The 56,732-nt window shown below is 61.7% G+C and carries 49 protein-coding genes and 1 tRNA gene (2 of these 50 cut by a window edge); 21 read left to right on the top strand and 29 right to left on the bottom strand.

Going from position 1 to position 56,732, the window contains the following annotated elements; translation table 11 throughout:
• A protein-coding gene (locus tag O3303_RS07920; protein WP_269561522.1) for a TROVE domain-containing protein crosses the window boundary here: on the top strand, nt 1-671 show its 3' end. The gene continues 856 nt to the left of window position 1, outside the view; the window shows 671 of its 1,527 coding nt (coding positions 857-1,527); its start codon lies off the left edge, out of view; the stop codon is at nt 669-671.
• A 1,066-nt stretch (nt 672-1,737) separates the two neighbouring features.
• The gene (locus O3303_RS07915) at nt 1,738-3,138 is read left to right on the top strand and encodes an RtcB family protein (RefSeq protein WP_269561521.1); all 1,401 of its coding nucleotides are present in this window, start codon (nt 1,738-1,740) and stop codon (nt 3,136-3,138) included.
• A 743-nt stretch (nt 3,139-3,881) separates the two neighbouring features.
• Here O3303_RS07915 and O3303_RS07910 read toward each other — a convergent pair.
• Together O3303_RS07910 and O3303_RS07905 are read right to left on the bottom strand one after the other, a co-directional pair.
• On the bottom strand, nt 3,882-4,097 hold the full coding sequence (locus tag O3303_RS07910; protein ID WP_269561520.1) for a PID-CTERM protein-sorting domain-containing protein: 216 nt from the start codon (nt 4,095-4,097) through the stop codon (nt 3,882-3,884).
• Nucleotides 4,098-4,192: 95 nt separating this feature from the next.
• Nucleotides 4,193-8,509: a DUF4394 domain-containing protein gene (locus tag O3303_RS07905; protein ID WP_269561519.1), complete on the bottom strand. Its 4,317-nt coding sequence runs from the start codon at nt 8,507-8,509 to the stop codon at nt 4,193-4,195.
• A 691-nt stretch (nt 8,510-9,200) separates the two neighbouring features.
• On the opposite strand from O3303_RS07905, the gene O3303_RS07900 reads away from it, so the two are divergent.
• Nucleotides 9,201-9,623: an OsmC family peroxiredoxin gene (locus O3303_RS07900; protein WP_269561518.1), complete on the top strand. Its 423-nt coding sequence runs from the start codon at nt 9,201-9,203 to the stop codon at nt 9,621-9,623.
• A 14-nt stretch (nt 9,624-9,637) separates the two neighbouring features.
• On the opposite strand, the gene O3303_RS07895 is transcribed toward O3303_RS07900, so the two are convergent.
• Nucleotides 9,638-10,174, bottom strand: coding sequence for an MOSC domain-containing protein (locus O3303_RS07895; RefSeq protein ID WP_269561517.1), 537 nt, complete (start codon nt 10,172-10,174; stop codon nt 9,638-9,640).
• Nucleotides 10,175-10,208: 34 nt separating this feature from the next.
• Complete coding sequence (locus tag O3303_RS07890; RefSeq protein ID WP_269561516.1) at nt 10,209-10,916, bottom strand: VIT1/CCC1 transporter family protein; 708 nt, start codon at nt 10,914-10,916, stop codon at nt 10,209-10,211.
• Between the two features lie 139 nt (nt 10,917-11,055).
• On the opposite strand from O3303_RS07890, the gene O3303_RS07885 reads away from it, so the two are divergent.
• Nucleotides 11,056-11,715 (top strand): Dps family protein, encoded by a 660-nt coding sequence (locus tag O3303_RS07885; protein ID WP_269561515.1) that lies wholly within the window; start codon nt 11,056-11,058, stop codon nt 11,713-11,715.
• A 63-nt stretch (nt 11,716-11,778) separates the two neighbouring features.
• Here O3303_RS07885 and O3303_RS07880 read toward each other — a convergent pair whose 3' ends face one another.
• Nucleotides 11,779-12,168 (bottom strand): low affinity iron permease family protein, encoded by a 390-nt coding sequence (locus O3303_RS07880; RefSeq protein ID WP_269561514.1) that lies wholly within the window; start codon nt 12,166-12,168, stop codon nt 11,779-11,781.
• A gap of 367 nt (nt 12,169-12,535) precedes the next feature.
• Between O3303_RS07880 and O3303_RS07875 the strand changes: the two genes are divergently transcribed.
• Nucleotides 12,536-12,617 (top strand) — tRNA-Leu (locus O3303_RS07875).
• Between the two features lie 75 nt (nt 12,618-12,692).
• On the opposite strand, the gene O3303_RS07870 is transcribed toward O3303_RS07875, so the two are convergent.
• Complete coding sequence (locus O3303_RS07870; RefSeq protein ID WP_269561513.1) at nt 12,693-14,273, bottom strand: NFACT RNA binding domain-containing protein; 1,581 nt, start codon at nt 14,271-14,273, stop codon at nt 12,693-12,695.
• A 165-nt stretch (nt 14,274-14,438) separates the two neighbouring features.
• Between O3303_RS07870 and O3303_RS07865 the strand changes: the two genes are divergently transcribed.
• Entirely contained in the window at nt 14,439-14,918 is a 480-nt protein-coding gene (locus O3303_RS07865) for a hypothetical protein (protein ID WP_269561512.1), read from the top strand.
• A gap of 6 nt (nt 14,919-14,924) precedes the next feature.
• Here the strand turns inward: O3303_RS07865 and O3303_RS07860 are convergent, their stop codons facing one another.
• The 3 genes from O3303_RS07860 to O3303_RS07850 all read right to left on the bottom strand — a co-directional run bounded on the left by O3303_RS07860 (nt 14,925) and on the right by O3303_RS07850 (nt 20,331).
• A complete protein-coding gene (locus tag O3303_RS07860; protein WP_269561511.1) occupies nt 14,925-15,695 on the bottom strand; it encodes an MBL fold metallo-hydrolase in 771 nt (256 codons plus the stop codon).
• A 103-nt stretch (nt 15,696-15,798) separates the two neighbouring features.
• Nucleotides 15,799-16,176 carry a response regulator gene (locus O3303_RS07855; RefSeq protein ID WP_044017296.1) on the bottom strand — a complete coding sequence of 126 codons (378 nt, stop codon included), beginning with the start codon at nt 16,174-16,176 and terminating at the stop codon, nt 15,799-15,801.
• A 66-nt stretch (nt 16,177-16,242) separates the two neighbouring features.
• Nucleotides 16,243-20,331 carry a PAS domain S-box protein gene (locus O3303_RS07850; RefSeq protein ID WP_269561510.1) on the bottom strand — a complete coding sequence of 1,363 codons (4,089 nt, stop codon included), beginning with the start codon at nt 20,329-20,331 and terminating at the stop codon, nt 16,243-16,245.
• A gap of 140 nt (nt 20,332-20,471) precedes the next feature.
• Here O3303_RS07850 and O3303_RS07845 point away from each other — a divergent pair, with 140 nt between their 5' ends.
• Both O3303_RS07845 and miaA read left to right on the top strand, forming a co-directional pair.
• Nucleotides 20,472-21,614, top strand: coding sequence for a glycosyltransferase (locus O3303_RS07845; protein WP_269561509.1), 1,143 nt, complete (start codon nt 20,472-20,474; stop codon nt 21,612-21,614).
• A complete protein-coding gene (gene miaA, locus O3303_RS07840) occupies nt 21,611-22,525 on the top strand; it encodes a tRNA (adenosine(37)-N6)-dimethylallyltransferase MiaA (RefSeq protein ID WP_269561508.1) in 915 nt (304 codons plus the stop codon). The genes O3303_RS07845 and miaA overlap by 4 nt, the downstream gene beginning before the upstream one ends.
• A gap of 72 nt (nt 22,526-22,597) precedes the next feature.
• Here the strand turns inward: miaA and O3303_RS07835 are convergent, their stop codons facing one another.
• Both O3303_RS07835 and pfkA read right to left on the bottom strand, forming a co-directional pair.
• Nucleotides 22,598-23,218 (bottom strand): hypothetical protein, encoded by a 621-nt coding sequence (locus tag O3303_RS07835; RefSeq protein WP_269561507.1) that lies wholly within the window; start codon nt 23,216-23,218, stop codon nt 22,598-22,600.
• A 122-nt stretch (nt 23,219-23,340) separates the two neighbouring features.
• Entirely contained in the window at nt 23,341-24,312 is a 972-nt protein-coding gene (gene pfkA / locus O3303_RS07830; protein WP_269561506.1) for a 6-phosphofructokinase, read from the bottom strand.
• Nucleotides 24,313-24,571: 259 nt separating this feature from the next.
• On the opposite strand from pfkA, the gene O3303_RS07825 reads away from it, so the two are divergent.
• Entirely contained in the window at nt 24,572-24,997 is a 426-nt protein-coding gene (locus O3303_RS07825) for a tellurite resistance TerB family protein (RefSeq protein ID WP_269561505.1), read from the top strand.
• 93 nt (nt 24,998-25,090) lie between these two features.
• Here the strand turns inward: O3303_RS07825 and O3303_RS07820 are convergent, their stop codons facing one another.
• The 5 genes from O3303_RS07820 to O3303_RS07800 all read right to left on the bottom strand — a co-directional run bounded on the left by O3303_RS07820 (nt 25,091) and on the right by O3303_RS07800 (nt 29,351).
• Nucleotides 25,091-26,287, bottom strand: a complete 1,197-nt coding sequence (locus O3303_RS07820) for an aspartate aminotransferase family protein (RefSeq protein WP_269561504.1) — start codon at nt 26,285-26,287, stop codon at nt 25,091-25,093.
• Nucleotides 26,288-26,396: 109 nt separating this feature from the next.
• Nucleotides 26,397-26,876, bottom strand: a complete 480-nt coding sequence (locus O3303_RS07815) for a hypothetical protein (protein ID WP_269561503.1) — start codon at nt 26,874-26,876, stop codon at nt 26,397-26,399.
• A 33-nt stretch (nt 26,877-26,909) separates the two neighbouring features.
• Nucleotides 26,910-27,374: a hypothetical protein gene (locus tag O3303_RS07810; protein WP_269561502.1), complete on the bottom strand. Its 465-nt coding sequence runs from the start codon at nt 27,372-27,374 to the stop codon at nt 26,910-26,912.
• Nucleotides 27,375-27,498: 124 nt separating this feature from the next.
• Nucleotides 27,499-28,041, bottom strand: coding sequence for an RNA polymerase sigma factor (locus O3303_RS07805; protein ID WP_044017305.1), 543 nt, complete (start codon nt 28,039-28,041; stop codon nt 27,499-27,501).
• Between the two features lie 569 nt (nt 28,042-28,610).
• Nucleotides 28,611-29,351, bottom strand: coding sequence for a DUF481 domain-containing protein (locus O3303_RS07800; protein WP_269561501.1), 741 nt, complete (start codon nt 29,349-29,351; stop codon nt 28,611-28,613).
• 102 nt (nt 29,352-29,453) lie between these two features.
• On the opposite strand from O3303_RS07800, the gene O3303_RS07795 reads away from it, so the two are divergent.
• From O3303_RS07795 to O3303_RS07785, 3 genes are all read left to right on the top strand, one after another.
• Entirely contained in the window at nt 29,454-31,754 is a 2,301-nt protein-coding gene (locus tag O3303_RS07795; protein WP_269561500.1) for a DUF5060 domain-containing protein, read from the top strand.
• A gap of 94 nt (nt 31,755-31,848) precedes the next feature.
• The gene (locus O3303_RS07790; protein ID WP_269561499.1) at nt 31,849-32,499 is read left to right on the top strand and encodes a zinc ribbon domain-containing protein; all 651 of its coding nucleotides are present in this window, start codon (nt 31,849-31,851) and stop codon (nt 32,497-32,499) included.
• 121 nt (nt 32,500-32,620) lie between these two features.
• Entirely contained in the window at nt 32,621-33,076 is a 456-nt protein-coding gene (locus tag O3303_RS07785; RefSeq protein ID WP_269561498.1) for a DinB family protein, read from the top strand.
• 81 nt (nt 33,077-33,157) lie between these two features.
• On the opposite strand, the gene O3303_RS07780 is transcribed toward O3303_RS07785, so the two are convergent.
• From O3303_RS07780 to O3303_RS07740, 9 genes are all read right to left on the bottom strand, one after another.
• A complete protein-coding gene (locus O3303_RS07780) occupies nt 33,158-34,114 on the bottom strand; it encodes a transketolase family protein (protein ID WP_269561497.1) in 957 nt (318 codons plus the stop codon).
• Nucleotides 34,115-34,156: 42 nt separating this feature from the next.
• The gene (locus O3303_RS07775) at nt 34,157-34,903 is read right to left on the bottom strand and encodes a phytanoyl-CoA dioxygenase family protein (RefSeq protein WP_269561496.1); all 747 of its coding nucleotides are present in this window, start codon (nt 34,901-34,903) and stop codon (nt 34,157-34,159) included.
• 13 nt (nt 34,904-34,916) lie between these two features.
• Entirely contained in the window at nt 34,917-35,183 is a 267-nt protein-coding gene (locus O3303_RS07770; protein ID WP_269561495.1) for a hypothetical protein, read from the bottom strand.
• 59 nt (nt 35,184-35,242) lie between these two features.
• On the bottom strand, nt 35,243-36,613 hold the full coding sequence (locus O3303_RS07765) for a vWA domain-containing protein (protein WP_269561494.1): 1,371 nt from the start codon (nt 36,611-36,613) through the stop codon (nt 35,243-35,245).
• A gap of 245 nt (nt 36,614-36,858) precedes the next feature.
• A complete protein-coding gene (locus tag O3303_RS07760) occupies nt 36,859-37,764 on the bottom strand; it encodes a transketolase (RefSeq protein WP_269561493.1) in 906 nt (301 codons plus the stop codon).
• 91 nt (nt 37,765-37,855) lie between these two features.
• Nucleotides 37,856-38,305: a thioredoxin-dependent thiol peroxidase gene (gene bcp, locus O3303_RS07755; protein WP_269561492.1), complete on the bottom strand. Its 450-nt coding sequence runs from the start codon at nt 38,303-38,305 to the stop codon at nt 37,856-37,858.
• 50 nt (nt 38,306-38,355) lie between these two features.
• Nucleotides 38,356-38,940: a lipocalin family protein gene (locus O3303_RS07750; protein ID WP_269561491.1), complete on the bottom strand. Its 585-nt coding sequence runs from the start codon at nt 38,938-38,940 to the stop codon at nt 38,356-38,358.
• 56 nt (nt 38,941-38,996) lie between these two features.
• On the bottom strand, nt 38,997-41,009 hold the full coding sequence (locus tag O3303_RS07745; protein WP_269561490.1) for a M23 family metallopeptidase: 2,013 nt from the start codon (nt 41,007-41,009) through the stop codon (nt 38,997-38,999).
• Nucleotides 41,010-41,303: 294 nt separating this feature from the next.
• A complete protein-coding gene (locus O3303_RS07740) occupies nt 41,304-41,918 on the bottom strand; it encodes a fumarylacetoacetate hydrolase family protein (protein ID WP_269561489.1) in 615 nt (204 codons plus the stop codon).
• A gap of 289 nt (nt 41,919-42,207) precedes the next feature.
• On the opposite strand from O3303_RS07740, the gene O3303_RS07735 reads away from it, so the two are divergent.
• From O3303_RS07735 to O3303_RS07725, 3 genes are read left to right on the top strand one after another with little or no spacing between them, the layout of a single operon-like run.
• Nucleotides 42,208-43,002, top strand: a complete 795-nt coding sequence (locus tag O3303_RS07735) for a M48 family metallopeptidase (RefSeq protein ID WP_269561488.1) — start codon at nt 42,208-42,210, stop codon at nt 43,000-43,002.
• A gap of 26 nt (nt 43,003-43,028) precedes the next feature.
• Complete coding sequence (locus tag O3303_RS07730) at nt 43,029-43,601, top strand: hypothetical protein (RefSeq protein WP_269561487.1); 573 nt, start codon at nt 43,029-43,031, stop codon at nt 43,599-43,601.
• 2 nt (nt 43,602-43,603) lie between these two features.
• Nucleotides 43,604-43,732 carry a hypothetical protein gene (locus O3303_RS07725; protein ID WP_269561486.1) on the top strand — a complete coding sequence of 43 codons (129 nt, stop codon included), beginning with the start codon at nt 43,604-43,606 and terminating at the stop codon, nt 43,730-43,732.
• A 57-nt stretch (nt 43,733-43,789) separates the two neighbouring features.
• On the opposite strand, the gene O3303_RS07720 is transcribed toward O3303_RS07725, so the two are convergent.
• Both O3303_RS07720 and O3303_RS07715 read right to left on the bottom strand, forming a co-directional pair.
• Complete coding sequence (locus tag O3303_RS07720; protein ID WP_269561485.1) at nt 43,790-44,512, bottom strand: alpha/beta fold hydrolase; 723 nt, start codon at nt 44,510-44,512, stop codon at nt 43,790-43,792.
• 2 nt (nt 44,513-44,514) lie between these two features.
• Entirely contained in the window at nt 44,515-45,900 is a 1,386-nt protein-coding gene (locus O3303_RS07715; RefSeq protein WP_269561484.1) for a UDP-N-acetylmuramate--L-alanine ligase, read from the bottom strand.
• Nucleotides 45,901-46,325: 425 nt separating this feature from the next.
• Here O3303_RS07715 and dnaB point away from each other — a divergent pair, with 425 nt between their 5' ends.
• From dnaB to O3303_RS07685, 6 genes are all read left to right on the top strand, one after another.
• Entirely contained in the window at nt 46,326-47,858 is a 1,533-nt protein-coding gene (gene dnaB / locus O3303_RS07710; protein ID WP_269561888.1) for a replicative DNA helicase, read from the top strand.
• 87 nt (nt 47,859-47,945) lie between these two features.
• Entirely contained in the window at nt 47,946-48,302 is a 357-nt protein-coding gene (locus O3303_RS07705; protein WP_269561483.1) for a winged helix-turn-helix domain-containing protein, read from the top strand.
• A gap of 117 nt (nt 48,303-48,419) precedes the next feature.
• The gene (locus tag O3303_RS07700) at nt 48,420-50,987 is read left to right on the top strand and encodes a TonB-dependent receptor (protein WP_269561482.1); all 2,568 of its coding nucleotides are present in this window, start codon (nt 48,420-48,422) and stop codon (nt 50,985-50,987) included.
• 438 nt (nt 50,988-51,425) lie between these two features.
• Nucleotides 51,426-51,965: a (2Fe-2S)-binding protein gene (locus tag O3303_RS07695; protein WP_269561481.1), complete on the top strand. Its 540-nt coding sequence runs from the start codon at nt 51,426-51,428 to the stop codon at nt 51,963-51,965.
• 73 nt (nt 51,966-52,038) lie between these two features.
• Entirely contained in the window at nt 52,039-53,061 is a 1,023-nt protein-coding gene (locus tag O3303_RS07690) for an FAD binding domain-containing protein (protein ID WP_269561480.1), read from the top strand.
• Nucleotides 53,062-53,066: 5 nt separating this feature from the next.
• Nucleotides 53,067-55,298 (top strand): xanthine dehydrogenase family protein molybdopterin-binding subunit, encoded by a 2,232-nt coding sequence (locus tag O3303_RS07685; RefSeq protein WP_269561479.1) that lies wholly within the window; start codon nt 53,067-53,069, stop codon nt 55,296-55,298.
• A gap of 193 nt (nt 55,299-55,491) precedes the next feature.
• Here the strand turns inward: O3303_RS07685 and O3303_RS07680 are convergent, their stop codons facing one another.
• A complete protein-coding gene (locus O3303_RS07680; protein ID WP_269561478.1) occupies nt 55,492-56,379 on the bottom strand; it encodes a nucleotide-binding protein in 888 nt (295 codons plus the stop codon).
• A 91-nt stretch (nt 56,380-56,470) separates the two neighbouring features.
• Nucleotides 56,471-56,732 carry the 3' end of an MFS transporter gene (locus O3303_RS07675; RefSeq protein ID WP_269561477.1) on the bottom strand. The gene runs 905 nt beyond the window's last position, so 262 of the gene's 1,167 nt are visible here — the last part of the coding sequence; its start codon lies beyond the right edge, outside the window; the stop codon is at nt 56,471-56,473.

The raw sequence follows: 56,732 nt of genomic DNA, 5'->3' as shown, positions 1-56,732 counted from the left end.
ACCGCGAGGTGAAAGCCCTGCACGGCGGCCACGTGTCGGCGGTGCTGGCGGCGTTGGAAGACGCCATCAGCCACAGCGCCGCCAACCTGCGCGGCTTCGGCCCCGACACCCGCGTGGTAATTGCCTGCGACGTGTCGGGCTCGATGCAGCAGCCGGTGTCGCCGCGCAGCAAAGTGCTGCTCTACGACGTGGGCCTGGTGCTGGGTATGCTGTTGCAGAGCCGCTGCCAGCACGTGGTGGCCGGTATGTTCGGCAACACCTGGAAGCGGCTGAGCTTGCCCCGCGGCCCGGTTTTGCGCAACGTCGACGAGTTCTACCGGCGCGAAGGTGAGGTCGGCTACAGCACCAACGGCTACCTCGTTATTGAGGACCTGAAGCGCCGCCGCGAGGTGGTGGACAAGGTGCTGGTGTTCACCGACTGCCAGCTGTGGAACACGCACTTCAATGGCACCACCATCGCCAAGGAGTGGGCCGACTACCGCCGCACGGTGGCGCCCCAGGCGCGGCTGTACCTCTTCGACCTGGCTGGCCACGGTACCGCCCCCCTCGACGTGCGCGCCGAGGACGGAGTGGCCCTGATTGCCGGCTGGTCCGACAAGGTGTTCGACGTGCTGGCGGCGCTGGAAAACGGTGGCTCCGCCCTCACCGAAATCGAATCGATTGACTTCTGACACTCGCAACCCCGGGAGTGGCATTCCGCCAAGAAAAGCTGCCGCCGCTCCCGGGCCCCTGCCTGATTTTCTACAAGCATCACGCAATAATCATGTCTAATACATCGTAAACTCTTTGGGAAGGCGGCTGACCACCATTTGGCAGCCGTCGGCCGGAACGGCGCGGCGCCGGAGCATCTGCGCTCCGGGCGCCCGTTCCAACCCCTGAACTACGGCCGTTGGGTGCCGTAAGCGGGTGGTACTTAGCTGGTTGAAGCAGGCTTCTTCGGAAGTGCTGCCGGGTTCGAGTCCCACGCTACGGCTACGGCCGGGGCACAATCCGCCGGCTGACCGTTGCCCCAGCGCCGTGGTTTCAGGACGTTATGATAAGCCGGGTGCCGTGGAGAAGCGTTTCTTCGGGTCGCACGTTCGAGTCGTGTCTGCCGGCCGCATCAGGGCGGGCAGTAGCTCAGGTGGTAGAGCAGATGTGGCATCAGCCGCCGTTTCTCACCTGTCGCCCCGGCCTTATTCTATTTGTATAGCCTACTTACTTTAGCGTAAATCTGTACGGGTGCCGTAGCCGGGCCATACTTCGCGCTTTTAACGCCCAGGTCGCGGGTTCGAGTCCCGCTGGCTGCTGCTTCGGTGGCAGCTGTAGCTCAGCTGGTAGAGCAGGTTTTTGGAGGCCGGGCGCTTGTTGCCCCGTACAAATTGCCGGCTGATTGGTGCCGTAGCAGGGCCTTACTTCGATTGGGTCGGTGGGGTCGTGGGTTCAAGTCCCACCTGCCGCGAGGCAGTAGCTCAGTTGGTTAGAGCACGCATGTGGGCCCTGCACCCTGTTGCCCGATTAGTGGAAAAAAGCTGGTGCCGTAGGGCCGCCATACTTCGTCCTGTCACTACCAAGCGGCGGTTCGGCTTGTTGCCCAGTTTTTTTCATCCGGCAAATACAACACAAATCCTACTCAGTTATCCGCATTACCTATCATTCACAACTAATTACTTATTGTCAATCAATTGATAAGAACTGACCGATACTTGATACCAACTACTCAATACTAACTACTTCCCACTCACGAATTCCTCCATCATGGCCTCACAATTACGTGGCAACGACTTGCGCCAGCTCGGGTTTCCCGAGGGCCGGGCTATTGGCCTGGCGCTGGCCCAGCTGCAGCGCAAGCACCTCAAAAAACTCTCTCAAACCGACCAGTTGGCCCTGCTCACGGCCCTGCTGGCAAACCCCACTGACTTCCTCATCGACCTCGACTGGAGCCATACGGCTGCCGCGCTGCTGCCCGCGCCCAGCCGCCATATTGCCCTCACCGAGCGGAAAAGCTACGCCGTCTTCGGGGCCGAGCACATCGAGCAGGGTGCCATCCACCAGATGGAAACGGCCATGAAACTGCCCGTAACCATGGCCGGCGCCCTCATGCCCGATGCCCACCACGGCTACGGCCTGCCCATCGGCGGGGTGCTGGCCACCGACAACGCCGTGATTCCCTACGCCGTGGGCGTGGACATTGGGTGCCGGATGGCGCTGTCGGTGTTTGCGCTGCCGCCCAAGTTTCTGGAGCAGCGGGTGCAGGAGCTGCGCAAGCTGCTGCTGGAGCACACGCGGTTCGGCAACAAGCAGGGCTTCGTGCGCGGCCAGAAGCTCGACCACGCCGTGCTGGAGCGTCCCGAGTTCCGCGACATAGGCTTCCTGCGCAACAAGCAGGGCCCGGCCGCCGAGCATATCGGCACGTCCGGCGGCGGCAATCACTTCGTGGAGTGGGGCGTGGTGGATATCCTCGACCCTACCAATGAGCTGGGCGTGCCGGTGGGCCAGTACCTGGGGCTGCTGTCGCACAGCGGCTCGCGGGGGCTGGGCGCCAGCGTGGCCAACCACTACACCAAGCTCGCCAAAGACGTCTGCCAGCTGCCCGCCGAAGCCCAGAATCTGGCTTGGCTGTCGCTGGAAAGTGAGGCCGGACAGGAATACTGGGCCGCCATGAATCTGGCCGGTGACTACGCCTCGGCCTGCCACCACCAGATTCATCAGCGCTTGGCCAAAGCCCTGGGTGAGCGGCCTCTGGCGAAGGTGGAAAACCACCACAACTTCGCCTGGAAAGAACGGCTGGCTGATGGCCGTGATGCCATTGTGCACCGCAAGGGTGCCACGCCGGCCGGGGCCGGGGTGCTTGGCATCATTCCCGGCTCCATGACGGCTCCCGGCTTTATTGTGCGGGGGCGGGGCGAAGCGGCCTCGCTGTCGTCGGCGTCGCATGGGGCGGGGCGGGCAATGTCCCGGACCCGGGCCAAGCAGGAGCTGGGCGAAGCGGAGGTGCGGCGCTATCTGCAGCAGCACGGCATCGAACTGATTGGCGGCGGCCTCGATGAAGCCCCGCAGGCCTACAAAGACATCCGGGCCGTGATGCAAAGCCAGACCGAGCTGGTGGATGTGCTGGGCTCTTTCACGCCGCGCATTGTGCGGATGGAAGGTGCGTAGGTGCCAAGAGAACCAACACGATAAAAAGCGCTCAGGCAGTAGTCTGGGCGCTTTTTTGGTTAAGCGAGGGCGAGGCGGCGGCGAGCAACGCGGTGCTTCGACCGGAATTTGCCTGCGGCACCGTACTGATAGTCATCGATATCAGTAGTTTGAAAGAGGGAGGAGGCTGCAGACGACGAAAACGTGCTGGCAGACAATGTACCGCTGGCAATCAGCAGAAGGGCTACGGCAGTAGTAGGTAAGGATGAAGTAAGCACGTGACGTTCCATACGAATTGAAATTCGTGGTGAGAGGTAAACTCAAAACTCAATGGAACCTGGGCCAGGTGTGCTGCGCAGGAGTAAGCGTAAGAAGGGCGACAGCTACACCATAAAAAGTGGTGCAGCTGATAGTTTGATACTAACAGCAAAGGTACATACGATGACATAGTAGATAATGGATTTTGGATAGAATGAAATAAATTTGTGATTATTGTAAAATAATCCGGTAACCAATTGAATATGTGTGATAAAAAGACAAAGTCTTTCCGATATATTTAATAGTACTAGGGCACGTTTCCGAAGAATAGCTACGTGTCAGGCACAGTAGTTATATTTTATAATGATATAAGATAACCGAATTTTTTCCCTGGAGCCGTTGGGATGAGTCATTGGGCGAATTGCGCGCCAGTAGAAATACGGCACACGAAAAAGCCCGTTTCCAGCTCTGGAAACGGGCTTTTTCGTGTGCCGTATTAGCAGCGCTTAGCGCTTACGGTGTTCACGCAGCTTTTTGAGGCCGAAGCCTACGCCGGCTGCCAGTAGCAGCGAAGCACCACCGTCAATCGGTACGGCGGTAGGTTCTGGAACGGGGCCACCGGAACCGGGGCCCTGGGCCTGGACTAAGTTGATGCCCCCGGCTACTAGAAAAATTCCGGCCGTAGCAAAGGCAAAACGAAGCGAAGAGAAAAGGATTTTCATAGGAAGGGAAGTAGCAAAACAAAGAAGGTAAACCGAAGCCGGCACAGCGGTCCGGTTGCGAGGAAAGCCTGCGCAACCGGACCATTAGGCAACGACTATTCTACAATCAGGCGCTTGTTGATGGTGCCTTGCTCGGTCTGCAGCCGCAGCGTATACACGCCGGTGGCCACGCCCGTCAGCGGAATCTGGCGCACATCGGTAGAGCCGGCGGGCAGCGTGAGGCTGCGCACCGTCTGCCCGAGCGAATTGAGCAGCTGTACTGCCGTAGCTTGGCGTGCCAGCGAAGCAGGCAGGCTAACTGATACCGTGCCGCGGGCTGGGTTCGGGAACACCGCCACCTGCTGGCTCAGCGACGCCGGCGCATTGGCCAGCACGCGCTGCTGGGTGAGCAGCACCGAGAAACGACCCGTAGCAACCGCCCCAGCGTTTAGCACGAAGCTGTACTGTGCCTGATTGGTGAGGTCAGTGATGGTACCGGTCTGCGCATCGCGGAGGTATGCAAAAGTGCCGGCCGGCAGGCGCAGCAGCTCTGTGGCCCGCAGGGTGTAGCTGCCGGCGGCGGCTTGCACCCGCAGGGGCACCAGCACGTCGCGCTGTGCTAGTTGCGGCAGCGCATTCACGGCCAGCAGCGTACCCGAGGTAGCCTCGCTGGCCAGCAGCAGCGACGAACCGCCCTGCAGCTTGTAGGCATCCAGTTGCGAGTCGAAGCCGGCGGTAGCGGCGGCCTCGAAGTACACTACCGCTTCATCAGCGGCGCCGGCTGCGCTACGCAAATCCAGCCGTACCAGAGGCGAATCGGAGGCGCCGCGCTGGAATACGGGGTTTTCGTAGGACGTGTAGCGGGACGTATTGTTGAACGTGAGCGAAGCATCAGAGGTACCCGCGAAGCTGGCCCGGACAAAGAAGCCCTGGCCCGAGGCAATGCGCCGCTCACCGCCATTAGTGCTAGCATCAGGCCGGTTTACCAAATAAGTGGAATAGGTGCCGGCATACTGTCCCTCCGAGCGGTAGACATATACCGTGGCATCCACGTTGTTGCGCACTACCAGTTCCCAGTCAATGGGCGAAGGGTAGGGGTTGCCACGCAGGTGCCAGCCCGATTCGGTCTGCGTGCCGCGGGTCAGGTTGCCGGTGGTGTAGGTGCCATTATTGAGCGTGCCCACGAAATCCACGGTCTGAGCGGCCGGAATGTTCACGGTGTAGCCACGGCTAACCATCAGGGTGTCGGTGGTGGCGTTAGGCGAGAAGAAGCCTTTGTCGAAATCCTGCGGGGCGGGGTTGCCGCTGGTATTCACCCGGGTTTCGCGGTACCCAAATACGGTGGGGAAGGGCGTGACGGCGGCCGGAACCGCGGCCGTGTTGTAGGCGGGGTTCACCACCGGCGAGAAGCCGCTGGTTGCCAGATCGGCCACCGTGGAGACGGATACCGGCGCCGAATAATGGCGGTAGCCGCTGCCGCCGTTGCGGGAGCCATCAATGTAGCGCTGCACCGTGGCTCTGCCGCTCACCACACCCGCGCCGTTGTTCACGACGTGGGCCGTGCCGGTAGCGTTGGAAAGCAGCGTCAGGTTGCCGTTAGACGTGAAGGTGCCATTGAGCAGCAATACCCGCTGCACCAATACCGGTGCGCTGGCCGTGACGCCGGCCGGACCGGCCGTCAGGTTGTTGAACGTGGTGCTGGTGCCACTGATGGTCTGCACCGTTGAGCCCGAGAAGCGGAACTCGCCGTTGCCGGAGCCCAGTACCGAGCCGCCGGTATTCGTGAAGTTGCCATTGAGCGTGAGCTGGCTGCCGTCGGCCGTGGTGAGGGTGGCGCCGCTGCCCAGCAACAGGCTGTTGACCTGCTGGGCGGTGCTAACCACCGGGTCATTGGCAACGTCCGGAATCGTTACGTTGTCGGCGGCGGTGGGCACCTGCATGGGGTTCCAGTTGCCGGGGTTGGTCCAGTCACTGTTGATGGCGCCAGTCCAGGTGATGCCGTTGAGTACCGGCGTCAGGAAGGCGGCCAGCCCGGTGATATTGGAGCCACTACCGATGCGGCCGACCACCGTGGCGCTGCCGCTGGTCAGGTCGACGGTGTACAGGTTGTCGGCGCTGCTGCCCGTGGGGGCGGCCACCAGATACGCCGTGTTGACGGGCGTAGCCGGCGTAGTGAGGTCGGCGAAGATGTCGAAATCAGCCCCAGCCGCAATGGTCAGGCCCGTGGCCTCCTGGTCTACATACGTGCCGAGGTTGGCGTCAGTGGAGCGCAGCAGTACGTTGCGGGTCTGGTCGTAGCCGTAGAGTGTGGTGCCGGTGGCGGTGTTGTTGTCGTTGTTGGTATAGGCCACGCCCGACAGCGCCGGGGCCCCGTTGGGGTTCGTGAGCGTACCGTCGGTGAGGAACGTGCCATCGTTCGGGTTCATCCGCAGGTTGGCCTGGTTGGCAGCCGACGTGATACGAATCCGGTCCGGTACCGGGTTGAAGTCGAAGCCGATGCTGGAAGCCACGGTTCCTAGCGGCAGGGCCTGCAGGCTGCCTACCGGCGCCAGGGCGCCGGTGCTCAGGTTCAGAGTGTAGAGCTGGCCCTGCTGCGCGGTGGCATTGTAGCCCAGTGCGTACAGCATCCCATTGGCGGGGCGGAAATCGGTGCCCACCAGCACCTGCGAGCCATCCGCGGGCAGGCCGGTGATGTTGACAGCCGTGCGAATAACGCCGGGGTTGCCGGAGTCAAACGATACAAGGTTGCCGCCGGCCACGCCGTAGAGCAGGCGCCCCGTGAGGGCCGCCGACGCATTGGCGCCGCCAATCAGCGCGGCCACATCCCGCACCGGAATGCCCAGCCCGATGGCGCCCACCAGCGTGGGGTTGGCCGTGCCCAGGTCCAGCGTGTAGAGGTTGCTGGTGGCCTGTCCGTTGGGGTTGGCCGTCAGGAAGGCGCGGTTGGTGGAGGTGCTCTGGTCGAAGAAGATGTCGAGGTCAGCCAGGGCGTTGGCCGGGTTCAGGGCCAGGCCCGTATTGTTGCCCACCGTGTTCAGGATGCCGGCATTCGGCGGGTTCTGCGTGGCCAGAATGCTTAGCGCCTCATCGATGTCGTAGAGCACAGTGGCGGTGCTGCCGGGGAAGCTGTTGGTGTAGCCCACCGTGCCAATGCGGGGCGCGGTGCCGACGTTCGGGTCGCCGGCAGCGTACGTAAGCTGGCCATCGGTGGCAGCCAGGGCGCCGTTGTTGGGGTTGAGGCGGAAGTCGGCGCGGTTGGTGCTCACCACCCGAATCCGGTCCACGGTCGGGTTGAAGTCGAAGCCGATGTTATCGGTGGGGCCGCCCAGCTCCAGCCGGATGGCCATGCCGATGGGCGTGGCCACGCCTGTGGCCGGCACAATGCTGTAGAGCTGCGTGTTGTTGCCGGCCGTAGTAGCATCATAGCCCAGCCCGATGTACTGGCCGTTGTTGGGCCGGAAGTCGGTGCCCACCAGCGTCTGGCCGGTCGTGATGCCCGTGATTGTTGTGGCGGCCAGAATGTAGCCGGGCGTGTTGGAGTAGAACGATACCAGCGTGTTGTTGGTGTTCAGCGCATACAGCAACTGCCCGCTCGGGGCCGGCGCCGTCCGGTCGATGCCGAACGTAATGTCATCCACCGCCAGTCCGGCCTGGCCGGTCATCAGCAGCGAAGCGTTGCCGGAAGCCAGATCCAGGGTATAAAACGTGGTCTGCGGACCGGAATTGGTAACCCGCGTCACGGTCAGCAGTGCCAGCTGGCTGCGGGTGGCCGGGTCGGTGTAGATGTCGAGGTCTGTCTGGTCGCCGGCAGCCAGCAGAGGCAGAGCGTTGCGCGTAATGGACAGGGGCGTAACCAGCGTGCCGTTGTTGGGCGGGTTCTGGGTGTAGAGCGTTGAGCGGCTTTCATCCACATCGTAGAGTGTGGTAGTAGCTGTGCCGATGAAGCTATTGGTGTAGGCCACCGAGCCTACTGCCGGCGCACCGGAAGCCAGGTTCAGGTTCCCATCCGTGAAGGCCAGCGCGCCGTTGTTGGGGTTGAGGCGGAAATTGCCTCCCGTCAGGCTCGTCACCCGAATCCGGTCAACGGTAGGGTTGAAATCGAAGCCAATGCCCTCGGTGCCGCTACCCAGGGCCAGCGCCAGTGTGCCCCCAACGGCCGTAGCCGCGCCGGAGGTTTTGTTGATGCTATACAGCTGAGCCGTGCCGCTACCCGTGTAGCCCAGCGCAAACAGCTCGCCGGTTGCGGGCCGCGAATCCAGCCCCACGATGGTCTGGCCTACTGCCACGCCCGTAATCGTCAGGAAAGCAGGAGTGCCACCTCCGGTGAAAGTCGATACAATCAGCTGGCTGGATGCCCGGTTGAGGCCGTAAACCGTCTGGGCCTGGGCCGCTACGGTACCCAGCAGGCCCAGACCCACAGTGAGGCCCAGCATCCGGCGGTTGAAAGGCGTTAATGGAGAGCGTAAGGATGTTGTCATCACAGGAAATGGGAAGTGAAGTGGAAAAATGCAGCCAGATGTCTTCAGGTGCTGGTTGTACTTTGCTGATTCACAACTGGCCATTCCGAAGACAAGAGCCATACGGTAACTGCACCGGAATCGGATTGGTGAAAAGGATTAAATTTTCATTAAAAAATGCAAATGTATAAGATTGCGGCTATCTCTGAACACGTTCTTTCAATCTGCGTTTAGCGCTTTCCTGTACTATTTGAATAGTTCCAGGCAGAAGTAAGACCACACAAATAAGCGGCCGAGCACGATAGCCGACCCGATAGCATTCCATGGATAGGTGCCAGCTGCACCCGCGGCTTTTTGAATAGTCTGGAAGAACTATTCAGCACAATTTTCCGGTCGATTTTAAGCGTAACCCCTTTGCGAACGGTGTAGAGACGCGAGCATACGTCTACACCGTGCAGGAAACCGCCGGAACCAGTTGTACGGCTACCAGTAAGACGGGCGGTTTCCCAATTTCGTGCGGGCCGTTCCCGAAATGGAAGGCCCCCGCCTTGGGTAGGTTCGCCCGGGGAAGGTAAATTTCAGCCAAAATTGCGCCGCGTACCAGTGGGCTGCCTGCTTTGGCCGCCTACCACGAGAGGAGTTTACCCTCAGCGCCTATTAGCTTTATATGCATACTATTCAACGATTCGCGGCGGCCCAATGGCACGGCCGGGGCACCGACGGCGACGGCCAGATCAGTACCGGCAGCACCGTGCTACAGGAAGCCCGCTATGGTTACCGCTCACGCTTTGCGGAAGGAGAAGCGGGTACCAACCCCGAGGAACTGCTGGCCGCGGCCCACGCCGGCTGCTTCGCTATGAAGCTGGCTTTCAACCTGCAATCGGCGGGCTTCACGGCCGAGTACATCTATGCGCAGTGCGAAATGGCGATGCGCGAAGGCTGCATTGTCGGCTCGCACCTGACTGTTGATGCAACCGTGCCCGGGCTGTCAGCCGAGCAGTTTGAGCTTTTGGTAGACGACGCCAGCCAGAATTGTCCTGTGTCGAAAGTGCTGCAGGCCATCATCACCTACAAAGCCATACTGGCCTAGGTTCTGCCGCAGCGCTACTCCGCTGCTGCAGCCACTGCCGGTGCCACCCGCACCGCATCACCAACCCGGATGACGCCACCGTGCACAATGCGCGCTGTGATGCCGCCGTGGCCGCGCATGGCGTTGTAGCCGCCGGGGCCCAGCTCTTCCTCCATGCGGGAGCAGGGGTGGCACTCGCCCGTAATCTCCAGCACCACCGTGTCCCCGATGAGTATTTGCCGGTTCTTAAGTGCCAGTAGATTCAACCCACTCACCACCAGATTGCGGCGCAGGCGGCCGGGTTCCACTGGCGCCTCCAGGCCCAGGTATCCGCCCACGGCCGCCAGATGCTCCTGCTGCACCAGCGTAATCTGGCGCTTGCCGCCGGCTTTGGGCCGGGCGTGGTCGCCGGCCAGATGCCGGTCGGTTTCTACGGTAGCTTCGGGCACGGAGAGCAGTGGCTCGCGGCGGGCCGGGCGCAGGCCTATCCACTCCAGGCGGCCGGTCTGGGGCAGGGTGGAAAGTAGCCGGGCAATGGTGGACTTGTCGTCGCCGAAGAAGGGGAAAGGCATAGGGAATACCGGAATGAAGGAAGATAGCCGCTGACTACGAGCTGATCAGGCGGGCGACAAAAAACGCCGCGCCGGCCGCCAGCGCCCCGATACCGGCCATGCGCAGGGCACCGGTAACGGGCGGCTGGCCGGTCAGGCGGCTCTTGAGGTAGCCGAAAAGCAGCAGACACACCAGCGTTATCACCGCCGACCAGATCAGGCCGTCGGTTGGGGTGTTGGTCAGGAAGTAGGCGCTCAGCGGAATCAAGCCGCCCAGCGCATAAGCCAGACTGATGGTGACGGCACTTTTGGGGGCCTGGCGCGGGTCGGGCTGCTCCAGACCCAGCTCGTATTTCATCATGAAGCGCACCCATTGCTCGGGGTCGGCGGTGAGTTCCTGCACGGCCAGAGCGCGGGTTTCGGCCGAGAGGCCCATTTCGGCCAGCAGCTCATCCACTTCGGCCCGCTCTACGTGCGGTACCTGCTGCACCTCTTGGTGCTCGCGCGCCAGCTCGGCGGTATAATGCTCTACTTCGGTTCGGCCCGCCAGATAGCCGCCTAAACCCATGGCAATGGAGCCCGCCACAATTTCCGCCAGTCCCGCCGTAATCACCAGCTCCGACGACTGCACTGCCCCGCTCAGGCCGGCCGCCAGCGCAAAGGGTACCGTCAGGCCATCAGAAAGCCCGATGACAATGTCCTGCAACATCGCCGAACTGGTCAGATGGTCCTCCGGGTGGGGGTGCGTGTGGGCGTGCTGCATCGGGCAAATAAAACGGAGTATACGGGGCAAGTAAATGTGGGGTGTAAGCTAACCCAAATTTGGTTTCAAGCGTATGGATGCACGTTGCTGGCCGGTGGCTGGCGGCTTTCTTTTGATCTTACCTCGCTTCCTTTTTCCCATGGCCAAAGCTCCCGCCAAGAAACCTGCCGCCGCTGCGCCAGCTACTTCCAAGGCTTCGTCTGCCTCCAAAGCCGACGCCTCGACTGCTCCCAGCGTGCAGCCTATTCTCAATCAGCAATTCAACGCGCCGGCCCCGCTGCAGAAGTATGGCACGGTGTCGCAGCGCCTGCCCATCGGCCTCGACGAGAAAACCCGTCAGCAGAGCGTAACCAACCTCAATCAGCTGCTGGCCGACACCATCACGCTGCGCGACCTCTACAAAAAGCACCATTGGCAGGTAGTAGGGCCTACTTTCTACCAGTTGCACCTGCTCTACGACAAGCACTACGAGGAGCAAAGCACGCTGGTCGACACCATTGCCGAGCGTATCCAGATTCTGGGTGGCGTGGCCGTGGCTATGGCCCACGATGTAGCCGAGCTGACCAGCGTCCCGCGCCCACCCCGCGACCGGGAAGAGGCCCCCATCCAGGTGGGCCGTCTGCTGGAGGCGCACCAGATCATTCTCAAGAACTGCCACAAGTTTGCCAAAGAGGCTGATGATGCCGGCGACGATGGCACCAACGACCTCGCTGTGAGCGACGTAATGCGCCTCAACGAGCTGCAGGTGTGGTTCGTGTCGGAGCACGTGGTAGACACGCCGCTGGCCCGCGCCGAATAAGCGCCCAAGCGTTGTAAAAAAGGCCGGCCCGCTTTCCAAAGCGGGCCGGCCTTTTTTTGTGTCTCATCGGGGCTGGTGTCCGGCCTGTATTTTGGTTTCGTGGTTCTCTTCCGCTTCCTCCACACTGTGCGTGCGGCCCAGGTTGTGGTCTTGCCGGGCCATTTCGGCCAGCTTGGTGAAGTAGCGGTGCAGCAGATGGATTTCCTCTTCCGAGAAATCCTGGGCATTGATGAGCCGGTTGCTGGCGCCTTTGTGCGCGGCAATCAGTTCATTGAGCTTAAGGTGCAGCACCAGCGAATCCTTGTTCTGGGCCCGCTGAATTAGAAATACCATCAGGAAGGTGATAATGGTTGTGCTGGTATTGATGACCAGCTGCCAGGTTTCGGAATACTGAAACACGGGGCCGGTAAGGGCCCACACCACCACCGTGCCCAAGGCCAGGCAAAAAGCCATAGTGGTGCCAGACCACGTTGTAACCCGTCCTGCAAACCGAGCAAATACGTTCCCGTGCGACGAGCCGGCGGGCAATAAATCTTGCATGAGAATAGCGAATGAGACGTGAAATGGTGCGCCGGAGCTCCGGTACCGCCGAATTTCAGCAAGATGGCGGAATCGGAATGAAATTTTAATGAGCGGGTTTTTCGCTGATCCTGAGTGCGCAACGGTGCGCGGTACGTTGTTGGCGCAAGGTAATCGGCAAAAAATACGCGTACGGGCTTGCGCCACCCGGTCGTAGTCCCTACTTTTGCTCTCGCTTTACCACCTCAGTAAGGCCTCAGATTTTGGTCTGAGCAAGTTTAACAGGAGTGCTTGCCAATCTGCGCACGTGGTGAAACTGGTAGACACGCCATCTTGAGGGGGTGGTGCCTTCGGGTGTGGGAGTTCGAATCTCCCCGCGCGCACTCCAATAAAAAGCCGCTTCAGCTAAGCTGAAGCGGCTTTTTTGTGTCCGTTTGCGGCGCCCTCCGGCAGGGGGCTTACCCGCCGTTGCGCTCGAACGGGTTGAGGGGCACTACCAGCACCACCTTTTCGCGCTCGACCAGCACTTGGCCCGGCAGGGCGCCTTTGGGCTTGCGCACGAATTTTTTGGGCGTCACCGTCACCGGGCAGAGCGAGTCGTTCTGGCGGCGCGAGTACCACGCGGCCAGCTGGGCCGCGCGCTCCACCACGGGCTCGGGCACCGGCTGGCCGGCACGGTGCCGCACCACCACGTGCGAGCCGCTCACGTCCTTGGCGTGCAGCCACAGGTCGTCTTTGTGGGCGTAGCGCTGCGTGAGCAGGTCGTTGTTCTGGGCATTGCGGCCCACCAGAATTGTGAATCCCGAGTCTTCGAATACTTTGAATGGCAGCTCGGTGGCGGCTTTTGCTTTGGTCTGGGGCTCCAGCTGATGCTGCTTGCGCCAGGCGCGCAGAGCCTTCAGATCAGGCGGGAGCAGGGGCAGCTCTTCCAGGCGCTCCAGGCACCAGAAGGCTTCGGTTTCGCGGCGCTCGGCCCGCTCGGAGAGCTGGCGGGTTTCCAGCTGCTGGTTTTTGGCCTTACGGTAGAGGTTCTGGGCCGTGCGCTGGGGTGTTTCGGAGGGCTTGAGCTTGATGGTGCGGGGCTGATTGTCCTGGTAGAAATCCACAACTTCCACGCTGCTCGCGCCGGCCGGAATCTGGCTCAGGTGCGCCATGATGAGGTCGGCAGTCTGGCGGTAGCCTACCGTATGCTCCAACGCATAGAGCCGGCGGCGGGCCATGCTGGCGCTGGTGGTGGCTTCCTCGGCGCGGCGCTCCAGGGTCTGGCGGAGCTGCCGCAGCTCCAGCTCGTGGGCGCGGCGGCTAAGGGCTAGCGGCATGAAGGCGCGCAGGGCGGCAACAGGGCCGGAGGCCGGGAACTCCCGCTCAATCTCGCCGATGGGCAGCAAGCTCAGGCGGGTGCGGCCCTCCAGTGTGGTAAGATAGAAGGCCGCTGGGTTTTCGAGCTGCCGAAGTACCTGCTGCACCAGCTGCTCCTGCTGCTCTGCAGTTGCCTGGTCGTAGCCGTGGGCGCGCAGATAGCGGGCGGGCAGATCGGCCAGGGCCGGGTAGCGCTTCAGTGGGTGCGCGGCCGGCAGGGCAGGAGCGGAGGGAGAATCAGGAGCGGTAAACACCGGTTGCAAGTCGGCATCGGTGGTGTAGCGCTGGTGGAACAGCACGGCCGGGCCCTCGGGCCGGGGGCGGAAAACGGCGTTGGGGCGGGAGCTATAGAGTTTCAGCAGCAGCGTGGCGCCACTCTCGAAGCGCAGCTGTAGCACCCGGTCGTGGGGCGCGGCCGTGACGTCGCGCAGCTGCTGGCCCAGCAGGTCGGGCAGCAGGTCCACGGAGTTGGCGCGGGCGCGGTGGAAGGTTTCGGGTAGCGCAAGCGCCGTGAAGGTGGCCGACAGCTGGGCCTTCAGCCAGAACTCCGCCGTGCCGTTGGTCAGGCCCAATACCAACTCATCCTTTTCCTGCGAAAAGCACGCCACCACCCGGTAGCCGGCCAGCTGCTGCGTGAGGGCGGGGGCCAGCTGGCGCAGGAAATAGTAGTTGGTGTGCATGAATTAGGGGGCTTATTTGCCGGGTGTTTGGAAAGAAAGCCTCCTAACACGAAAGCTTCCGGCGAAGATAAAAGCGGAAATGCCGCCACTACACAGGCTTGCAACCTTTGGTCGGGCTACAGCATCTCCTTTACACGAGCAATTACACTCGCTCAGATATTAACTATGAAACAGTCCCTACTTTTTGCCGCGCTGGTCGTAGGTCTTGGCGCCTGCCAGAAATCAGATAACAACGAGGACGCAACACCGGCCGCTATGGAGGCAGCATTCAGCCAGGATTTCACGCTCAGCTATCGGCAACAGGCGTTGCTGCCGACAGTAGCTCAACCAGAACTGACTGTGGAGTTAGCTGATTTGCAATACTCTATCTGCCCCAAAAATGCCCGTTGCTTCACCGCCAATTTCGTGTTTCCGCTGTTGGCAATTACCGACGCGCAGGGCAGAACGCAGCAGCTGAAAATGCCGGTAAACAACACAACCGGCTTGCAGACCGGTGCTTTCATCGACACCGCCAGTGTACGGGCAAACGGCCGCCGCTACCTGGTGCAGTACACCAGCTGGCAAGCCAAAGAAACTGACCGCAACTACGCCGAGAAGCAGGACTTATCCGTGAAATTACGCATCACCAAACCGGCCGGAAACTAGCCTGCGCTACTCCACCTCCAGCCGTAGCCCATCATACGCCAGCCGGATGAAATCGGGCAGGGTGGCTTCCACTTCGCGGTGGCGGCCCAGCAGGTGGCTGATGTGGGTGAGGTAGGCGCGGCGCGGCGCCAGCTCTTCCAGCACGGCCACGGCTTCGGAAAGCGAGAAATGCGAGATGTGCTTTTCCTGCCGCAACGCATTGAGCACAATCACGTCGGAGCCGCGCATCAGGTCCAGAGAAGCCGACGAGAGGTGGTTGGCATCCGTGACGTAAGTGAAGTTGCCAACCCGGAAGCCCAGCACCGGCAGCTTGTAGTGCATAGCCCGGATCGGCTGAAAGGATACGCCCTGCACGTCGAACCGGTCGATGTCGCTGAGGATGGGAATGGTTTGTACCTGCGGCACGCCGGGATACTTGTGCTCGGCAAAGATGTAGGCGTATTCGCGCCGCAGCTGGTCCAGCACGCGCGGCTCGGCATACACCGGCATGTCCTGCTGCTGCTTGAAATTGTAGGCCCGGATGTCGTCCATGCCGGCCGTATGGTCTTTGTGCTCGTGCGTGAACACCAGCGCATCGAGGTGGTCGATCCGCTCCCGCAGGGCCTGCTGCCGGAAGTCGGGGCCCGAGTCGATGACGAGGCTCTTGCCCTGCACCTGCAGGTGCACCGATACCCGCAGCCGCTTGTCGCGGTAGTCGAGTGAGCGGCACACGGCGCAGTGGCACCCAATCACGGGCACGCCCTGCGACGTGCCCGTGCCAAGGAAAGTAATTTGCATTCTTTAGAAGTGAGACTATGAGAGGTGAGAAGTGAGACTACGTTCTGCGGGCTTTTGCAAGAACGTAGTCTCACTTCTCACCTCTCATAGTCTCACTTCTGCATTAGCCAACGTATTGCTTCACCACGCGCACCAGGGCGTCGAAGTCGAGCGGCTTGGGCAGATAGTCGGTTACACCAGCTTCGCGGAACTGCTCCATGGAGTAGTTGTTGGCATTGCCGGTGATGGCAATAATTGGGATTTTGGAGATACGCTCATCCTGGTGCGCCCGAATTTCGCGGGTGCACTCCATGCCGTCTTTCACCGGAATATTGATGTCCATCAGCACGCAGTCGATGGGCTGGCTTTCCACCTGCTTGATAACTTCGCCACCATTTTTAGCCGACACGATGCGGTACTGCTGGAGTTCGAGAATTTTCTTGGTCAGGTTCAGAATGACAGAGCTGTCTTCCGCAATCAGTATCGTTTTCGTGTCGCTCATGGGGGAGAAGAAAGGAGAGTTGGAAGGGCAAAGAAAAGGGGCAGACGCTGCGCAGTCAAAGCAAGCTCAATCTACGCTGGTTAAGGCAATGTATTGTGATTTGAACTGATCAAAATAACGCAACAATTTCTGGAAATCCTGCTCTGTTTTTTGGGTGTGGTTCAGTTTCAGCTCGTGCTCCAGCAGCTTGGCACATTCAGCCAGGGCCGTAAGCCCCAACGTGAAACCAGTGCCCTTTAGCTGGTGCAAATGTGGTAAAATCCCAGCGTACTGCCCGCTGCTCACCAAAGTTTCGGCCTCTTCCAGCAGCTGGCCGGCTTCCACCTCAAAGTCCTGATAGAGCTGCGCGGCGAATTCGGCCCCGCCCAACTGGCGCAGCTGTTCCAGCACTTCCGGGTCGATGAACAGCGGGGGCTGATGGGCTAGGTGCGCGGCGGCCGGAGCAGGCGGCAACACCTGCGCAGCTTTGGCTGGCCCCTCGCTGGTGGGGGGCAGCATGGCCGGGCCCGCCAGCACCCAGCGGCGCAGCACGGCGTGCAGGTCCTGGCTTTTCACCGGCTTCGAAACGTAGTCGTCCATACCCTCATTCACGAAGCGTTCGGCATCTTCCTTCATGGAGTAGGCCGTCATGGCCACTATGGGCGGGCAGGTGCTGCCCAGCCGCCGCCGGATTTCGTGCATGGCCGTGACGCCATCCATCTCCGGCATCTGGATGTCCATGAAAATCAGGTCGAAAGGCGCGGTGCTGCTGGTAGCTTTGCTGATGGCTTCGAAGCCATTGTCGGCCATTTCAATCTCGCAACCCAGCTTGTCGAGCAGCCGGGTGGCCACTTTCTGGTTGATGGGATTGTCGTCGACGAGCAGCACGCGGGGGGGCGTGTCGAAGCGGGCAACGTCGGGGCCCCGCTCGCGGGAAGCCAGGCGCTCCTGCACAATTTCCTCCTCGTTGTGGGCCGCGTGGCAGACCAGCGTGAACCAGAATGTGCTACCGTCGCCCTCGTTGGAGAGCATCCCGATTTCGCCGCCCAGCAGTGCCGCCAGCTGCTTGCTAATGGCCAGGCCTAGGCCCGTGCCGCCAAACGATTTGGTAGGCGTTGTGTCGAGCTGGGTGAAGTTGGTGAAGAGTAGTTTGGCGTTGTCCTCGGAGATACCAATGCCCGAATCTTGCACGGCAATGCGCAGCATATATTCGTCGCCGATGTGCGATACCGTGGAGACAATGATGCTGACGGTGCCCTGCGCCGTGAACTTGATGGCGTTGGAGGTAAGGTTGCTCAGCACCTGCAGCAGCCGGGTTTCGTCGGAGATGATGAAGCGCGGGGTGCCGGGCGCAATGTGGTAGGTGAAGGTGAGGCACTTCTGCTGGGCGCGGTTCGAGAAAAGCGAATGAATCTTGTCCAGCGTGTAGTGCAGGTCCATGCCCTCCTCGTTGAGCTGCAGCTTGCCGGCCTGAATCTTGGACAGATCCAGAATGTCGTTGAGGATGGCCAGCAGCGCGTCGGACGATTTGCGCAGCGTATCCACGTACTCCTCCTGCTCTTCGCTGCTCACGGTCTGGTGCAGCAGGTCAATCATGCCGATGATGCCGTTCATAGGCGTGCGCAGCTCGTGGCTCATGTTGGCCAGGAACAGTGTTTTGGCCTCCAGCGCCGTTTCGGCAGCCTCCTTGGCATGGCGCAGGTCGTCCTGCATCTGCTTGAGGCCCGTAATATCGCGCCCGATGCCCTCGGTGCCACCGGGGCCATCCACCACGCGCCGCGCATTCACGAGTACGCTCACGGCATGGCCCGCCTTGTGCAGCATGGCAATTTCGAAGTTGCGCGCCTCGCCATGCTCCATCACGCTTTGCAGCAATACCTCGCGCTCATTCGGGCTGAGATAATAGTTGGTAATAGGCGTGCCCGTTACTTCCTCAGGCGTGTAGCCCAGCATTTCCTCCACCGAGGGGCTCACCAGCGTGATAATCCCTTTGCCGTCGGTGCGGTAGTACACATCCTGGAACGACTCGAAGATGGCGCGGAACTTCTCTTCCTGCGCCGCCAGCTCCAGCTGCCCGCGCTTCTTCTCCGTGATGTCGTGGGCAATGCCCGAAATTTCCTCGAACGAGCCGTCATCCAAGTAGATGGGGTTGAGGAAGATTTCGCGCCACGAATCGGCTCCGCGGGCGTCGCGCAGGCGCACCTCAAACCGTTGCGGGTGGCCCTGAAAGGCTTTGCGGTAGTTGTCGAGAAACAGCTCGCGCGGGTCCTTTTCCATCATGGCCAAGTCGGCCTGGAACAGGTTCACGTTGGGTGTGGGGTACACGCCGTTGCGGCGCAGGAAGTAGGCGGCGTAGTTGCGGTTGAAGCTGGTCAGGCGCGAGTGGGTGTCCACGCTCCACATCAGGTGGGAGCCGCTTTCGAAGATGGCGTTCAGGCGGGCGTTCTGCTTCTGAATCTGCACCTCGTTGCGCTTGCGCTCAATGGCCAGCGCCACCTGGTTGGAGATGAAGTGCAGGATTTCCAGGTCGGTGGGCGCGTAGGCGTCGGCCTTATAATAGTCCTGAACGGCAATCACCCCGATAATCCGCTCGCCGATGCTCAGCGGCGAGCACAGCATCACCTCCGGCATCAGCCCGTAGGCCGTGATGGTGCCGTTGCCGATCAGCTCTTCCAGCTCGTGGCGCAGCATGTATTGTGGCCGCCCGGTGCGGATGATGTACTCCGACATGCCCGACGAAAACGGCCGTGACACGGCCCCGGTGTCACCCTGCGAATTCTGATCGACGAAGTAGGCAAACTGCAGCTGCGTGCGGGCTTCGTCGCAGAGGGCAATGAAGAAGTTGTTGGTTTCAATAATCTTGCTCAGCTCGCGGTGAATGGCGCCGTAGAGCGAGTGCAGATCCTTGGAGCTGATGGCCAGATTGGCAATGCTGTAGTACACTTTCTGCAGCCGCTCCGCCTTGATGCGGTCCGTAATGTCGTGCAGAATAGCGCGGGTGCTCACCGGCTCGTCGTCCTGCCAGGAGCAGCTGATGGAGCCGATCAGGTGGACGGGCTTGCCGGTTTTGGTGAGAAACACGGTTTCCAGCTTGTTCACCTTTTCGCCCTTGTACAGGTTGCGCAGCTGGTAGAGCAGCTTGGCCTTGTAGTAAGGGTGCACCACGTCGGAGAGCGTGAGGTGCGGCAGGTCGTCGTCGTCGTAACCGAGCTTTTCCTTCCAGGCCTTGTTCACGAACAGCAGCCGGTTATCGATGCTCAGGTTCTGAATCAGGTCGTGGGCATTGTCGAGGAAGTCCTGTAGCCGGTTGCGGTTGTCGGTGAGGGCGCGGGCTGCCACGTGGCGCTCCGTAAAGTCGCGGCCGACCATGAAGATGCCGGTAATCTGGCCCTGGGTGTCCTGGGCAAACTCAGCGTGCCAGTAAACCATGCGGGTTTTGCCGCTTTTGGTGACGAGGGCCCGCTCGTAGAAGTCCTGCAGCTGCTCCGTCTGGATGATGTGGCGGTAGTTTTCCTCGTTGGCGACGCGGGTGGTGATGGGCGAAAATAGCTGGTTGTAAGGCTGGCCCAGCACCTCGTTCCGGCTGTACTCCGTGAAGTCCAGAAAGAAGTCGTTGACGTCGAGGACGATGCCTTCGCGGTCGAGCAGCACGTAGCTCAGAGTCGTGCGCGAGAGCAGGTCGCGCAGCTGGTGCTGGCTGTGGTCGATGAGGCGCTGCTGGGTATTCTGCTCGTAGCGCTGGCTGTCCTGCGTAACGTCGCGCAGAATCAGCTGCACGCGAACCGTGCCCTCGGGCAGCGCCAGGCGGTGCAGAGTGGCCCAAGCCACCAGCGGCCGCTGGTCGGCGGGGTAGCGGCCGCACCAGCGGGCCGAGGTTTCTTCGCCGGTGCGGGCCGTATGCCGGATGGCTTCGCGGAGCCGCTTTTCGTCGCGCCATTCCTCGGCGTGCCCGGGCACACTTGTGGCCCCTGGCACGGCCAGCGCCATCAGGCCGGTTTGCTGGAGCTGCGCGAGGCTGGTGCCCAGCAGGCGCTGCGCGGTCTTGTTGCAGTCGAGCAGCTGGCCCTGCTCGTCGTAGAGTAGTTGGGCGTCGTAGGCCTCTTCAAACAGAGCCCGGTACAGATCAGGAGGCGAGGCCACGGCAGACGAAGCCAGCGGAATGGCAGATTGCGGCATGAGGGGAGGCAGTGGCTTCGGCGGCAACGACAAGAAACTACCGCCGGGGCCCGGTTTAACCGTTAAATTTGTCGAAAATATCCCAAACCCCTGCGCTTTTTGCCTGGCGCCATTTTCAGCCGGGCACTGCGCTCTGTTCTATGGCTGCACCGCGCCTGCTTTTCACCGTCACTACCGATCTGAATTACGACCAGCGGATGCAGCGCATCTGCGGCTCGCTGGCGCAGGCCGGCTACGACGTGCTGCTGGTGGGGCGTGAGTGGCGCACGTCCCGGCCGCTCACGCCGCAGCCCTACGCCCAGCACCGGCTGCGCTGCCGCTACCAGCATGGCAAGCTGTTCTATCTGGAGTTCAACCTGCGGCTGCTCTGGTTTCTGCTGCGCCAGCGCGCCGCCGCCTGGTGCGCCATCGACCTGGATACGGCCCTGCCCGTGTGGCTGCGGGCCCGCCTAGCAGGGCAGCCGCTGGTGTACGATGCCCACGAGCTGTTCACGGAAGTGCCCGAAGTGGTGGCGCGTCCGGAGGTGCAGCGGCTCTGGCGCGCCGTAGAGCGGTTTGTGGTGCCGCGCGCCGCCCTGGCCTACACGGTGGGGCCGGCACTGGCGCGCCTTTTCGAGAGCCGCTACAGCCGGCCGTTTGAGGTGATTCGCAACATCAGCCGGCTGGAAACGGCTCCGCTGCCGCCCGCGCCGGCCGCGGCACCTGAAGGAGGCTACATTCTCTATCAGGGTGCCCTCAATGCCGGACGCGGACTGGAACAGCTGCTGGCGGCCATGCCCGCCGTGGCGGGGCGGCTGGTTATCTGCGGTGAAGGCGACCTGTCGGACGCGTTGCGGGCGCAGGCGGCGGCGCTGGGCCTCACGCAAAGCGGGCAGGTTGAGTTTCGGGGCTTTGTGCTGCCCGATGAGCTGCGCGAGATTACACGCCACGCCGGCGTGGGCCTCAACCTGCTCGAAAACCTGGGCCTGAGCTACTATTACTCGCTGGCCAATAAGTTCTTTGACTACCTGCATGCCGGCATCCCGCAGGTAGTCACTGATTTTCCCGAATACCGCGCCCTCAACGACCAGTACGACGTGGCCGAGCTGGTGCCCGACCTGCAGCCCGCCACCCTGGCCGCCGCCCTCAACCGCCTGCTGCCCGGTGGCGAGGCGGCCCGCTACCGGCAGCTGGCCGAAAACTGCCGGCTGGCCCGGCCGCAGCTCAGCTGGCAGCACGAAGAAACCCGGCTGCTGGCGCTATATGCCGCGCTGGTCGGCCCTCCCCAACCCGTTTCCGCATGAGTGTTCTTTCTGATCTGATAACTACGCTGGAGTTGCAGCTGGCCGCCGCTCCGGGCCCTGTGCTGGTGGTGGTGGCCGGCCCCACGGCCGTCGGCAAAACGGCCCTCAGCGTGCAGCTGGCCCAGCATTTCCGCACCGAAATCGTGTCGGCCGACTCGCGGCAGTTTTTCCGGGAGATGAGCATCGGCACGGCCAAGCCCACGCCCGCCGAGATGCAGGGCGTGCCGCACCATTTCATCGACTCGCACAGCATCACGGACGACTACAGCGCCGGCCGTTTCGAGGCCGACGGGCTGCAGGTGCTGGAAACGCTGTTTCAGCGCCACCAGGTGGTGGTGCTCACGGGTGGCTCCGGCCTGTACCTGCAGGCCCTCACCGACGGCCTCGACGAGCTGCCCACCGCCAACCCGGCCCTGCGCACCCAGCTGCAGCAGGAGCTGGCCACCACCGGCCTCGCGCCGCTGGTGGAAGAGCTGGCCCGCCTCGACCCCGTGGCCCACGCCCGCATCGATAGGCAAAACCACCAGCGCGTGCTGCGGGCCGTGGAAGTATGCCGCGCCACCGGGCAGCCGTTCAGCAGCTTCCAGACGGGGCGCACCGTGGCCAGCCGGCCATTCCGCATCATCAAAATAGCCCTCACCCGCGAGCGGGAGGTGCTGTATGAGCGCATCAACCAGCGGGTAGATGAGATGCTGGCAGCGGGCCTGCTGGCTGAGGTGGAAAGTCTGCTGCCTTTTCGCCACCACAATGCACTGCAAACTGTGGGCTACCAGGAAATCTTCGGCTACCTCGACGGCCTCTACGACTGGGAGGAAGCCGTGCGGCTGCTCAAGCGCAACACCCGCCACTACGCCAAACGCCAGCTCACCTGGCTCCGCCGCGATGCGGAGTATCAGTGGGTGGTGCTGTAAATTCCATATTTGTAAGGCGCAAGTCTCGCTGCTGAAAATAGGTCGGGACTTGCGCCTTGCCAGTGAAAGTGGCTAAAAATGGCGGCCCACTTTCAGTTGCAGTGTGGCCAAAGAGTTGCCGAAGGTGTCATTCTGAAACAGTGCCTTGCCGCCTACCAACCACTTGCGGGCTGGGTCAACGGCCACATCTAGGTTAAACGAAAACAGGTAGCCGGCATGCAGGCCATTTTCCTGATCAAGGGCGAGGAAAGTTGTACCCGTAGTGGGGTTCAGGCGCGTTGAGGGTGCCCCGTAGCGGCTGGAGTAGCCTGCGTAGCCGCCGCCGCCCACTGCAAACAGCACCCGCCTATCATTACCGAAAGGATACAGGTAGAACTCCTGCTCCAGATTTATGGCTTGGTACGACATGGCGTAGGGCACCGTAACGCCTTCGTTACTGGGCCTGTCGGGATTATATACAGTATTAAAGGACTCCCGGCTGCCTCCCACAAAGGCCAGTCGGGTACCGGTGCTTAGGTGGCGGCCCAGCAGCCGCGCATACTCCAAATGGGCCTTGAGGGCCATGTAGTCGCCGGTTCCTACGCCGGCCGAGCCTATACCTAGCTGCAGGCTGCCGCGGGGAGGAGCATCCTGTGCCTGTGCTACAGTAGCCAGAAGCGTACTGGCAATCAGAAAACAATATCTGCTAAGCATAATACAAAAAATACATGGTGAAAGAGGAACTAATTCTGGATACTGTAGAACGCAAATTCCCTACCACAATTCGAATTGTGGTAGGGAATAACTGATTATTCTGACAAGACTTTAAAAGGCAGCTACACGCTCAGAATCTCCACCATGCGCATGAAGCTCTGGTTGATGAGCTTTTTCTTGTTGATGGTGTCGGTGAATGGAGTGTACACCAGCTTGCGGTCCACAATGCCGGCCATGACGTTGCGCATGCCGTTGAGCAGGCCTTCCACGGCCGCAATACCGATCTGGGAGGCGAGCATGCGGTCGGCGGCGGAGGGAGCGCCTCCGCGCTGGATGTGCCCGATGATGGTCACGCGGGTGTCGAGCTCCGGAATGGCTTCTTTCACGCGCTGGGCCACAATGTGGGCGCTGCCTTCTTCCTCGCCTTCGGCCACCACCACGATAAACGAGGTCTTGGAGCGCTGCCAGCTGTTTTGCAGCGAGTCAATCACCGCCTCAGTGCTCATCTGGGTTTCCGGAATCATCACAATTTCGGCTCCGCCGCCGATGGCGCACGGAATGGCAATGTAGCCGGAGTCGCGGCCCATCACTTCCACAAAAAAGCAGCGGTCGTGCGAGTCGGCGGTGTCCCGGATCTTGTCGATGGCCTCCAGGGCCGTGTTCACGGCCGTGTCGTAGCCGATGGTGTAATCAGTGCCGAACAGGTCGTTGTCGATGGTGCCGGGCGCGCCCACGGTGGGGATGCCGAACTCCTGCTCGAAGAGGGTGGCCCCGGTGAAGGTGCCGTTGCCGCCGATAGCCACGAGGCCCTCGATACCGTTGTTAACCAGCTGGTCGAACGCCTGCTGACGGCCTTCCTTGGTCATGAACTTCTGGCTGCGGGCCGACTTGAGAATGGTGCCGCCCTTCTGAATGGTGTTGGATACCGAGGCCGAGTCGAGGCGTACGAATTCGCCCTTGATCATGCCACTATAGCCGCGCATGATACCATATACCTCAATGCCGTGGTAAACGGCCGTGCGCACCACGGCCCGAATGCAGGCATTCATGCCCGGTGCGTCGCCGCCGCTGGTGAAAACTGCAATACGCTTCATCGTCCTTCCTGTCAAAAATGTCCATTCTGCCTTCCCCCGGAGGGCAGAACGGGCAAAGGTGGCAAATCAATAGCGAAAAGCCATTCCGTTTTGCGCAGGGCCATGAAATTTAGCGAAACCGGGCCGGCTGTTTTTTTTCGAGCAACGTATGCCCACGAGTTGGAAACCAGTGTTCCGCCTAGTAACTTCCACTTGCCGCCCCCGGCCGGGCGGCTTTGTTATTTCATTTCCTTCCGCCCTTCCTAAGCCGCACCCACCTATGTTTGGTTTTTTTGAAAACGAGCAAACCCGGAAAGTCAAAAGCCACATTCAGAATCTGGCGGCACTGGCTAAGGCTGATGGGCACATCGACGAGCGGGAAATGAGCTTTATTGTGGCGGTAGGCAAGAAAAACGGTATCCGTGCCGACGAAATCCGGACGCTGGTGGCCAACAGCGCCAACAGCCGCATGGTAGTGCCCGACAACGATTCGGAGCGCTTCGACCAGATTTTTGATATGGTGGACATGATGCTGGCCGATGGCATCGTGGATGACAATGAAATGGACTTCTGCACCATCATGGCCGAGAAGCTGGGCTTCCGCAAGGACGTAGTGGGGCTGCTAATCAAGCAGATTTCGCAGGGCGTGAAAGACGGAATGGACCGGGACAGCATCAAATCCGGCACCCAGACGCTGCTGAAATGAACAACTAATTGATAGTGCATAACGAGCAATGCGCCGTTTAGCAAACCTCAGGGGTTGTTAAACGGCGCATTGCTCGTTATGTCTATTGGCTACCTATTGCTCACTGATAAACGAAATGGCCCGAAGCAGGGCGGCGCAGGCCTCGTCGATTTGCTCGTTGGTGATGATGAGCGGGGGAGCCAAGCGCAGGGAATTGTCGCAGAACAGGAACCAGTCGGTGAGGATGCCTTCGTGCTCCAGGGCGTGGTCGATGATGGGCTTGAGCACTTCGAACGAGTCGAACTCTACCGCCATCAGCAGGCCGCAGCCGCGCACGGCCCGAATGGCCGGATGCACCAGCTGCCGCCGGAAACGGGCGGCCTTTTCGGCCACACCCGCCAGCATATTTTCTTCCTGAATGGCCTGCAGCGTAGCCAGCGAGGCCGCGCAAGACACCGGATGCCCGCCGAATGTGGTGCAGTGGCCCAGGATGGGGTTGGTCTTGAAGCCCGCCATGATTTCCTGCGACGAGATGAATGCCCCGATGGGCATGCCGCCGCCCATGCCTTTGGCGCACACCAGAATATCGGGCGTAATGCCGAACTGCTCGAAGGCCCAGAGCGTGCCGGTACGCCCGAAGCCGCACTGAATTTCGTCGAGGATCAGCAGGGCGCCTACCTCGGTGCAGCGCTGGCGCAGGGCGGGCAGGTAGCCGGGCTCGGGCACGCGCACGCCGGCCTCGCCCTGCACCGTTTCCACGATGACGGCGGCCGTGTGCTCAGTTATCAGGGCCAGATCCTCGGGGTGGTTGTAGCGGAAGTGCTGCACGTCGGGCAGCAACGGGCGGTAGGAGTTCTTGAAGCCCTCGGAGCCGGTGATGCTGAGCGCGCCGTGCGTGGAGCCGTGGTAGGCATTCTGGCAGCTGATGAAACCAGTGCGGCCGGTGTGGCGCTTGGCCAGCTTCAGGGCGCCCTCAATGGCCTCGGTACCGGAATTGGTGAAGTATACCGCGTCGAGGTGGGCGGGCAGGGTGGCGTGCAGGGCCTCGGCCAGCAAGGCCGGCGGGGCCTGCACCAGCTCACCGTACACCATCAGGTGCAGGTACTTGTCGAGCTGGTTTTTGATGGCCTCAATGACACGCGGGTGGCGGTGGCCGACATTGCTCACGCCGATGCCGGAAATCAGGTCGAGGTAGCGGCGGCCGTCGGGGCCGTACATGTATACGCCCTCGGCCCGCTCAATTTCCAGCAGCAGCGGAAAATCGGAGGTTTGGGCCTGGTGGCGCAGAAAAAGCTGGCGGGTGGTAAGCATACGGCAAAGGTACGGCACCGGCCGCGGCCAACTGCCGGCCCCGGGTAGGTAGCAGGCAACAAACGGGCAACAAAAAAGGCTGCCGAAGCAGCCTTTTTTGTGGGAGAAGTTAGTCGTCGAGGCCGGGGCCGCCGCCGGGGGGGAGGCCGCCGCGCCGGTCGGCTACGCGCTTGAGCACGTCGCGGGTAAACTGCCGCTCAGCCACAAACAGCTTGCCTACCTGCCGGATGGTGAGCACCTTCTGGAACTTGTCGAAGTACTCCTTCTCCAGGTTCACTTCCTGCTGGCGCAAGGCCAAGGCCTGGGTCAGGTTGTCCTTGATCTGGGCGTCGGAAAGGCCGTCGGGCTCGTCGGTGCGGAGCAGGCGCATGCGGCGGTTCAGGTCGCGGCGCTTCTGCGTGAATTCGTTGTAGACGGGCCAGAAACGCTGGGCCTGCTCCTGGTTGAGGGCAATCTTTTCGGTGAGGTAGGCGATTTTAGCATTTTCGAGCTGGCTCAGGCGGCCACCCGGGCGGGCTCCTTTCTGGGCTACGGCCGGCACGGCAGCCAGCAGGCACAGCAGCAGCAGCGTGCGGAAGAGGTAGTTCATGGAGGTAAAAGTCGGGGAAGAAGACAAGGCTTTTTATAGATAGGTTTCGTCGGTGGGCTGGGCATCGAGCAGGTCCTGCAACTCGGCGGAGGAGGCCTGCAGGTAGGTTTCGGGCAGGGCCTGGGCCGTGGCAGGCAGCTCGGCCAAGTCGGTGAGGGTAATGCGCTGCTCGTTGGCCAGCAGATACTCTACCAGCTCGGTGCGCGGCACGCTGGCCAGCGTCCCGGAAGCCGAGGCGGTGGGCAACGCGCCGGGCCCACTCAGCAGAAATGAGGCTGCGAAGCCGCCCAGTACCACCGTAGAAGCCAGGGCCGTGCGCAGCGGCGCCGAGAGGGCCGCCAGCCAGCCCGGCACGGCCAGCGGACCAGCAGCGGCCAAGGCGTGCGGCTCCACGCGCTGCATCACGCGCATCGGTAGCTTATCGAAATAGCCGTCCGGCGGCGGTGCCAGCGGCTGCGGCCGGCGCGGATGGTCGTCCAGACGAAAAGGAGTTTTCATGGCACTTAGAAGCAACTCAGGCGGTAAGGTTTAATCGGGTTGTTAGTTGGTAGTTGTCAGTTTTTCGTTGTTAGTAGATATCGATACTGACAACGAAAAACTGACAACTAATCAAATCACCAACTCATTCAGCATTCGTGATGTAGGCTTCGATTTTCTTGGCGGCGTGGTGGTAGGAGGCTTTCAGGGCGCCTACGCTGGTGCCGGTGACTTCGGCCATCTGCTCGTAGGGCATTTCGTCGTAGTAGCGCAGGTTGAACACGAGGCGCTGCTTGTCGGGGAGCGTGAGGATGGCTTTCTGCAGGCGCAGCTCGATTTCGTCGCCGGCCAGGCCGGGGTCGGCCTCTACTTTGGCCGTGAGTTCGGCCGCCACATCATGGATGGGCAGAAAGAACTTGCGGCGCTTGCTTTGCAGGAAGTTCAGGCACTCGTTGGTGGCAATGCGGTAAATCCAGGTGTAGAGCGAGGCGTCCTGCCGGAAGTTCTCCAGGTGCTTCCACACTTTCACAAACACGTCCTGGGTGAGGTCGTCGGCGTCGTCGTGGTCGATAACCATCTTGCGCACGTGCCAATACACCTTGGTCTGGTACTTGCGCACCAGCTGGTTGAAGGCCACGTTGCGGGAGGCCGGGTCTGCGAACTTGCGGAGGATGTCCTGGTCTTCCAAGCAGAAGAAGGGGGTTAGGCGGGGCGGAGAGCGAGCGGTTGGCCGGTTAGAGTGGCGGGGCTGGCCAGGGTTTAATAGAGGCGAATGAGAAAAGTTGAGTAGTTGCTGTTCTCATGTTGGTGGCGAGTACTTTAACCCAGCATTGGGCTTCTATTTAAGACAAATTAAGAAGAGCAATAAAAAGCCCGAAGCAAGCAAGCCAAATCAGGAAATAGGAGAGCTTGGTATACCGTTTTCCTTTGCTTAAAGCCCTGATGATAATAATCTTGGAATTAATATATCTGTTTAGCAAGTGGGATAGAATCCCTGCGTTTAGCAGATTGACAACTATTGCCAAGTAGTAGGAATTGTCAGATGGCAAGAGGTTAAGCAGGACGTAAAACAGTCCTGTGGCTACAAAGTATGTTGGCAGGAAGGCGAGCATAGCTGTATTCGATACTTCACTAAGGCCTTTACGCGCTACGGAATGCGCAATTGCCAGAAAATGGGTATAAAACTGCATATCAATTAATTGGATTGTAGAATGCTAAATTCATAATAGTGCAAGTGCAGTAGCGGATTCTAATTGGTTACCTCCGCGTGCTGTACGCCAGGCCTACCGTGACGTTGGTGTTTTCCGGTACCCGGCCCTCGCTGAATTCACTTTCGAAGGAGTAATTATAGGAGAGGCTGACGGCCAGCTGGCGCGTGAGCTTGAGGGCAGCGGTGGTGAGGTTGCTGAAGCGGTAGTTGCCGAAATCAGCCAGCGAAGGTTGGTAGAACGTGGTGGAGTTTAGCGTGAGGATCCGCACCGACCAGGCCACTTTCAGGCGGGCCGAGTTGCGGGCCGTCACCTGACGGCGGCCATCTAGAAAGTTGGTTTGCTCCCGGATAACGAGGTTACTGACCGATACTTCGCGGCCCAGCGTATCGGAATAGAAGGCCCAGCCGGGGCCGGCGCCCAGCTGCGTCCGGCTGGTGATGCCGCGCAGGTTGCTTTGCTCGAACCCGCCGAGGGCGTAGGCCCGGAACCGGCCTTTATAGTAGTAGGGTGTGGCATTGAGCAGCAGCTCCCGCTCTTTCAGCCGTTTATCCTGCCGGCCAAAGATGAAGCTGCCCGTGAGGGGTAAGCCAAAGTGCTGGCCGCGCGTGAATGTGAGGTTTTGGGTGGTAGACAGCAGCGTGCGGTTCACGCCGCCCCGGCTGTAGGCGCCCGTCAGCTGGGTATTGTAGACGATGAGCGTGGTGTCGGGCTGCTGCTGATTCTGGGCCCATGCCCGAGGTGCCGGAAGCAGCGTGGCAAGCAGGAAAAACAGGAAAATGAAGCGCATAAGCAAAGGGATTAGCACAGCCGGCACACTACAAAACCGCGGAAAAACCCGTTTCTTCCCGCTTTGCTAGCGGCCCCAAACTTACGGTGGCCGCCCGTGCCTATGAAGCTACTGCTACATTTTATCCTGGGTGTGCTGTTGAGCGGGCTGGCTAGCGGCCCGGCCTGGGCCCTGCGCATCACCGAGCACCGCCGCGTGGGCGTGGTGCCGCCGGCGCGGCTGCAGAAGCTGGAGCTGGGCCTGGCCCTGGCCACGGCCCCGGTGCAGAATCCCTACGACCCCGCCGAAATAACGGTGGGCGCCGAGTTTACCAGCCCCAGCGGCGTGGTGCACCGGGCGGTGGGCTTCTGGTACCAGGACTTCCGGCGCTGCACCACCTGCGCCCCGTTTCCGCGCCAGAGTGCCACCGACACCTGCACCTACTGCACCACCTGCCCCGAAGACCCGCGTTACCTCGTGCCCGTGCCCACGCGCCTGCCCTGGCGCATCCGGTTTGCGCCACCCGAAGCCGGCCGCTGGAGCTACCGCCTGCTGGTGCGCCACCACGATTCCAGCACCGTGAGTGCGCCCACCTACTTCACGGTGGCCGCTACCGACAACCCCGGCTTCGTGCGGGTGCACCCCAACGGCCGCAACTTCGCTTTTACCGATGGCCGCGTGTTTTTTCCGCTGGGCATGAACGTGGTCAACAACGGCGTGGAGGAGCGCTACACCCGCCTGCCGTACCAGGATGTGCGCGACGGTATCCGCAAAATAGCCGACAACGGTGGCAACTTCGCCCGCCTGATGCTGATGCCCGGCCAGTTCAGCCCTGAAGGCGCTGACGGCCCCGCCGGCCGCTACGACACCCGCCAAAACCGCGCCTACGACCTCGACGCGCTAGTGGAGCAGGCCGCCCGCCGCCGCGTGTACCTGCAGATTGCGCTGTCCTCGGTCACGGATATTGCCGACAACGGGGAGGTGGGCCAGGCCTGGCAGCGGCACCCGTACCGGCAGCGGCTGGCGCCGGGCGCGCCGCCCATCCGCTTCTTCACTGACTCCGTGAGCCGGCAGCTGTTCCGGCAGCGCATCCGCTACGTGGTGGCCCGCTGGGGCTACTCGCCGGCCATTTTCGGGCTGGAAATGATGAACGAGGCCGACCTGTTCGGCGGTAAAGCCGACAACTTCTGGAACCCCGGCAACTCGGCCCGCGTGGGCAGCTGGGTGCGCGAGATGATAGCCTACGCCCGCACCCTGGCCCCGCAGTACCTCTACACCAACTCGCTGGGCTACGCCTTCAGCGGCGACTACCTTGGCCCCGATGGCAAGCCGCTCTATCAGGCTCCGGAGCTGGATTTCGTGCAGGACCACTACTACAGCTCCGACCTGAACGTGGAGCACCAGCGCGCCTATCTGGCCCGGCGGGCCGCGGTGCATTTCCCCGGCAAGCCCTACCAGCTGGCCGAGTTTGGGCTGGGTATCGAAAAGCAGTGCTGGTACGGCAGCTCCAACTTCACGGCCCCGCGCTACCCGCCCGGCGTCCGCTACCACGACCTGATTGAGATGCACAACACGCTCTGGTCGTCGGCGTTCAACGGCTCGGGCGGGGCGGCGCTGTATTGGTGGGCCAACCAGGTATTCGGGCTCTGCTACGGCGGGCAATACCACTATTTCAAGCCGCTGCAGCTATTTCTGGCCGGTAGCCCCATCTTCAGTGAAGACTACGAGGTGCTGGCCAGTGCCTGCCCCGGCATGGTCGGCCCTAAAGATACCCCGCACACGCCCACCACGCCCGGCAACTGTGTGCCGGTGTGGGCCGCCGGCAGCCCCGCCAGGGACACGGTTTCGCTGGAGCCCGGCGGGGCTTTCACGTCTGACGCGCGCCTGGAAGTGTTTGCGCTGCGGAGCCCGGCGCGGGTGCTGGGCTGGGTGCACAACCGCGCCAGCTACTGGTACCAGCTGCCCCACCAGGCCGGCTCGTTCACCGATACCACCTGCCTGCGCTTCAACGACAACCAGCCCAGCACCCCCGACAGCATTCCGGCCCTGATAGGCCAGACCGTGAGCCTGCCCGGCATGACCCGCCCGGGCCGCTACCGCCTGGAATTCTTCAGCACTTATCCGTTCTACGCCCTCCGTGCCGGCGGCCCGGTGGCGCAGGGCGGCCGCATTGCGCAGTTCACCACCGAGGCCCGCACCGATGCCACCGGCCAGCTGACGTTCACGGTACCGCCGCTGCGCCCGCTGGGCCGCCCACCCTTCGCGCCCGACTATGGGTTTCGGGCCACCTGGCTGCCAGACGAAGCCCCGAAACCGCTGGTCCGGCCGGCGGCGGCTAAACCAGCAGCCAAACCAGCGGCCGGGAAGCCGGCAGTGCGCAAGCCTGCTGCCCGGCCGGCAGTGCGTAAGCCGGCTGGCCGGTAGCTTGGGGCGTGGAAAGCAGAAATGTAACAGTTGAAAAAAGCAGCGCAGATATAGTAAAATGCTAATTTCAGCCCTCGCACCTACTACCACCGCTATGAGCAGCATGATTCACTTCGTGGCCAACCACGACGACCTCAGCACCGACAAGGGCTTTCAGTTCAAGTTTTACTGCGACAAGTGCCGCAACGGGCACATGTCGCGCTTTCTGCCCAATAAAATTGGGATTGCCGGGGAGCTGATGCGGGCCGCCGGTAGCCTGTTCGGCGGGCACTTCTACGATGCCGGCACCGCCGCCTACCATGTGCAGCGCGCCATCGGCGGCAAGGCCCACGACGACGCCCTGGAAACGGCCGTGCAGGAAGGCAAAACCTACTTCAAGCAGTGCACCCGCTGCGGCCACTGGGTGTGCCCCGATGTGTGCTGGAACCACACCGCCGGCCTCTGCGAAGACTGCGCCCCCAACGAGCACGAGGAGCTGGCCGCCCAGCAGCGCCAGGCCGCCCGCGAGCAGATCCAGACCAAAACCCGGGAGCACAACTACACTCAGGACCTCGATTTTCTGGGCCAGGCCAAGGTAGAGCAGTGCCCCAACTGCCAGGCTCGCCTGCAGCCCGGCCAGAAATTCTGCCCCGAATGCGGCACCGCCAGCGCCGCCGCCGCGCCCAAAGAGAAATTCTGCGGCGACTGTGGGGCCTCCGTGCAGCCCAGCCAGAAGTTCTGCGCCGGGTGCGGGGCCAAACAGTAGCAGTTGCCGCGCCGCCCGGTGGCGCCGCGCAGCGAATATGTTGGCGCGCCCGAAAACCGATTTCAGTGCCCACATACGACGCCCGTCTCTGCAACAGGAACGTGTCAACGGAACAACCCACATGACCCAACTCGAAACCTTACTGCAACAGCTTGAGCAAAGCATTGCCCGCCACGAAACCCTGAACCAAGCGGTTTCCCAGGCCTCGGTGGGCTGGCACATCGAGCACACGCTGCTCACGCTCAACGGTATCCAGCAGGTGCTGGCCGCCTCCGACCCCGCCCGCTACCGGTGGCGGTTCAGCTTGGGGCGGCTGGTGTTTTTCACGTTCAAGCGGATTCCGCGCGGCCGGGCCAAGTCGCCGGAAGTGGTGCTGCCGAAGGGCCCCATCTCGGCCGAAACGCTGACGGCCCACCTGGCCCGCACGCGCGCCATACTGCCCCGGCTGGCCGCGCTGCCGGCGGGCAGCTACTTCTACCATCCCTACTTCGGCGACCTGCGGCGCGACCAGGCCCTCCGGTTTCTGGAAATCCATACCCGCCACCACGTCGCCATCATTGCCGATATTCTGGCGTGAGGGACTTGCCTTAACGCCACAACGCCCCGGCCGCAACACGTGCGGCCGGGGCGTTGGGCATTTGGGTCGGCTGTCGGAAACCTACTTCCGGCGGGCCATTACCTTCTCCACGGCGCGCACGATGGCGGCTTCGTTGAGCTCGTACTTCTCCATCAGCTGGTCGGGCGTGCCCGACTCGCCGAACGAGTCGTTGACGGCCACCATTTCCAGCGGCAGGGGCTCCTCGCGGGCCAGCAGCTGGGCGATGGAGTCGCCCAGGCCGCCGTTCATCTGGTGCTCTTCGGCCGTCACCACGCAGCGCGTCTTGCGCGCCGACTCCAGAATCAGCTGCGCGTCCAGCGGCTTGATGGTGTGGATGTTGATGATTTCGGCGTTGATGCCTTTCTCGGCCAGCAGCTTGCCCGCTAGAATGGCCTTCCACACCAAATGGCCGGTGGCGAAGATGCTCACGTCGGCGCCTTCGTTCAGCACCACGCCTTTGCCGATTTCAAACTCCTGGTCGGCGGGGGTGAAGTTGGGCACCACGGGGCGGCCGAAACGCAGGTATACGGGGCCCTCGTAATCGGCGATGGCCAGGGTGGCGGCTTTGGTCTGGTTGTAGTCGCAGGGGTTGATGACGCACATGTGGGGCAGCATCTTCATCAGCCCGATGTCCTCCAGAATCTGGTGGGTGGCGCCGTCTTCGCCCAGCGTGAGGCCGGCGTGCGAAGCGCAGATCTTCACGTTCTTGCCCGAGTAGGCAATGCTCTGCCGGATTTGGTCGTAGACGCGGCCGGTGCTGAAGTTGGCGAAGGTGCCCGTGAACGGGATTTTACCGCCAATAGTGAGGCCGGCGGCCAGGCCCATCATGTTGGCCTCGGCAATGCCCACCTGGAAAAACCGCTCGGGGAAGTCCTTCACGAAGGCGTCCATCTTGAGCGAGCCAATCAGGTCGGCGCACAGCGCTACCACATTGGGGTTGGTTTTGCCCAGCTCGTGCAGGCCGGCCCCAAAGCCGCTGCGGGTGTCCTTCGATTCAGTGTAGGGGAAATCTTTCATGGGTTGGATGTTGGGGGCTTGGGGACTAAGGGTCTTGGGTTTTTATGTCAGAGGAAGTGCCAGCCGCTCGCGCCACTGCAGCCCATCGGGCAGCTCGGCCGCGCTGAACTCCAGGTGAATCACGCGGCGCGACTGGGCGCTGGTGCTGCGGTTGGAAGCGTGCAGCGTGAGTGGCTGCATCAGCATCACGCCCCCGGCGGGCACGGCGCACGTCAGCGCCTTCGGGGTAAAGGTAGGATGTTGGTCGTTGGGGATGACGCCGTGGCGGTGCGAGCCGGGCACCACCCGCAGCGCGCCGTTGCTGGCGTCGCAGTCGTCGAGGTGCAGGCGCACTGTGACGATGCTTTCCAGGATTTCGCGGGGCGGCAGCACGGTGGTTTCGCCGCCCTTGCTGCTCCAGGGGCCGTAGCCGGGCAGTTCTACCCGGTCGGTTACAGCCACCATCACATCCTGATGCCAGGCCACCAGCCAGTTGGAGCCGGCCGGCTTATCGAAGTAGATAGCCTTCACCAGATGCGGCGTTTGGGCTGGAAACAGCGCCGCCAGCACTTCCCGCAGCCCGGGCGTCAGGAGTTGCTCCTGCAACGCTGGAAGCTCCTGCAGCAGATTCCGGATGGCAAACACGTCTTGGCTGCGCCGGAAGCTGGGTGAGGTGGTATCGGCCGTGGCGATGGTGCGCAGCAAAGCCGCCGTTTCGGCCGGGGTGAAAACGCCGGGCAGGATGGCGTAGCCATCGGAGCGGAGCTGCGTAGCGGCCGGTTCGAGGTCTATAGTTGAAACGGAAGGCATCGTCGTGGGCATATTACTCCTGAATAAGTACTTCATCTTCTTCAGGGAGAAATAGTATTGATAAAGAGTCGCCTATTGAATACTTGTTTTGTGAATAGCCAATGGCTGAAACTGGCTTGTTATTATTTAGATAATTCAATGAATACGTGTGTGTGCCTTTTGTGTAATGATCGTTCTCAATGCTAGCGCAAGCCTGTATACCATCTTTGTTCAGTTTCTTATAAAATTGCTGTTGGTGTTGCTGATATTGCATGATGCTGAATACCAGTAGAAAAATCATAAAAAAAGCAAGCAATTCGAAATAGGGGCGTAGTAGCTCTTGTGTGTCCTCCCAGTTCCTCATCGGCCAAAGATGCTAACCGAGCTGGTCTGGCCCGAGCGGATGGTGAAGTTGCGCACGTCGGTGAACTGGCTGCCGGTGGCGGTTTTGGTGCGGAAGATGAGGCGGTAGGCGCCGGGCTGCATTGGCACGTTTATTTTGCTGCTGCCGCCGTCGGGAAGGTTGTAGAGCCAGGTCTGGGTTTCGTCGTCGTTGAGGCGGTAGATGCTGCCGTAGCCTTTCAGGTCCGACACGATGTTGAGGATGCCGGGCGCCGGGTACGTGACGGTGGTTTCCTGGCCCTGCCGGATGTTGATGCGCCGCACCTGCCGGGGCAGCGTCAGCAGCTCCACTTCGTAGGTGCCGGCCAGCAGCTTCTGCCGCGCCCCGAAGGGCAGAGCCAGCAGCGTGCCGTCCTTGCCGGGCTGCCGGATAACGGCCTGCACCGTGCCGTAGGGGTTGGGCGTCACGTTAGGGTTCTGCAGCCAGAGCGTGCCCTGCGGCGTTTTGTAGGTCAGCACGTTGGCCTTGCCCGGCCGGATCTGCAGGTTTTCCTGGCGCACCGGCGGCACGGTGTTTATCACCAGGTCGTAGCTCTGCAGCGCGTCGATGTCGAGGGCGTCGGGCTGGCCTTTGGCGTCGCGGTAGTGCACGTAGTTGTATTCGGGCAGGCCCGTGACGTTGTTGAGAAACGTCAGGTTCACGTTCGTTTCCACGCCCCGGCCGGCCTCGTCGGTGAGGTTGACGGCCACGGTGGTTTTGGCCAGCGTCTGGGCTACCACGTCGTTGAGGATGGTGCGGAATGTCTTCACGTCAGCGGCATTGTAGTACTGCCCCAGGCATTCCAGCTGCTTACCAAACTCCCGCTCGGCCCCGATGCCAATCACGAAGGGCTTGAGAAACACCCGCTTCCGCTGCAGTGCCAGCGAGGTCGCGCACGGGTCGCCCTTGCACGACTCCAGCCCGTCGGTAATCAGAATCAGCACGTTGCGCGCCGTTTTGTCGGTCGGGAAGTCGCCGGCCGACTGCAGCAGCGAGAAGGTGATGGGCGTGTTGCCGCGGGGCTCAATGGTTTTGAGCTTGGCCTTGATGGCCGCCGCGTTTTTAGGCGCGAAGGCCACTTCCAGCTTGGAGTCTTCGCAGTTGTTTTCCGACTTGTCGTGCAGGTGGCCGTAGGCGCGCAAGCCCAGCTCCAGGTTGGGGTAGGCGTTCAGCGAATCGACCATGCGGGCCAGCAGGCCCTTGGCCACGTCCATGCGCGCCCGCCCTTCCCACGGCGCCAGCATCGAGCCCGAGGCATCCAGCAGAAACAGAATGCGCGTGACACGCGGCTTGGCCGGCGGCGCGTTCTGGGCACGCAGCCCCGCGCCCGGCCAGGTAGCCAGACTCACAAGCACGCATACAAGAACGGCCAGGCGGCGCATAAGGGAGGAAACAGCAGCTCCCCCACGAAACGCGGGGAAGCCAAATGTCAGCGGGTACGGCACCAACAGCAGTAAACTGCCGCGAAGCCCATAGCAGCAACGCTTAACAGACCAATGCCTGTATAAAAAGGCTTCCGCTTACAAACACAAGCCAGACATTAAACCGGCGGTTTGATCAGCGAAATTCCCTCTTTATCTGCAACATCTGCGATTTAGTAGTCGCCGGCTTCTTCTACCAGCAGCTGCTGCAGCGCCTTTTCCAGCTGCTCATCGTTCGGCGCAACGCCGTGCCACTTGTGCGAGCCCATCATGAAGTCGACGCCGAAGCCCATCTGGGTGTCCATGAGCACCATCACGGGGCGGCCCTGGCCGAGCAGGTTTTGGGCTTCCTCGATGGTGGCCAGCAGCGTGGGCAGGTCGTTGCCGTTGGTTTCCAGCACCTGCCAGTTGAAGCTCTCGAACTTGGCGCGCAGGTCGCCGAGGCCGCCGATCTTGTCGGTGGGGCCGTCGATCTGCTGGCCATTGCGGTCCACGAAGGCAATCAGGTTATCGACTTTGTGGTGCGGGGCGTATAGGGCCGCTTCCCAGATCTGGCCTTCCTGCAGCTCGCCGTCGCCCATGAGCACGAACACCGTGCGGTCGTCGCCGTTGAGCTTTTTGGCCTGGGCCGCGCCCGTGGCCACGCTCAGCCCCTGGCCCAGCGAGCCCGACGCAATGCGGACACCGGGCAGATGCTCGTGGGTGGCGGGGTGGCCCTGCAGCCGCGAGTTGAGCTTGCGGAACGTAGCCAACTCACTCACCGGGAAGTAGCCGGAGCGGGCCAGCACCGAGTAGAAAACCGGCGAAATGTGGCCGTTGGACAGGAAAAACAGGTCCTGGTTGGTGCCGTTCATGTCGAAGGGCTGGGGCGTGTGCTTCATCACCTTGAAGTACAGGGCCACCAGCAGGTCGGTGCAGCCCAGCGAGCCGCCGGGGTGGCCGGAGTTCACGGCGTGCACCATGCGCACAATGTCGCGGCGCACCTGCGCGGCAATCTGCTGCAGCTCGGCCACCGACTTGGTGGCTTCGGGGGCGTGGGTTTCGGAAGAAGCGGCGAAGGAATTGGCGTCGTGCGACATGAATTCTATGAGGTTGGGGGAAAGCAAAGGTAGGAACTTGGGCGAGGCGCGCGAAAAAAAAGCCCCGCCAAACGGGCGGGGCTAACAGGGCCTACAGCAACTGGGCCGCGTGGTTTTTGGTGTCGACTTTGGTGATGACCTTCTCGATACGGCCGTCGGCGTCAATCAGGAAGGTGTAGCGCATGGTGCCCATGTACTTGCGGCCGTACATGGATTTCTCCTGCCACACGCCGTAGGCTTCCACCAGCTTTTTGTCTTCATCCACGAGCAGCGGAAACGGCAGCTCGTACTTATCGGCGAACTTCTTGTGCGACTTCTCGCTGTCGATGCTTACGCCCAGCACCTGAATGCCGGCGGCCTGCAGGCTCTGGTAGTTGTCGCGCAGGTCGCAGGCCTGGGCCGTGCAGCCGCTGGTGTCGTCTTTGGGGTAGAAGTAGAGGGCCACTTTGCGGCCGGCGTAGTCCTGCAGGCGGTGCAGGTTGCCGTGCTGGTCGGGCGCTTCGAAGGCGGGGGCGGCGTCGCCGATCTGGGGAATGGGCATAAGGCTGGGATTTGCGGTAAATATAGCGCGCCGCCGCGTGCCGGGCACGGTTACGGCTTGCCGGCAATGGGCTGAGGCGTGAACAGGATGCGGTCCACGTCAAAACCCAGCTCGCGGGCCTTGGCCAGATAGTGGTCGCGGAGGTTGCGCTCCATGTGCGGCGTGCGGCTCAGCAGCCACAGGTTGGTGCGGTCGGGGCCGCCGGCCACCAGGGCGTGGCGGTAGTCGGAGTGGTCGAGGGCAATGATCCAGTAGTCGCCTTCAAACGGCCAGAAGAAGCTCACTTTCAGCTTGGCGTTGGTGACGGCATCTACCACGCGGGCCGTACCCGTCACGGTTTCCACGGGGCCATTCAGGCCTTCTTTGTGGCAGGTGTTGCGTACGGTCACTTTGCCGTCGGGCCGCAGCGTGTACTCGGCCGTCACGTGCTGGCAGCCTTTCTCGAAGCGGGTCGGGAGCCGGGCCACCTCGTACCAGAGGCCCATGTACTTGTGCAGATCCACGTGGGCCACGGTGGGCAGCGGCGGGTGCAGCTTGCGGCGGGCGAAGGCATAGGCAGCCACGCCGGTAGCTACGGCCGCAGCCACGGAGGCCAGCAGCACCGGCTTGCGGCGCTTAAGCAGATTGTTGGACATGAGAATAGGGGAAAGGTTACTGGAATATACGAACTCATACGCGGCCGCGGCCGATGCTACAGCACCACGTTCAGCACCTTCTCGTTGCCGGCCTGGTCGGTGAGGCGGAGCGTGGCGGGGCCGCGCAGGACCGGGCCCAGCGTGTCGGAGCGCTCCGAGAACAGAGTGGCGTTTTTGTGCTCAAAGCGCAGCAGGTGAAACTGCCCGTTCACTTCCAGCCGGTAGCTGGCCAGCCCCGACAGGTCGTCGCCGACCTTGAACACCACGCCGCCGGGCCCTTTGCTGAGCAGGCGCCCCGAAGGCGGAATGGTGTCGGTGAGCAAACGGAAGCGGCCGAAGGTTTTGATGGGGGCCGATACGGTGGTGTTGTCGGCGGCCCACTTGCCGCCCACGTAGCCTTTGCCGCCGTTGGGCGCTATGCTATAGATGGCGGTGCGGCGCGGGTCAGTTACGGGCGTTTCGGGCCGGAGCGTGAGGCGCAGGGTTTCGTAGAGCGGCGTGCGCGGCAGGTGCACCGTCCAGAGGCCGGCGGCATAGCTGGTTTGCACATACAGCGTGTCAAACAGCGTTTTGGGCGCGAAGCCCAGCTGCAGCGCGCTGGTGGAGAAGGCGAAATCCCGGCCCGATGGAATGCTGGCCTGCCGGTCGAAGCGGCGCGTGACGCCCTGGAAGCTGAGCGAGTCGGGCAGGCCGGCGCGCAGGTCGTAGAGGTAGGTGTTTTCGCTCTGCACCGTGTAGCTGGGGCGCAGTGTGAGGCGGCGGTTGCCTTTGTAGAGCGTGAGCGGCCCACCCACAGAGGCCGTGTCGGGGTCAGAAGCGGTGGCCAACAGCAGGTTGCGGCTGATATCGTAGCGCAGGGTGGGCTTTTTCACCAGCGCCGAGCGGGTTTTGTAGTACACCGGCTGCTCGCCGCGCAGCACGAAGCGCAGCGGCGTGCGGTTGCCGTAGGAGTCGGCCAGCATGATTTCCACCGCGTAGAGCTTGCCGGCTTCCACGCGCAGCTTGCCCTTGGCGGGGCCGGTTTTGTACATGCTCAGGTCGTTGCCGTCGTCCACGAACAGGCGCTCCAGCTGCCGGCCCTGGGTGGCGCGCCACTCATAGTCCACGTGCCGGTTGATCTGGCGCGAGCCTTCCGGAAACGGAATATCATCCACGACGTGGGTGTAGAGCGGCTGGCCGTTCACACGCACGTCCACGCGCTGCAGGCCGTTCTTGTTCCACACCCCGTCGAACCTATCAAAGCCCTGCACCAGCAGGCCCACCTGCCCGAAGGCGGCAATGGTATCGGCCCACACGTAGCCGCCGCCGTTGGGCAGCATCGGCGCTTTCGGCACGAATATGCTCTTGCCGAAGCGCCCCTGCACGCGGGCTTCAATGCCCAGCGCCTCCACCGCAAACGCCTGCAGCTGCGGCGCCACGTGGTCCTGGATTTCGGGGAAGCCCCCAAACTGCAGCGGATTGAGTTGGTGGTCGTCGGGGGTGCGCACTTCCCAGTGCAGGTGCGGGCCCGCCGAGCCGCCCGTGTTGCCCGATAGTGCTACCACCTCGCCGCGCTTTACCGGAAACTGCGTTTTGTCGAAAAACAGCTCCAGATCGTAGGTCTGCTTCTCATACTGGCGGCGCAGCAGCTCGGCGGCTACCGGCCCCTTGAAGTGGTTGAGGTGGCCGTACACCGTCGTCAGGCCGTTGGGGTGCGTGATGTAGAGCACGTTGCCGTAGCCGTAGCTGCTCTGCTTCATGCGCGAGATGTAGCCGTCGGCGGCGGCGTACACCGGCAAATCCACGCGGCCGTCGGTCTTGATGTCGAGGCCGCCGTGGAAGTGGTTGGGGCGAAGCTCGCCCATGCTGCCGGCCAGGTAGTTCTGCACGCCGGGCTTAATCGGGAACAGAAAGTAGCCGGCCGGCACACTGGGGCGTCGGGCATCGGCGGTGGCAGCCGGCGCTGGTTTCGGAGCCGAGGAATCGGGGGCCTGGCCCTCGCAGGATGTAGGCGGCCAAGTGAGCAGCAGCGGCAGCGCCGCCAGACTCAGCAGCCGGCGCGAAAAGCTGGTAAACAACGTATTGGGCATTCAGAAATACTAGGTATGGTGGATTGCTGGAGTAGTGGGGTAGTGGATTGACGGACGTGGGCATTGGTTCGACACGGGTAGTGGTGCTACGAGTTGCCCGAAGGGCCTCGTAGTACCACTAAATCGTTGGTAAGCCGTCGTTCAATGCCCCGGAGGTTGTCTGGGCTACAAACGTGTTCTACATTTCTACACCCCTTGCTGACAGCTTCTGCTGCCGAACCGGACGGCTTTTTAGTGGTCCTACGAGGCCCTGCGGGCAACTCGTAGGACCACCGCCACCAACCCACCTCTCTACTACTTCACAGCCAGATTCAGCAGCTGCTGGTCTTCGATATAGCCGGTGAGCTGGTCGCCGGGCTGCACCGGGCCCACGCCGCTGGGCGTGCCCGTAAAAATCAGGTCGCCCATTTTCAGGGTGATGAACTGCGAGATGTAGCTGATGATTTTATTGAAGTCGTGCAGCATCAGGCCGGAGTTGCCCTGCTGACGCACCTGCCCGTTCACTTCCAGCCGGAAGTTGATGTTCTTCAGGTCTGGGAAGTCGGCCACGGGCTTGAACTCCTGCGAAATAGGGGCCGAGCCGTCGAAGCCTTTAGCCAGCTCCCACGGCAGCCCTTTGGATTTGAGCTTGCTTTGCAGGTCGCGGGCCGTGAAGTCGATGCCCAGGCCGATGGCGTCGAAGTAGGTGGGCGCAAACTTCTCCTCGATGTTCTTGCCGTTTTTGCAGATGCGCAGCACCAGCTCTATTTCGTGGTGAATGTCCTGCGAGAAATCGGGCACGAAGAACGGTTGGTTGCGCTGCAGCAGGGCCGTATCGGGCTTGGCGAAGATGACGGGAGCGTCGGGTGTTTCGTTCTGGAGTTCGGCAATGTGCTCGGTGTAGTTGCGGCCAATGCAGAGGATTTTCATAGCGTAAAAAGCAGGGGAGAGGAAAGGGCCCGGCGGCTGGTGGCAGCGGCCTAAGCCCAGGAAAACAGGATACAGAAAAACGGGCTACTGCCGGCGGGTAGCGGCCCGGAAGTCAAAACTACCGCTAATTCGTAGTGGCTGAACGAAGAAAAGGCAAAAAACAGGTGCGCCGCCATCAGAATAGAGGTAAATAAACATTTTTGCGGCCTGCGCACGTATAGAAGCGTCCGGCCGGCGCTTTCACCACGTCGGGCCCTACTCGTCTCTTTCCCTAAGCCCTTCCTACGTCATGCTCCGCAACCTTGCCCTCGCCAGCTGCCTTCTAGTTACTGCGGCCTGCTCCACGGTGCCCATCACCGGCCGCCGCCAGCTCAGCCTAGTTTCCGACACGGAGATGAACACGATGGCCGCTGCTGAGTACCAGAAAGTGCTGGCCTCCAGTCAGGTGGCAGGCAGCGGCGAGCAGGCGGCTATGGTGAAGCGGGTGGGACAGCGCATTCAGCAGGCCGTGGATACGTACTTCCGCCAGCAGAATGCTCAGGCTCAACTGGAGGGCTACGCCTGGGAGTTCAACCTGATCAACGACAAGCAGGAAAACGCCTGGTGCATGCCCGGCGGCAAGGTGGCGGTGTACACCGGCATCCTGCCCATCACGCAGGACGAAAACGGCCTGGCTGTGGTGATGGGCCACGAAATTGCCCACGCCGTAGCCAAGCACAGCTCGGAGCGCATGAGCCAGCAGATGGCGGCCCAGGGCCTCGGCGGCGTGCTGTCGGCCTCGGCCGGCCAGAACCCCACGGCCACCCAGAACGTGTTTCTGCAGGTGGTAGGGGCCGGCTCGCAGCTGGGTTTGCTGAAGTATGGCCGTAGCCAGGAGTCGGAAGCCGACCGCCTGGGCCTTATCTTTATGGCCATGGCGGGCTACAACCCCGACGGGGCCGTGCAGTTCTGGCAGCGCATGGACGCCCGCGAGGGCCAGGCCTCACCGCCCGAGTTCCTCTCCACCCACCCCTCCAACGGCACGCGCATCGCCGATATTCAGCGCGACCTGCCCGAAGCCCGCACGTTTTATACCGCCCGCTAATCTTTCTACCTGTTAGTCATACTCTTATGCTACGTTCTTTCCGGCCCTTCTGGCGCCTGCTGCTGGCCGCCGGCCTGCTCACCGCTTCGCTGCCCGCCTGCGAAACCACCAAGCGGGGCTTTCCGGAGCTGGGCTCGCCCGACGGCGAAACCGGCGAAGCCAGCCGCCGCCGCCGCGAGCCAACCAGCAAGCTGGTGGCCTCCGTCGGCGACCGGGGCCTGATCAAATACGAAATGCCCCGCGAGCAGCTGGCCCTGGCCTTCAGCCGGCAGTTCGGCGACGGCACCAGCATCGACAAAACTATGGTGCGCAAGGTGCAGGGTAAGCCTAAAGACCCCGCCATGTACTACCTGGTGGGCCTGGGGCTGCGCAACGGCATGTTCCGCGGCATGGCCCTGCCCCTGAACCTGACCACCGACAACGACCTGTACCTGAGCACCAGCGCCTCCCGCTACATCATCAACGGCGTGGGCTGCACGTTCTGCTTCTTCAATTTCGAGAACAACGACATTGTGGGCACGAGCTGCGAGGAAAACACCGGCGGCAGCAGCTGCGACCTGCGCGTGGAGGAAACCAACACCCTGCTTCTCAACCGCTAGTCATGCTGAGCCGCAAATGGATGCTGCGCCTAGCCCTCACTGGCCTGGCCCTACTGGTCACCACCGACCGGCGCCGCCGGCCAGCCGCCGCGCCACCCGCGCCGCCGGAGCCCGATCCGAAACCAGAATAAACCGCAAAGGCCCGCCTCACAAGGCGGGCCTTTTTTGTGGCCGGAAATCTGGTTAGGCTAACGGCGCTGGTCTTCCGTCTGCTCCACGAAGCGCGCAATGCGGCTGGTGAGCAAGTCCGGGTTCACCTTGTCCAGCGGGTGCGGGGTGTTGAAGATGATTTCGAAGGTAGCGCGGGGCATGAAGTCGGCGAAGTGGCGGGAGGCATCCACGCCGGCCGTTTTGTCCAGCTCGCCCACCAGCACCTGCACCGGCACTTCCAGCGCCGACAGGTTCTGGGGCGTGAGCAGCGGCACGTCGCCGAGGCCGCGCATGAGGCCGGCCGTGGCGGCCAGCAGCGCCGGCAGGGGAGTGGGGGCGTGCTGCTGCTCCAGCTGCGCGGCAAACTGCGGAATCTTTGCCCGCATCTTCTCCACGTCCAGAAACCGGGTTTCCAGCGCCGCCGTCGCCGGCGACCAGTCGAGCTTGGTGCCCAGCGTGGTGATGCTGCGGAACCGGTGCGGGGCCGCCACCGCCGCCGCCAGCGCCGCGTAGCCGCCCATGCTGTAGCCAAACACGTGCGCCGACTCCCAGCCCTGCGCATCCAGAAACCGGGTAACCTGCGCCGAGAAGTGGCGCATAGTAAAGGTCGACTCTTCCAACGGCTGCCCACCGTGGCCTGCGAAGCTGAAGGTGCGCACCGTGTAGTGCGCGGCCAGCTCGCGGGCCAAAGGGCGCAGCTGCTTTTCGCTGGCCAGCGCGCCGTGCAGCAGCAGAACCGGGTGTTTGAGTGGAGCCTGCATGGTTAGCGAACCACTTTTTCGGCCAGCTCCACCAGATCCAGCCCGTCGAACGTGCCCGACGACATCATCAGCAGGTTGGCTTCGTGCCAGTCCTGGGCGTGCAGGAAGGCGGCCAGCTCGCGGCTGTCGGTGAACACGCGCAGGTCGGGGCGCTGGAAGGCCTGCTGCACGGCTTCCGGCGGCAGCGCCGGCAGGCGCTTGTGCTCCAGCACGTGGGGGTTGAAGTACACCACGGCCACGTCGGGCGCGTCGAAAGTGTGGGCGTACTGCGACAGGAAGGCGGGGTTCAGCGAGCTGAAGGTGTGCAGCTCCAGGCAGGCCACCAGCTTGCGCTTCGGAAACTGCTTCTTGAAAGAGGTAGCGGTGGCTTTCAGCTTGCTGGGGGCGTGGGCGAAGTCCTTGTACACCACCGAGCCTGCGCCTTCCCGCACCAGCTCCAGCCGCCGCGCCGCGCCCTTAAACGAGCCCAGTGCCTCGTAGAAATCCTTGCCCTTGATGCCCAGGCACTTGCACACTTCCTTGGCCGCCGAGATGTTGCGCAGGTTATGCTCGCCGAACACCTGTACCGGCACTTCCTCGTCCTTCTTGTTGAGCAGGTAGGTTTTGCCGTCCCGGATAACGTTTTCGTGCGGGCCATAGCCCACGTAAGTCACGTCGGGGCTGCTGGGCACCGTCACGAGCTGCACCTGCTCGTCGTCGCGGTCATAGATAAGCGTGCCGGCCTTGGGCGTCATGTCGGCGAAGATCTTGAACTGCTCGCGGTAGATTTCCTCGGTCGGAAACACGTTGATATGGTCCCAGCTGATGCCGGAAATTACGCCGATGTGGTGCTGGTACAGGTGGAACTTGGGCCGCCGGTCAATCGGCGACGACAAATACTCGTCACCCTCGATGATGATGATGGGCGCGTCGTCGGTGAGCTGCACCATCAGGTCGAAGCCTTCCAGCTGGGCCCCCACGGCGTAGTCGAACTTACGGCCGTGGTAGCGCAGCACGTGCAGAATCAGCGACGTGATGCTGGTTTTGCCGTGCGAGCCGCCAATCACCACCCGCTGCTTGTCCTTGGACGCCTCGTAGATGAACTCCGGAAACGAGTACACCCGCAAACCCAGCTCCTGGGCGCGCAGCAGCTCGGGGTTGTCGGCGCGGGCGTGCATGCCCACAATCACGGCGTCGAGGTCGGCCGTCACCTTTTCCGGAAACCAGCCCTCGGCGGCAGGCAGCAGCCCGGCGGCAGCCAGCCGGCTTTTGGCGGGCTCAAATATCTCGTCGTCGGAGCCCGTGACGTAGGCGCCGCTTTTGTGCAGGGCCAGGGCCAGGTTGTGCATGATGCTGCCCCCGATGGCAATCAGGTGCAGGCGTTGGAGCGAAGAAGGAGTAGCGGCCATTTACAGAATAAGTAAGCAGGCCGCAAAGGTAGGCATGTAGCATAAGCTTTAGCTTGTGCCGGCTGGAGAGCTGTGAGCCGCAAGCCGCAAGCTTTTTCACCCCTGCCATTTTGCTTGCCGCTTGCCGCTTGCCGCTTACGGCTTGCCGCTCATCGGTAAAACGGCACTGGCGGAAGCGGATGCTACCCCTGTTCATTCTACGCAAAAGAAACCTTTTTGCCCAGCCCTCACTTGTGAAGCCCAGCCGTTAGCTTTGTGCCCCTTCCAGAAAAACGGGCCGCCCCGGAAGAAATTCTGGCCAGACCGGCCCAACCTGCTTACCTTGTAGTGCCCCCCTATTGATGAACGACCGGATGGATGACCGCCTGAAACTCTCGGCCTCGCGCGCCAAAGCCGCCTGGAGCAGCCGCCCCGCGCAGCTGCCCATGGGCGGGCCCGCGGGCAAGCTGCCGCCCCAGGCTCTGGAGCTGGAAGCCGCCGTGCTGGGCGCCCTCATGCTGGAAAAAGATGCCCTCACCACGGTTATCGACATCCTGAAGCCCCAAAGCTTCTATAAGGACGGCCACCAGCGCATCTTCAAGGCCATCCTGAACCTGTTCGATAAGTCAGAGCCGATTGATATTCTGACGGTTACGCACGAGCTGCGCGAGATGGGCGAGCTGGAGCCCGCCGGCGGCGCGCACTACGTAGCCAACCTCACGTTCAAGGTCAACTCGGCGGCCAACATCGAGTACCACTCCCGCATCATCACCGAAAACGCCATCAAGCGGGAGCTGATCAACATTGCCAGCACCATCCAGCGCGACGCCTTCGAGGACACCACCGACGTGTTCAACCTCCTCGACAGCACCGAGCAGGCACTGTTTGAGGTGTCGGAGTCGAACATTCGCAAGAACTTCGACGACATGCGCAGTCTGATGGGCAAGGCCATCAAGGAGCTGGAAGAAAAGAAGGACCAGAAGGACGGCCTCACCGGCGTGCCCTCCGGCTTCTCTGCCCTGGACCGCGTAACCTCCGGCTGGCAACCATCTGATTTAGTGATTATTGCGGCTAGGCCAGGTATGGGCAAAACGGCTTTCGTGGTTTCGGCCATGCGCAACGCGGCGGTGGAGTTCAAGAAGCCGGTAGCCATCTTCTCGCTGGAAATGTCCTCGCTGCAGCTGGTGAATCGTCTGATTTCGGCTGAGGCCGAGCTGGACTCCGAGAAGATCAAGAAGGGTAACCTCGCCGACCACGAGTGGGCCCAGCTCAACCACAAGATTTCCAGCCTGTCGTCGGCCCCGATATACATTGACGACACGCCGGGCCTGAGCATCCGGGAGCTGCGTACCAAGTGCCGCCGCCTCAAGGCCCACCACGATATTTCGATGATCATTATCGACTATCTGCAGCTGATGACCGGCAACACCGACGGCAAGGGCGCCGGCAACCGCGAACAGGAAATTGCCTCGATTTCGCGGGCGCTCAAAGGCATTGCTAAGGAGCTGAACGTGCCCGTGCTGGCCCTGTCGCAGCTCTCCCGCTCCGTGGAAACGCGCGGCGGCGACAAGAAGCCGCAGCTGAGTGACCTTCGCGAATCCGGCTCCATCGAGCAGGATGCCGACATGGTTATCTTCCTGTACCGCCCCGAGTACTACAAGATTACGGAGGACGAAATGGGCAACCCGACGCAGGGCACCGGCGAGGTTATCATTGCCAAGCACCGGAACGGCTCCCTGGAAACCGTGCAGCTCAAGTTCATCGGCAAGTTCACCAAGTTCGCTGACCTCGACGGCGCGGGCGGCTTCGGCGACGCCGGGGGCTTCAACCCCAGCGCCTTCCCGCCCAGTAGCTTCGACGAGCAGACCGGCTTCACGCCCAACACCATCCGGCTGGGCTCACGCCTCAACAACGACGGCCCGCCGCCGGCCCAGCCCTTCCCCCGCAGCAACTTCGACGACGGCCCGCCGCCGTTCTAACCCTTCGCTTCGAAAGCGTCAGTCGGCAACGGCTGACGCTTTTTTTGTGCCCCGGCCATACGGCGGCTTTTCCGTAAAATTGCCCGTATGAAAGACCTGCTGCGCCCCGACCTGACCTTCCGCCTCACCGGCCGCCTCTGGGTGGAATCCGCGGACGACCGGTTTATGGGCATCGGGCGGCTGGAGCTGCTGCGCCAGATTCAGCAGCACGGCTCCATCTCGAAGGCGGCGCAGGAAATGGGCATGTCGTACAAGCGGGCCTGGGATTTGGTATCGTCGCTGAACGCGCAGGCGGCCCGGCCGCTGGTGCTCACCCAAACCGGCGGCAAGCGCGGCGGTGGCACCGTGGTAACGCCCGAGGGCGAGGCTCTGATTGTAGAGTTTGAGGGCCTGCAGGGCCGGTTTCAGGCGTTTCTGGCCGCGGAGGCGGCGCGGCTGTTCTAGCGTCGGTTCCCGCAGAAGACGCAGAGGGTTGCGCAGAGGACCCAGAAGAACGACCTCCGCGTCCTTTGCGGGAAACCCGGGCGCGCCATATTCGTTATGTTTGGAAAAATATAACGAATGAAACACGTTACGCTCGCGCTTCTGCTGCTTCCGGTGCTGGCCCACGCCCAGGCCCCCGATACCACGCGGCTGGGGGAGGTGGTTGTGACGGCCTCGAAGGTGGAAGAAAGTATTCTACAGTCGCCGGTGACGGTGGAAAAGCTCAACGCCCGGCAGCTGCGGCTTACGCCCGCAGCCTCGTTTTTCGATGCCATTGAGCACCTGAAGGGCGTGCAGATGATTACGCCCAGCCTGGGGTTTCGGGTGCTCAACGCCCGGGGCTTCAGCAACACCACCAACGTGCGCTTCGCCCAGCTCGTGGACGGCATCGACAACCAGGCCCCGCACATTGGGGCACCTATCGGCAATCTGCTAGGGCCGAGTGATTTGGATATTCAGGCCGTGGAGCTGGTGCCGGGCACGGCCGCCGCGCTGTATGGGCTGAATGCCATCAACGGGCTGGCCAACTTCAGCACCCGTAACCCGTTCCGCAGCCCCGGCCTGAGCGTGCAACAGAAGGTGGGCGTCAACCACCTCAACGACCCGGCCACCGACGCGCACGCCTTTTCCGAAACCAGTGTGCGCTACGCCCAGGTGCTGGGGCCGAAGTGGGCGGTGAAGGTGAACGGCACCTACCTGCGCGGCTACGACTGGATTGCCCACGACCCGACCGACATCAACCCCAACGGCAACGCCACCACCGGTCTGCTGGGAGCCGATAACCCGGCCCGCGACCTGGTGAGTAGCTACGGCAATGAGTCGTCGAACCGCTCGAACCTCACGCTGGGGGGCAAAAGCTACCAGGTGGCCCGCACCGGCTACCGGGAGCAGGACGTGACCGACTACCAACTGCAAACCCTCAAGTACGACGCGGCCCTGCACTACAAGCTGACCGATAAGGCGGAGCTGGCCTACACCTACCGCGGGGCCAACTTCGACAACGTGTACCAGCGCAGCAACCGGTTCCGGCTCGACAACTACCACCTGCAGCAGCACGCCTTGCAGCTCACCGGCCCCGTGGTGCAGGCCCGCGCCTACTTCACCCAGGAAAACACCGGCCGCAGCTACAACCTGCGCAGCATGGCCGAAAACCTGGACCGCAGCTTCAAGCCCGATAACCTCTGGAACCAGGACTACACCGCCGCCTGGAACGCCGCCGCGCAGGCCGGCCAAACGGTGGCGCAGGCTCACGCCGCCGCCCGCGCCGCCGCCGATGCGGGTCGCCTGCAGCCCGGCACTCCCGAGTTTCAACAGCGCCTGCGGGAGCTGGCCGACATCAACAACTGGGACCAGGGCGCGGCTCTGCGCGTGCAGGCCGATTTGCTGCACCTGGAAGGCCAGCTGAACCTCAGCGAAGCTTTGCGCCGGGGCGGTAGCAAGGGGCTGCCCGCCTGGGCCGACGTGCTGCTGGGGCTCGACCACCGCACCTACTTCATCCGGCCCGACGGCAACTACTTCATCAACCCCGAAGCAGGGGAGGACCCGTTCAGCACGCTCACGTACGGCAAAACCGGGGGCTTCGTGCAGGCCGGGGCGCGGCTCTGGGAAGAGAAAATCCGCCTGACGGCCACCCTGCGGGCCGATAAGAACGATTATTTCACCACCCGCTTCAACCCCCGCCTCACGGCCGTGTACTCGCCCACTCAGCGCCACAACTTCCGGGTGAGCTACCAGAGCGGCTACCGGTTTCCGAGTTTGTTCGAGGGGTTTTCCAACGTGAACAGCGGGCAGGTGAAGCGCATTGGGGGGCTCCGGGTGATGTCGGACGGGGTGTTTGAGAACAGCTACTTGCGCAGCTCCATCGACGCGTTCAATGCGGCCGTCACGCGGGGCGTGAACACCGGCGGCCTCTCGCGCAGCCAGGCCATCAGCCAGAACCAGGGCCTGCTGCAGAAGAATCCCTACACCTACCTGCGGCCCGAGCACATCAAGTCCGTAGAGCTGGGCTACAAAGCCGCTCTGCTGCCCGGCGGCCGTCTGCTGGCCGATATGGAATTCTATTCCAACACTTACCGCGACTTTATTGCCCAGATGGAAGCCTACGTGCCCCTCAACGCCGCTGGTCAGCCCCTGCCCACTGGCTCCGACCTGAACGCCGTGGCCACCGCCCTGAGTGCCCGCGCCGGCCAGGCCCGCTACCGCCTCTGGACGAACTCCCGCAGCCGGGTGTACAACTACGGCGGCTCGCTGGGTTTGCGCTACGAGGTGGCCGGCGGCTACCTGGCCGGGGCCAGCACCACCTACGCCCGCCTGCGCCGCACCGAGTCGGGCGACGGGCTGGAGGATGGCTTCAACACGCCGCGCTGGGCCGCCAACGTGAGCCTGGGCAACGAAAACGTAGCCCACAACATCGGCTTTGGCCTCAACTACCACTGGCAGCAGCGCTACTACTCCCAAACCTTCCTGGTGACCGGCTACGTGCCCGCCTACGGCACCCTCGATGCCCAGCTCAGCTACCGCCTGCCCGAGCCTAACCTGCGCTTCAAACTAGGAGCCAGCAACCTGCTCAACCACTACTACGTGAGCTACCTCGGCGGCCCCGGCGTGGGCGCCCTCTACTACCTGCAACTGACGTATGGGCTGTGATTCGGGCCTGCAAGAACCTTGTCAGAACGATTCTACATCCTCTGCGGAAAAGCGCCTGAACCAGTGTCATGCAGCTGCCACAAGGTTATTCTCCGGTCCGCAGGCAGCGCTGGCTGCGGGCCGGGTGGGGGCGGGCCTGGAAAGCCAGAATTTGCGGGTCGTTGCGTTTCAATAAATATAAAGAAATATAGGCCTGCTGGAGTTTACCCCAATTCCGAATCGGCGGGATATTTAGATTAAATCTTGATAAATAGATAATCAGCTGAAAAATAAGGCATAGGTAAAGCCAGTGGCAAAGGATAGGATTTTGTACTGGAGAAATACGGTAGAAAGCATAACGCTGGCCCGGATGCCAGCGTAATGCTTTGAGGCTCCCCTATGGTTTCTGCCGGGGCAGGAGCACCCGCGTATCCACTCCATCACCACAACACCCTTTCTATGACCCAGCAACCGACCAACTCAGCGGCCAGTGCCGGCGGAGTGGCCGCGCCGCCACCTACCGGCCCGGTTAGCCTCACCATCAACGGTCAGCAGCACACGCTCCAGATTGCCCCCTGGACCACCCTGCTCGATGCCCTGCGCGAGTACCTACACCTGACCGGCACCAAAAAAGGCTGCGACCATGGCCAGTGTGGTGCCTGCACGGTGCTGGTGAACGGCAAGCGCGTGAATAGCTGCCTGACCCTGGCCGTGATGCACGACGACGACGACATCACCACCATCGAAGGTATGGGTACCCTGGAGGCCCTGCACCCGCTGCAGCAGGCCTTCGTCGACCACGACGCCTTCCAGTGCGGCTACTGCACCCCCGGCCAGATCTGCTCGGCTCAGGGCCTCATCAACGAAGGCAAAGCCCACACCGAAGACGAAATCCGGGAGCATATGAGTGGCAACCTCTGCCGCTGCGGCGCCTACGTAGGCATCCTCAACGCCGTGAAGGAAGTGGTGGATAAAAAGAGCTCAGAGCATAGAAGTTAGAGCTTAGAAAGTTCTGTTTCTGGTACGCCCTACCCATTCTACGCTCTAACTTCTCCCATCTAAGCTCTCTAAAATGAACTCATTTACCTACCACCGCGCGACGGCCGTTGAGGATGCCGTGCGGGACCAGGCCAGCCACGAAGGCTCGGCCTACATCGGGGGCGGCACCAACCTCATCGACCTGATGAAGGAAAGCGTGGAGCGCCCCACCCACCTCGTGAACGTGGCCAAGCTGCCGCTGGCCGCCATCGAAAGCCAGCCCGACGGCGGCCTGCGCCTGGGCGCCATGGCCACCAACGCCGACACGGCCTGGAACGAGGACGTGAAAAGCCGCTACCCGCTGCTCAACCAAGCCATTCTGGCCGGCGCCTCGCCCCAGCTGCGCAACGCGGCTACCAACGGCGGCAATCTCATGCAGCGCACCCGCTGCCTGTATTTCTATGATCTGGCCACGCCCTGCAACAAGCGTGAGCCGGGCACCGGCTGCTCGGCCGTCGGGGGCTTCAACCGCATTCATGCCATTCTGGGGGCCAGTGAGCACTGCATTGCCACCCACCCGTCGGATATGTGCGTGGCCCTGGCGGCGCTGGCTCCTACGGTGCGCGTGAGCGGGCCCAACGGCGAGCGGAGCATTGCCTTCGACGACTTCCACCGCCTGCCCGAAAACCAGCCCGAGAAAGACAACACCCTAGCCCCCGGCGAGTTGATCATCAGCCTCGACCTGCCGGAGAAAGGCTTTGAGAAAAACTTCAGCTACTTGAAGCTGCGCGACCGAAACAGCTACGCCTTCGCCCTGATTTCGGTGGCGGTAGGGCTGGAGCTGGAGGGCGGCACCATCAAGGATGCCCGCCTGGCGCTGGGCGGCGTGGCCCACAAGCCCTGGCGCGACCAGAAGGCCGAGGCCATGCTGAAAGGCCAGCCCGCCACCGAGGACACCTTCCGCCGCGTGGCGGCCCAGGTAGTAGCCGAGGCCAAAGGCCAGGGCTCCAACGACTTCAAGATTGCGCTGGCCCAGCGCGCCATCGTGCGGGCCCTGAAGCAGGCCGCCGACGGCTCACAGAAGGCTTCCGACGTATTTCAGAACTCCAATCCCTAACCCGCATGAGCACCACTAACTATATCGGCAAAGCCACCAGCCGCGTCGACGGGCCGGCCAAGGTGACGGGAACGGCCACCTACGCCGCCGAGTACCACCTGCCCAACATGGCGTATGCCTACGTGGTGAACAGCCCCATTGCCAAGGGCAAAATCACGAAGATCCACGCCGACGAGGTGCTGGCACTGCCCGGCGTTATCCAGGTGTTTTCGCACGAGAACGTGCCCTCCGTGGCCTGGCTCGACAAGAAGCACAAGGACCTGGTAGCGCCCGGCGGCTCGCCGTTCCGCGCGCTGCAGGAACCCGAAATTCAGTTCAGCCAGCAGCCGGTGGCCCTGATTGTGGCTGATACCTTCGAGCTGGCCCGCTACGCGGCCTCGGTGCTGCGCATCGAGTACGACGAAGAAAAGCACGAAACCAACCTCGAAACCCAGCGCGCCAAGGGCTACGAGCCGGGCAGCGGCAAAACCGGCTTCCAGCCGCCGCCACCGCCCCGCGGCAACCCCGACAAGGCCTGGGAGGCCGCCGAGCACCGCATGGAGGCCGAGTACGTGCACGGCACCCAGCACCACAACCCCATGGAGCTGTTCAGCACCACGGTGGAGTGGCGCGGCGAAGGTCAGATTACGGCCTACGACAAAACCCAGGGCGTTTTCAATGTGAAAAACTACCTGGTGGGCGTATTCGGCCTGAAGAAGGACGATGTGCGCGTGGTGAACGAGTACATGGGCGGCGGCTTCGGCTCAGGCCTGCGGCCGCAGTACTCGGTGTACCTGGCCGTGATGGCCTCGCTGGAGCTGCGCCGCTCGGTGCGCCTCACGCTCACGCGCCAGCAGATGTTCAGCTTCGGCCACCGGCCCCACGTGCTCCAGACCGTGAAGCTTGCCACCAACCCCGATGGCTCTTTGGCGGCCCTGCAGCACCACGCCCTCCACGAAACCTCGCACTTCGAGGACTACACCGAGAATGTGGTGAACTGGAGCGGCATGCTCTACCAGTGCGAGAATGTGAAGCTGGGCTACCAGCTGGCCAAGCTCGACGTGTTTACGCCCCTGGACATGCGGGCCCCTGGTGCCGCCTCGGGCAGCATTGCGCTGGAAATTGCCATGGACGAAATGGCCTATACCGCCGGCCTCGATCCGCTGGAGTTCCGCCTGCGCAACTACGCCGACCGTGACCAGAACGTGGATAAGCCATTCTCCAGCAAGAAGCTGCGCGAGTGCTACCACCAGGCGGCTGCCAAGTTTGGCTGGGAAAAGCGCAGCCAGGAGCCGCGCTCCATGCGCGAAGGCAAGATGCTGGTGGGCTGGGGCATGGCCGGCGGCGTCTGGGATGCCACCCAGCAGAAATCGGCTGCCAAGGCCTCCATCACGGCCGATGGCAAGCTGACGGTGATGAGCGGTTCCGGTGAAAACGGCGCCGGCACCTACACCATCATGACGCAGATTGCGGCCGAAACCATGGGCCTGCCCCTGGAGGCCGTATCCTTCAAGCTCGGCGACACCGACCAGCCCGAAGCCCCGCTGCAGGGCGGCTCCTGGACGGCGGCCTCCGTGGGCACGGCCATCCAGAGCGTGTGCCAGGACCTGGCCGGTAAAATCCTGAAGCTGGCCCAGAAGCAGGACGACTCGCCGCTCAAGGATGCCAAGTTCGAGGACGTGGAGTTCCTGAATGGCCAGATTCGCCTTCGCGCCGACCACAACCAGTCCGTGGTAATCCGCGACGTGCTGCAGGCCAGCGGCGAGGCCAAAGTGGAAGCCGATGGCTCCACGATGCCCAACATGCTCAAGCAGAAGCAGTACTCGCTGCACGCTCACAACGCCGTGTTTGTGGAAGTGAAGGTAGACGAGGACCTGGGCACGGTGCACGTCACGCGGGTGGTGAATGCCATTGCCGCCGGCCGCATCATTAACCTCAAAACGGCCCGCTCGCAGGTGTTGGGCTCGGTCGTGTGGGGCATCGGGGCGGCTCTGATGGAGGAAACCGTGATGGACCACAAGTTCGGGCGCTACATGAACCACAACTTTGCCGAGTACCACGTGCCCGTCAACGCCGACATTCACGACATCGACGTCATCTTCGTGGATGAGGAAGACGATGTGGTGAACCCGCTGGGCATCAAAGGCATCGGGGAAGTAGGCATGCTGGGGGTAGCCGCCGCCGTGGCCAACGCCATCCACCACGCCACCGGCAAGCGCGTCCGCGACCTGCCAATTACGATTGACAAGCTGCTGTAACGAAGTGTAGCATAGGCTTCAGCCTGTGCCGTCAGCCGCAAAAAAAAATGCCCCGCAACCATCTGGTTGCGGGGTGTTTTTTGTGTGAACTACAAGCTGCTGTAACCGCCGCCGCTTGCCGTAACGCAAACCGCCCCGTAACCGTGAGGTTGCGGGGCAGATTTGTGAGTGGAAAAAAATGTGTCTTGAGCACTCAGATGACAAGATTCATATCAATCTTGTATCCGCTACTTCTAAGCTCTTTAGTAAGACTTAGTTTCCAATCATTTGCCATTGATATGTAAACTACACCAGAAATGTCATTAGGGGTCTCAATATTTCCTTTTACCAAAGCACATACATTATTTCTGCCTATTTTACCAATTAAAAAACCATGCTCAAAAACGACATTTTGACGTGCCCTAGATTGAAGATTTTCTGCATCTTCTTTACTTGCTCCAACATCGCAAGGTGTATATAATACTATGCCGAATCCTACATTAGAATGAGCTTCGATTTTCTCTATAATTGTTCTTCCAGAGCTTGCTTGCTCATGAAGAATTATTGGGTTTAGCCCTAATTTCTCTATAAATCGTGCGGTTTCAATTTTGGCTAATTCATCATGGCCATGTACTATGAAAACCTTGTTTAGGTCAGCTGTTGCATTTATAGAAATCGACTCTTTCTTATCTGCTGACTCGGATGATGATTTTATTAATTTGACTTTTTGATGTAAGTTCTCAAGATTATTTACTTTGCTTTCAATTTTTGCAATTTGTCCTTGCAAAATTTGATTTTCAGTTGGCGGTGGAGCCCCAATACTTCGAATTCGCATGCCGCTCCATTCACCCGCATTATCATACGAGTGCCTATATTCGTTGTACGGAATGTTGAATGATTGCTTCAATAATTCCAGATTATAATCGTTCCATGACGAAAAAAAGGTATACAGTGTTTTTGGGTAATTTTGATCATTTTTATTATCCAATATATCTCTTGCTGTTTTGATTCTTTCTTGAAGCTCTTGCGAAAAATGTTCCTTTGATTTAATGAGCACTGTAACCTCATTTTGTTCTGATTGATTATTTCTCTTTGTTGCCATTTAATCTGTGAATTTAAGTTGCTATTTATTGCAAGGGCAATATAGTCCTCTTTGTATAAAATTTCTGTAAAAGCTAAAACTTACAATAATTTTAAACTGCCCGCCTTCCCCGCCACAACGCCCACAGCCCCAGCGCCGGGCCGATGGCCAGGGGCAGCAGCAGTAGCTGAGGCGGCAGGCGCGGGGCCAGCCAGCCGGTGAGCTGCACGCTCCCGATGGTGAGGGCAAACCCCAGGCAGTTGACGATGGTCAGGGCCGCGCCGCGCGATTCGGCGGGGGCGTGCCGGGCCACCAGGGTGGAGAACATGGGCGAATCGGCCACCACCACCAGCCCCCAGAACGCCAGAAACGCC

This window comes from Hymenobacter canadensis (assembly GCF_027359925.1).
Taxonomy (GTDB): Bacteria; Bacteroidota; Bacteroidia; order Cytophagales; family Hymenobacteraceae; genus Hymenobacter; species Hymenobacter canadensis.
Note: the sequence above shows the minus strand (reverse complement) of the source record. Positions and strands in the feature narration are given on the sequence as shown.

What these genes read in the sequence shown, in the direction of transcription:
- O3303_RS07915 (WP_269561521.1), top strand. Translation starts at nt 1,738, where the DNA reads ATGGCCTCACAATTACGTGGCAACGACTTGCGCCAGCTCGGGTTTCCC.
- O3303_RS07910 (WP_269561520.1), bottom strand. Translation starts at nt 4,097, where the DNA reads ATGAAAATCCTTTTCTCTTCGCTTCGTTTTGCCTTTGCTACGGCCGGA.
- O3303_RS07905 (WP_269561519.1), bottom strand. Translation starts at nt 8,509, where the DNA reads ATGCTGGGCCTCACTGTGGGTCTGGGCCTGCTGGGTACCGTAGCGGCC.
- O3303_RS07900 (WP_269561518.1), top strand. Translation starts at nt 9,201, where the DNA reads ATGCATACTATTCAACGATTCGCGGCGGCCCAATGGCACGGCCGGGGC.
- O3303_RS07895 (WP_269561517.1), bottom strand. Translation starts at nt 10,174, where the DNA reads ATGCCTTTCCCCTTCTTCGGCGACGACAAGTCCACCATTGCCCGGCTA.
- O3303_RS07890 (WP_269561516.1), bottom strand. Translation starts at nt 10,916, where the DNA reads ATGCAGCACGCCCACACGCACCCCCACCCGGAGGACCATCTGACCAGT.
- O3303_RS07885 (WP_269561515.1), top strand. Translation starts at nt 11,056, where the DNA reads ATGGCCAAAGCTCCCGCCAAGAAACCTGCCGCCGCTGCGCCAGCTACT.
- O3303_RS07880 (WP_269561514.1), bottom strand. Translation starts at nt 12,168, where the DNA reads ATGGCTTTTTGCCTGGCCTTGGGCACGGTGGTGGTGTGGGCCCTTACC.
- O3303_RS07870 (WP_269561513.1), bottom strand. Translation starts at nt 14,273, where the DNA reads ATGCACACCAACTACTATTTCCTGCGCCAGCTGGCCCCCGCCCTCACG.
- O3303_RS07865 (WP_269561512.1), top strand. Translation starts at nt 14,439, where the DNA reads ATGAAACAGTCCCTACTTTTTGCCGCGCTGGTCGTAGGTCTTGGCGCC.
- O3303_RS07860 (WP_269561511.1), bottom strand. Translation starts at nt 15,695, where the DNA reads ATGCAAATTACTTTCCTTGGCACGGGCACGTCGCAGGGCGTGCCCGTG.
- O3303_RS07855 (WP_044017296.1), bottom strand. Translation starts at nt 16,176, where the DNA reads ATGAGCGACACGAAAACGATACTGATTGCGGAAGACAGCTCTGTCATT.
- O3303_RS07850 (WP_269561510.1), bottom strand. Translation starts at nt 20,331, where the DNA reads ATGCCGCAATCTGCCATTCCGCTGGCTTCGTCTGCCGTGGCCTCGCCT.
- O3303_RS07845 (WP_269561509.1), top strand. Translation starts at nt 20,472, where the DNA reads ATGGCTGCACCGCGCCTGCTTTTCACCGTCACTACCGATCTGAATTAC.
- miaA (WP_269561508.1), top strand. Translation starts at nt 21,611, where the DNA reads ATGAGTGTTCTTTCTGATCTGATAACTACGCTGGAGTTGCAGCTGGCC.
- O3303_RS07835 (WP_269561507.1), bottom strand. Translation starts at nt 23,218, where the DNA reads ATGCTTAGCAGATATTGTTTTCTGATTGCCAGTACGCTTCTGGCTACT.
- pfkA (WP_269561506.1), bottom strand. Translation starts at nt 24,312, where the DNA reads ATGAAGCGTATTGCAGTTTTCACCAGCGGCGGCGACGCACCGGGCATG.
- O3303_RS07825 (WP_269561505.1), top strand. Translation starts at nt 24,572, where the DNA reads ATGTTTGGTTTTTTTGAAAACGAGCAAACCCGGAAAGTCAAAAGCCAC.
- O3303_RS07820 (WP_269561504.1), bottom strand. Translation starts at nt 26,287, where the DNA reads ATGCTTACCACCCGCCAGCTTTTTCTGCGCCACCAGGCCCAAACCTCC.
- O3303_RS07815 (WP_269561503.1), bottom strand. Translation starts at nt 26,876, where the DNA reads ATGAACTACCTCTTCCGCACGCTGCTGCTGCTGTGCCTGCTGGCTGCC.
- O3303_RS07810 (WP_269561502.1), bottom strand. Translation starts at nt 27,374, where the DNA reads ATGAAAACTCCTTTTCGTCTGGACGACCATCCGCGCCGGCCGCAGCCG.
- O3303_RS07800 (WP_269561501.1), bottom strand. Translation starts at nt 29,351, where the DNA reads ATGCGCTTCATTTTCCTGTTTTTCCTGCTTGCCACGCTGCTTCCGGCA.
- O3303_RS07795 (WP_269561500.1), top strand. Translation starts at nt 29,454, where the DNA reads ATGAAGCTACTGCTACATTTTATCCTGGGTGTGCTGTTGAGCGGGCTG.
- O3303_RS07790 (WP_269561499.1), top strand. Translation starts at nt 31,849, where the DNA reads ATGAGCAGCATGATTCACTTCGTGGCCAACCACGACGACCTCAGCACC.
- O3303_RS07785 (WP_269561498.1), top strand. Translation starts at nt 32,621, where the DNA reads ATGACCCAACTCGAAACCTTACTGCAACAGCTTGAGCAAAGCATTGCC.
- O3303_RS07780 (WP_269561497.1), bottom strand. Translation starts at nt 34,114, where the DNA reads ATGAAAGATTTCCCCTACACTGAATCGAAGGACACCCGCAGCGGCTTT.
- O3303_RS07775 (WP_269561496.1), bottom strand. Translation starts at nt 34,903, where the DNA reads ATGCCTTCCGTTTCAACTATAGACCTCGAACCGGCCGCTACGCAGCTC.
- O3303_RS07770 (WP_269561495.1), bottom strand. Translation starts at nt 35,183, where the DNA reads ATGATTTTTCTACTGGTATTCAGCATCATGCAATATCAGCAACACCAA.
- O3303_RS07760 (WP_269561493.1), bottom strand. Translation starts at nt 37,764, where the DNA reads ATGTCGCACGACGCCAATTCCTTCGCCGCTTCTTCCGAAACCCACGCC.
- bcp (WP_269561492.1), bottom strand. Translation starts at nt 38,305, where the DNA reads ATGCCCATTCCCCAGATCGGCGACGCCGCCCCCGCCTTCGAAGCGCCC.
- O3303_RS07750 (WP_269561491.1), bottom strand. Translation starts at nt 38,940, where the DNA reads ATGTCCAACAATCTGCTTAAGCGCCGCAAGCCGGTGCTGCTGGCCTCC.
- O3303_RS07745 (WP_269561490.1), bottom strand. Translation starts at nt 41,009, where the DNA reads ATGCCCAATACGTTGTTTACCAGCTTTTCGCGCCGGCTGCTGAGTCTG.
- O3303_RS07740 (WP_269561489.1), bottom strand. Translation starts at nt 41,918, where the DNA reads ATGAAAATCCTCTGCATTGGCCGCAACTACACCGAGCACATTGCCGAA.
- O3303_RS07735 (WP_269561488.1), top strand. Translation starts at nt 42,208, where the DNA reads ATGCTCCGCAACCTTGCCCTCGCCAGCTGCCTTCTAGTTACTGCGGCC.
- O3303_RS07730 (WP_269561487.1), top strand. Translation starts at nt 43,029, where the DNA reads ATGCTACGTTCTTTCCGGCCCTTCTGGCGCCTGCTGCTGGCCGCCGGC.
- O3303_RS07725 (WP_269561486.1), top strand. Translation starts at nt 43,604, where the DNA reads ATGCTGAGCCGCAAATGGATGCTGCGCCTAGCCCTCACTGGCCTGGCC.
- O3303_RS07720 (WP_269561485.1), bottom strand. Translation starts at nt 44,512, where the DNA reads ATGCAGGCTCCACTCAAACACCCGGTTCTGCTGCTGCACGGCGCGCTG.
- O3303_RS07715 (WP_269561484.1), bottom strand. Translation starts at nt 45,900, where the DNA reads ATGGCCGCTACTCCTTCTTCGCTCCAACGCCTGCACCTGATTGCCATC.
- dnaB (WP_269561888.1), top strand. Translation starts at nt 46,326, where the DNA reads ATGGGCGGGCCCGCGGGCAAGCTGCCGCCCCAGGCTCTGGAGCTGGAA.
- O3303_RS07705 (WP_269561483.1), top strand. Translation starts at nt 47,946, where the DNA reads ATGAAAGACCTGCTGCGCCCCGACCTGACCTTCCGCCTCACCGGCCGC.
- O3303_RS07700 (WP_269561482.1), top strand. Translation starts at nt 48,420, where the DNA reads ATGAAACACGTTACGCTCGCGCTTCTGCTGCTTCCGGTGCTGGCCCAC.
- O3303_RS07695 (WP_269561481.1), top strand. Translation starts at nt 51,426, where the DNA reads ATGACCCAGCAACCGACCAACTCAGCGGCCAGTGCCGGCGGAGTGGCC.
- O3303_RS07690 (WP_269561480.1), top strand. Translation starts at nt 52,039, where the DNA reads ATGAACTCATTTACCTACCACCGCGCGACGGCCGTTGAGGATGCCGTG.
- O3303_RS07685 (WP_269561479.1), top strand. Translation starts at nt 53,067, where the DNA reads ATGAGCACCACTAACTATATCGGCAAAGCCACCAGCCGCGTCGACGGG.
- O3303_RS07680 (WP_269561478.1), bottom strand. Translation starts at nt 56,379, where the DNA reads ATGGCAACAAAGAGAAATAATCAATCAGAACAAAATGAGGTTACAGTG.